The organism is Pseudomonas sp. PDM24, assembly GCF_019218905.1.
In the GTDB taxonomy this organism is placed as follows: Bacteria; Pseudomonadota; Gammaproteobacteria; order Pseudomonadales; family Pseudomonadaceae; genus Aquipseudomonas.
The window spans coordinates 461,372-519,042 of record NZ_JAHUWR010000004.1 but is presented as its reverse complement, the minus strand read 5'-3'; the positions used below and the strand labels follow the sequence as shown (position 1 = coordinate 519,042).

The 57,671-nt window shown below is 60.0% G+C and carries 47 protein-coding genes (1 of these 47 cut by a window edge); 29 read left to right on the top strand and 18 right to left on the bottom strand.

Features of this window, described 5'->3' with window-relative positions; genetic code table 11:
- The 4 genes in view from KW837_RS16825 to KW837_RS16810 are tightly spaced (at most 53 nt apart) and all read right to left on the bottom strand, a layout consistent with a single transcriptional unit that may run on beyond the window.
- Nucleotides 1-559 carry the 5' portion of a DUF4136 domain-containing protein gene (locus KW837_RS16825; protein ID WP_218397333.1) on the bottom strand. It extends 5 nt beyond the left edge of the window, so 559 of the gene's 564 nt are visible here — the first part of the coding sequence; the start codon lies at nucleotides 557-559; the stop codon falls past the left edge of the window.
- A gap of 53 nt (nucleotides 560-612) precedes the next feature.
- The gene (locus KW837_RS16820; RefSeq protein WP_218397331.1) at nucleotides 613-1,230 is read right to left on the bottom strand and encodes a DUF4136 domain-containing protein; all 618 of its coding nucleotides are present in this window, start codon (nucleotides 1,228-1,230) and stop codon (nucleotides 613-615) included.
- A gap of 12 nt (nucleotides 1,231-1,242) precedes the next feature.
- Nucleotides 1,243-1,992, bottom strand: coding sequence for a methyltransferase domain-containing protein (locus KW837_RS16815; protein WP_030128232.1), 750 nt, complete (start codon nucleotides 1,990-1,992; stop codon nucleotides 1,243-1,245).
- On the bottom strand, nucleotides 1,992-2,294 hold the full coding sequence (locus tag KW837_RS16810) for a MazG-like family protein (RefSeq protein ID WP_095634107.1): 303 nt from the start codon (nucleotides 2,292-2,294) through the stop codon (nucleotides 1,992-1,994). Before KW837_RS16810 ends, KW837_RS16815 begins: the two co-directional genes overlap by 1 nt.
- A gap of 292 nt (nucleotides 2,295-2,586) precedes the next feature.
- Here KW837_RS16810 and KW837_RS16805 point away from each other — a divergent pair, with 292 nt between their 5' ends.
- The gene (locus KW837_RS16805) at nucleotides 2,587-2,880 is read left to right on the top strand and encodes a hypothetical protein (RefSeq protein WP_063341672.1); all 294 of its coding nucleotides are present in this window, start codon (nucleotides 2,587-2,589) and stop codon (nucleotides 2,878-2,880) included.
- A 189-nt stretch (nucleotides 2,881-3,069) separates the two neighbouring features.
- Complete coding sequence (locus KW837_RS16800; RefSeq protein WP_218397328.1) at nucleotides 3,070-4,410, top strand: MATE family efflux transporter; 1,341 nt, start codon at nucleotides 3,070-3,072, stop codon at nucleotides 4,408-4,410.
- Between the two features lie 19 nt (nucleotides 4,411-4,429).
- Here KW837_RS16800 and KW837_RS16795 read toward each other — a convergent pair whose 3' ends face one another.
- The 6 genes from KW837_RS16795 to KW837_RS16770 form a co-directional block, all read right to left on the bottom strand.
- Nucleotides 4,430-5,227, bottom strand: a complete 798-nt coding sequence (locus KW837_RS16795; RefSeq protein WP_218397326.1) for a DUF4123 domain-containing protein — start codon at nucleotides 5,225-5,227, stop codon at nucleotides 4,430-4,432.
- Nucleotides 5,224-6,549 carry a type VI secretion system Vgr family protein gene (locus tag KW837_RS16790; protein WP_218397324.1) on the bottom strand — a complete coding sequence of 442 codons (1,326 nt, stop codon included), beginning with the start codon at nucleotides 6,547-6,549 and terminating at the stop codon, nucleotides 5,224-5,226. Before KW837_RS16790 ends, KW837_RS16795 begins: the two co-directional genes overlap by 4 nt.
- Nucleotides 6,550-6,782: 233 nt before the next feature.
- Nucleotides 6,783-8,696 (bottom strand): arginine decarboxylase, encoded by a 1,914-nt coding sequence (gene speA, locus KW837_RS16785; RefSeq protein WP_192345844.1) that lies wholly within the window; start codon nucleotides 8,694-8,696, stop codon nucleotides 6,783-6,785.
- Between the two features lie 223 nt (nucleotides 8,697-8,919).
- Nucleotides 8,920-9,291, bottom strand: coding sequence for a translation initiation factor Sui1 (locus KW837_RS16780; RefSeq protein ID WP_007907444.1), 372 nt, complete (start codon nucleotides 9,289-9,291; stop codon nucleotides 8,920-8,922).
- A 189-nt stretch (nucleotides 9,292-9,480) separates the two neighbouring features.
- Entirely contained in the window at nucleotides 9,481-10,050 is a 570-nt protein-coding gene (locus KW837_RS16775; protein ID WP_192345846.1) for an NUDIX hydrolase, read from the bottom strand.
- A gap of 3 nt (nucleotides 10,051-10,053) precedes the next feature.
- Nucleotides 10,054-11,121: a DUF2333 family protein gene (locus KW837_RS16770; protein WP_218397323.1), complete on the bottom strand. Its 1,068-nt coding sequence runs from the start codon at nucleotides 11,119-11,121 to the stop codon at nucleotides 10,054-10,056.
- A gap of 289 nt (nucleotides 11,122-11,410) precedes the next feature.
- Between KW837_RS16770 and gcbA the strand changes: the two genes are divergently transcribed.
- From gcbA to KW837_RS16705, 13 genes are all read left to right on the top strand, one after another.
- Entirely contained in the window at nucleotides 11,411-13,081 is a 1,671-nt protein-coding gene (gcbA, locus tag KW837_RS16765) for a diguanylate cyclase GcbA (protein ID WP_192345848.1), read from the top strand.
- Between the two features lie 48 nt (nucleotides 13,082-13,129).
- Nucleotides 13,130-15,079 (top strand): methyl-accepting chemotaxis protein, encoded by a 1,950-nt coding sequence (locus KW837_RS16760; protein WP_371317136.1) that lies wholly within the window; start codon nucleotides 13,130-13,132, stop codon nucleotides 15,077-15,079.
- Between the two features lie 181 nt (nucleotides 15,080-15,260).
- Nucleotides 15,261-17,000: a protein-disulfide reductase DsbD gene (locus tag KW837_RS16755; protein WP_218397320.1), complete on the top strand. Its 1,740-nt coding sequence runs from the start codon at nucleotides 15,261-15,263 to the stop codon at nucleotides 16,998-17,000.
- Nucleotides 17,001-17,132: 132 nt separating this feature from the next.
- Nucleotides 17,133-17,585, top strand: coding sequence for a type II 3-dehydroquinate dehydratase (aroQ, locus tag KW837_RS16750; RefSeq protein WP_123500889.1), 453 nt, complete (start codon nucleotides 17,133-17,135; stop codon nucleotides 17,583-17,585).
- A gap of 49 nt (nucleotides 17,586-17,634) precedes the next feature.
- Nucleotides 17,635-18,102, top strand: a complete 468-nt coding sequence (gene accB / locus KW837_RS16745) for an acetyl-CoA carboxylase biotin carboxyl carrier protein (protein WP_218397317.1) — start codon at nucleotides 17,635-17,637, stop codon at nucleotides 18,100-18,102.
- 17 nt (nucleotides 18,103-18,119) lie between these two features.
- Nucleotides 18,120-19,478, top strand: coding sequence for an acetyl-CoA carboxylase biotin carboxylase subunit (accC, locus tag KW837_RS16740; protein ID WP_008069032.1), 1,359 nt, complete (start codon nucleotides 18,120-18,122; stop codon nucleotides 19,476-19,478).
- Nucleotides 19,479-19,734: 256 nt separating this feature from the next.
- The gene (gene prmA, locus KW837_RS16735) at nucleotides 19,735-20,613 is read left to right on the top strand and encodes a 50S ribosomal protein L11 methyltransferase (RefSeq protein ID WP_192345855.1); all 879 of its coding nucleotides are present in this window, start codon (nucleotides 19,735-19,737) and stop codon (nucleotides 20,611-20,613) included.
- Nucleotides 20,614-20,643: 30 nt separating this feature from the next.
- Nucleotides 20,644-21,864, top strand: a complete 1,221-nt coding sequence (locus KW837_RS16730; protein WP_218397314.1) for a DUF3426 domain-containing protein — start codon at nucleotides 20,644-20,646, stop codon at nucleotides 21,862-21,864.
- A 184-nt stretch (nucleotides 21,865-22,048) separates the two neighbouring features.
- Nucleotides 22,049-23,059 (top strand): tRNA dihydrouridine synthase DusB, encoded by a 1,011-nt coding sequence (dusB, locus tag KW837_RS16725; protein ID WP_218397310.1) that lies wholly within the window; start codon nucleotides 22,049-22,051, stop codon nucleotides 23,057-23,059.
- Nucleotides 23,056-23,376 carry a DNA-binding transcriptional regulator Fis gene (gene fis / locus KW837_RS16720; RefSeq protein ID WP_030128251.1) on the top strand — a complete coding sequence of 107 codons (321 nt, stop codon included), beginning with the start codon at nucleotides 23,056-23,058 and terminating at the stop codon, nucleotides 23,374-23,376. The genes dusB and fis overlap by 4 nt, the downstream gene beginning before the upstream one ends.
- A gap of 82 nt (nucleotides 23,377-23,458) precedes the next feature.
- The gene (gene purH, locus KW837_RS16715; RefSeq protein WP_218397307.1) at nucleotides 23,459-25,066 is read left to right on the top strand and encodes a bifunctional phosphoribosylaminoimidazolecarboxamide formyltransferase/IMP cyclohydrolase; all 1,608 of its coding nucleotides are present in this window, start codon (nucleotides 23,459-23,461) and stop codon (nucleotides 25,064-25,066) included.
- A gap of 187 nt (nucleotides 25,067-25,253) precedes the next feature.
- On the top strand, nucleotides 25,254-26,549 hold the full coding sequence (gene purD, locus KW837_RS16710; protein WP_218397305.1) for a phosphoribosylamine--glycine ligase: 1,296 nt from the start codon (nucleotides 25,254-25,256) through the stop codon (nucleotides 26,547-26,549).
- A 99-nt stretch (nucleotides 26,550-26,648) separates the two neighbouring features.
- On the top strand, nucleotides 26,649-29,423 hold the full coding sequence (locus KW837_RS16705; RefSeq protein WP_218397303.1) for a hybrid sensor histidine kinase/response regulator: 2,775 nt from the start codon (nucleotides 26,649-26,651) through the stop codon (nucleotides 29,421-29,423).
- A gap of 47 nt (nucleotides 29,424-29,470) precedes the next feature.
- On the opposite strand, the gene KW837_RS16700 is transcribed toward KW837_RS16705, so the two are convergent.
- Both KW837_RS16700 and KW837_RS16695 read right to left on the bottom strand, forming a co-directional pair.
- Nucleotides 29,471-30,160, bottom strand: coding sequence for a hypothetical protein (locus KW837_RS16700; RefSeq protein WP_218397301.1), 690 nt, complete (start codon nucleotides 30,158-30,160; stop codon nucleotides 29,471-29,473).
- Nucleotides 30,161-30,218: 58 nt separating this feature from the next.
- A complete protein-coding gene (locus KW837_RS16695; protein ID WP_218397299.1) occupies nucleotides 30,219-31,004 on the bottom strand; it encodes a hypothetical protein in 786 nt (261 codons plus the stop codon).
- A 235-nt stretch (nucleotides 31,005-31,239) separates the two neighbouring features.
- Between KW837_RS16695 and KW837_RS16690 the strand changes: the two genes are divergently transcribed.
- A complete protein-coding gene (locus KW837_RS16690) occupies nucleotides 31,240-31,836 on the top strand; it encodes a MarC family protein (RefSeq protein WP_123500872.1) in 597 nt (198 codons plus the stop codon).
- 82 nt (nucleotides 31,837-31,918) lie between these two features.
- Here the strand turns inward: KW837_RS16690 and KW837_RS16685 are convergent, their stop codons facing one another.
- From KW837_RS16685 to KW837_RS16660, 6 genes are all read right to left on the bottom strand, one after another.
- A complete protein-coding gene (locus KW837_RS16685) occupies nucleotides 31,919-38,980 on the bottom strand; it encodes a TcdA/TcdB pore-forming domain-containing protein (RefSeq protein WP_218397296.1) in 7,062 nt (2,353 codons plus the stop codon).
- A gap of 589 nt (nucleotides 38,981-39,569) precedes the next feature.
- The gene (gene cobJ / locus KW837_RS16680; RefSeq protein ID WP_218397294.1) at nucleotides 39,570-41,273 is read right to left on the bottom strand and encodes a precorrin-3B C(17)-methyltransferase; all 1,704 of its coding nucleotides are present in this window, start codon (nucleotides 41,271-41,273) and stop codon (nucleotides 39,570-39,572) included.
- Nucleotides 41,273-42,004, bottom strand: a complete 732-nt coding sequence (locus tag KW837_RS16675; RefSeq protein ID WP_030128260.1) for a precorrin-2 C(20)-methyltransferase — start codon at nucleotides 42,002-42,004, stop codon at nucleotides 41,273-41,275. Before KW837_RS16675 ends, cobJ begins: the two co-directional genes overlap by 1 nt.
- Nucleotides 42,004-42,630, bottom strand: a complete 627-nt coding sequence (locus KW837_RS16670) for a precorrin-8X methylmutase (RefSeq protein ID WP_218397292.1) — start codon at nucleotides 42,628-42,630, stop codon at nucleotides 42,004-42,006. The genes KW837_RS16675 and KW837_RS16670 overlap by 1 nt, the downstream gene beginning before the upstream one ends.
- Complete coding sequence (gene cobG / locus KW837_RS16665; protein ID WP_218397290.1) at nucleotides 42,623-43,924, bottom strand: precorrin-3B synthase; 1,302 nt, start codon at nucleotides 43,922-43,924, stop codon at nucleotides 42,623-42,625. The genes KW837_RS16670 and cobG overlap by 8 nt, the downstream gene beginning before the upstream one ends.
- 142 nt (nucleotides 43,925-44,066) lie before the next feature.
- Nucleotides 44,067-44,723 carry a hypothetical protein gene (locus KW837_RS16660; RefSeq protein WP_218397288.1) on the bottom strand — a complete coding sequence of 219 codons (657 nt, stop codon included), beginning with the start codon at nucleotides 44,721-44,723 and terminating at the stop codon, nucleotides 44,067-44,069.
- A 243-nt stretch (nucleotides 44,724-44,966) separates the two neighbouring features.
- On the opposite strand from KW837_RS16660, the gene cbiE reads away from it, so the two are divergent.
- The 13 genes from cbiE to KW837_RS16595 all read left to right on the top strand — a co-directional run bounded on the left by cbiE (nucleotide 44,967) and on the right by KW837_RS16595 (nucleotide 57,587).
- The gene (gene cbiE / locus KW837_RS16655) at nucleotides 44,967-46,178 is read left to right on the top strand and encodes a precorrin-6y C5,15-methyltransferase (decarboxylating) subunit CbiE (protein ID WP_218397286.1); all 1,212 of its coding nucleotides are present in this window, start codon (nucleotides 44,967-44,969) and stop codon (nucleotides 46,176-46,178) included.
- Nucleotides 46,171-47,268, top strand: coding sequence for a cobalt-precorrin-5B (C(1))-methyltransferase (locus KW837_RS16650; protein ID WP_218397284.1), 1,098 nt, complete (start codon nucleotides 46,171-46,173; stop codon nucleotides 47,266-47,268). The genes cbiE and KW837_RS16650 overlap by 8 nt, the downstream gene beginning before the upstream one ends.
- A complete protein-coding gene (locus KW837_RS16645; RefSeq protein WP_218397282.1) occupies nucleotides 47,265-47,987 on the top strand; it encodes a cobalt-precorrin-6A reductase in 723 nt (240 codons plus the stop codon). Before KW837_RS16650 ends, KW837_RS16645 begins: the two co-directional genes overlap by 4 nt.
- A 254-nt stretch (nucleotides 47,988-48,241) precedes the next feature.
- A complete protein-coding gene (locus KW837_RS16640) occupies nucleotides 48,242-48,553 on the top strand; it encodes a hypothetical protein (RefSeq protein WP_218397280.1) in 312 nt (103 codons plus the stop codon).
- A gap of 49 nt (nucleotides 48,554-48,602) precedes the next feature.
- Nucleotides 48,603-49,001, top strand: coding sequence for a DUF2946 domain-containing protein (locus KW837_RS16635; RefSeq protein ID WP_218397278.1), 399 nt, complete (start codon nucleotides 48,603-48,605; stop codon nucleotides 48,999-49,001).
- Between the two features lie 48 nt (nucleotides 49,002-49,049).
- Nucleotides 49,050-49,529 carry a copper chaperone PCu(A)C gene (locus KW837_RS16630; protein ID WP_218397276.1) on the top strand — a complete coding sequence of 160 codons (480 nt, stop codon included), beginning with the start codon at nucleotides 49,050-49,052 and terminating at the stop codon, nucleotides 49,527-49,529.
- A gap of 21 nt (nucleotides 49,530-49,550) precedes the next feature.
- Nucleotides 49,551-49,994 (top strand): DUF2946 domain-containing protein, encoded by a 444-nt coding sequence (locus KW837_RS16625; protein ID WP_218397275.1) that lies wholly within the window; start codon nucleotides 49,551-49,553, stop codon nucleotides 49,992-49,994.
- 84 nt (nucleotides 49,995-50,078) lie between these two features.
- Nucleotides 50,079-52,196 (top strand): TonB-dependent copper receptor, encoded by a 2,118-nt coding sequence (locus KW837_RS16620; RefSeq protein ID WP_218397273.1) that lies wholly within the window; start codon nucleotides 50,079-50,081, stop codon nucleotides 52,194-52,196.
- 150 nt (nucleotides 52,197-52,346) lie between these two features.
- Nucleotides 52,347-53,726, top strand: coding sequence for a PepSY domain-containing protein (locus tag KW837_RS16615; RefSeq protein ID WP_218397271.1), 1,380 nt, complete (start codon nucleotides 52,347-52,349; stop codon nucleotides 53,724-53,726).
- 236 nt (nucleotides 53,727-53,962) lie between these two features.
- Complete coding sequence (locus tag KW837_RS16610; RefSeq protein WP_218397269.1) at nucleotides 53,963-54,751, top strand: ABC transporter ATP-binding protein; 789 nt, start codon at nucleotides 53,963-53,965, stop codon at nucleotides 54,749-54,751.
- Nucleotides 54,748-55,695, top strand: coding sequence for an ABC transporter substrate-binding protein (locus tag KW837_RS16605; protein WP_218397267.1), 948 nt, complete (start codon nucleotides 54,748-54,750; stop codon nucleotides 55,693-55,695). Before KW837_RS16610 ends, KW837_RS16605 begins: the two co-directional genes overlap by 4 nt.
- Nucleotides 55,692-56,702, top strand: coding sequence for an iron ABC transporter permease (locus KW837_RS16600; RefSeq protein WP_218397265.1), 1,011 nt, complete (start codon nucleotides 55,692-55,694; stop codon nucleotides 56,700-56,702). The genes KW837_RS16605 and KW837_RS16600 overlap by 4 nt, the downstream gene beginning before the upstream one ends.
- A 513-nt stretch (nucleotides 56,703-57,215) precedes the next feature.
- Entirely contained in the window at nucleotides 57,216-57,587 is a 372-nt protein-coding gene (locus tag KW837_RS16595) for a DUF6124 family protein (RefSeq protein ID WP_218397263.1), read from the top strand.
- Nucleotides 57,588-57,671 lie beyond the last annotated feature (84 nt).

Below are 57,671 nucleotides of genomic sequence, written 5' to 3'. Positions count from 1 at the left end.
TCAAGCGCGGTGGATAGTTAGCCAATATCCGCCCGACCGTCTCGTGGATTTTATTGCTACGATCCTGCGGGTTCGGTGTGCGACTAAGCGTCTGCTCGTCGCTGCCGCGCCACACCAGTTTGCCGTCCTTGCCATCGAGCAGGTCGATCTGAATGGTCGCCACCTTGTAGCTGATGTTGCGCGTTTCGTTGTACATCGGCCCGCCCCAGTAGCCGTACCATGGGCCACCATAACCGCCGCCATAGTTGGTAGTCACTTGTTGCTGGCGATCTTCGACGATCAGGTAGGCCTGTACCTTCAGATCCGCACTGGCGCCGGCAGCAGCCGGACGCAAGCCGCGCTGATCCAGCTGATCGGCAACGGACTGGCGGATGCGTTGTTCGGTCAGGTCACTCTTGATCCGTGGATCATCGGGACGGTATTGCACGGCGGGCTCTTTCCAGCTCCAGCTACGATAGGCGGCAAAGTCGCGGCTGGCATCGAAGTCATGATTGACCTGGTTGGCGGCGCAGGCAGTGAGCAGCGCGGCCATGGCCAGTAAAGCGAGACGGCGGAACATGATTATTCTCCGATAGAAGACATGCACCTGCGGGAGGCTTCCGGTAAAAGAAGCTAACTAGGAGGATACGCCGACATGGCCTTTTCTACAGCTTCGCGAATGGCATCGGCACGCTCGCTCTGGCTCCCCTGGCTGCTGGTTTCGGCACTGGCACTCCATACCGGCTGGCCAGTGCTCGCGTCGAACAGCTCGACACGCACCACCACGACTTGTACCTGATAAGTGCGGATGACCGGCACCGTGTTGTACATGCCGTAACCGCTGCCGTAGCGGTTATAACCGCCGCCGTAATAACCCCCGCCGTAACCATAGTCGTCCTGCACCTGACGCAAGCGGGTTTCCAGATGCAAATCAGCGCTGACCAACAGGTCCGCCGGGCGGTTGTCGTGCAGTGGGCGCAAGCCGCGTTGATCGAGGGCATTACTGACCGCTTCGGCCACCTGCGCCGAGTCGGCCCAGGCCGTGCCCGGTGGCAGGCGTCCGTTGAGCCAGGCCCAGCTGCGATAGCGGCCGTAATCGCGTGGCGGCGCCGGGTAGGCGCTGCGGTCGAAGGTGGTGGCGGCCTGAGGCGGTGCCGGTGGCAGGGGATTGGAGGTCGCGACATAAGGGTTGCTGCCCTGACAGGCTGCCAACCCGAGACAGATCACCAGTAACCCTGAACGACTTTTCATTTCGCGCTCCGCTCAGATCGGCCGACAGATCCAGTGCAGGTAGCGCCCAAGCCCGGCGAAACTTGGGTGACGGCGGTGGGCCAGTTCCATTTCCAGCAAGTCCGGAAGTTCGACGCGGGCCTGGAATTCCACTGGCATGTAGTCATAAAAAACCCGCACCCCACTCTGGGTTTCGACCTGCCACATGCTCTCAAGTTGCGCCGCCAGTTCCCGTGGATCCAGTGGCTGCTGCGGCGTCAGGCTCTGCTTTTCGCCGGCCATGTCGTTCTTGCGCATCTTGCGGAAATGCCCCTTGAGCAGGTTGCGGTAGATCAACGCATCGCGGTTGTAGAACGCCAGGGACAACCAGCCGTCCGGCTTCGTCAACTGATGCAGCACCGGCAAAATCGCATGGGGTTCAGCCAGCCATTCCAGCACGGCGTGGCACAGCACAAGGTCGTAAGGTTCAGTGAGCTGACCGAGCAGATCCTGCCACGGCGCCTGGATGAACGTCGCAGTCTGCCCGGCTTCGGCGAAGCGCTGGCGGGCGCCTTCAAGCATCGGTTCGGCGGGCTCGGCGAGGGTCACCTGATGACCTCGCTCGGCCAGCCACAACGACATGTGGCCCAAGCCGGCGCCGATGTCCAGTACACGCAACGGGCGGTCCGGCAGGGTTTCGGCCAGGTCGGCCTGCAGCACCGCGAGCCGGATCGCACCTTTGGCGCCACCGTAGATTTTTTCGGCGAAACGGGTCGCCAGTTGATCGAAATGACGGTCGCTCATCAGCTGAACCGCCGTTCGCTGTCCGCAAGCTTGCTGCGCACCACTTCATTCATGTCCAACCCCAACTCGCTGCACAGCAGCAGTAGATACAACACGATGTCGCCGACTTCCTGCCCGACATGGGCGAGCTTGTCCGCCGGCAACTGGCGTGACTGGTCTTCGGTCAGCCACTGGAAAATCTCCACCAGCTCGGACATTTCCACGCTCGCGGCCATGGCCAGGTTTTTCGGGCTGTGAAATTGCCGCCAGTCATTGCGGTCGCGAATGGCGTGCAGGCGTTCGGTCAGTTCAACAAGGTTCATCGGGCTCTCCTGGAGGCGTATAGCTTCAGGGGGATGGCGGGTGAAGGCAAGATCTATGTAGCAGCTACCGAAGGCTGCGTTCGGCTGCGCAGCAGTCGTGAATATGGCTGACGCGCTCTGCCTGACGTACCGCAATTTCCGGTTTGACGACTGCTTCGCAGCCGAACGCAGCCTTCGGCAGCTGCTACAGAGATGTTTGCGCCATACTTGGACGGTCGGGAACTCGGCAGCACGATCAATAGCCCAATGCTCGGATCCGGCAACCACGCCACCACTCCATCAGGACGTACACATGCAGGTAGAAAGCTTTTTCGAATGGCTCGGCCAGATAATCGGTTCGGCCATCCGGTTCATCATCGATGCCCTCAGTGGTCTGTTCAACCTGTTGAGCAACGCCGGCAGCAATTTTGTCGAAGGGTTGGCCCAGGCGCTGGGCATGGACACTTCGATCATCAGCATCATCACGCTGATCATCGGGCTGATGTTGCTGTGGGCAGCGATCCGCGCCTTCATGAACGCGTCGATCATCATGGGGATTATCTGGTTGCTGCTGGGATTGTGGTTGCTGAGCTGGATTGTTCATTAAGGCAACCCACCATCAATGTGGGAGCGGGCTTGCTCGCGAAAGCGGTGTGTCAGGCGACTGATAGGTTGAATGTAAGAAAGCCTTCGCGAGCAAGCCCGCTCCCACATTGGATCTGTGATGTTTTGTAGATTGCGTTCTCTTGGCTGAACATAATCTGCCCTACAATGCAGGCGCCCCCAAGGAGCCTGCATGTCCAACCTGATTGCCGACTGGCGCGACCGTCCGACCCATCGTCGAGTCTGGGCGCTCGCCGCCCCGATGATTCTCTCGAACATTTCCGTACCGCTGGTAGCGCTGGTCGACAGTACTGTCATCGGCCACCTGCCCCATGCTCATCAACTCGGCGCTGTCGCGGTGGGCGCCAGTCTGTATACCTTTCTGGCCTGGGCCATGGGCTTTCTGCGCATGGGTTCCACCGGGTTCGCCGCCCAGGCTGCCGGACGCGGAGATGGCGCAGCGTTGCGGCAGATTTTGCTCCAGGGTCTGTTGTTGGCCATGGGCCTGGCCATCGTGTTGGGTGCTGTGGGCGTGCCGTTGAGCGGGGTCGCGTTGCACTTCATGCAACCGTCGGCCGAGCTGGATCAGTTGACCCGCGAATTCTTCCACACGCGGCTGTTTGGCTTGCCGGCGGCGCTGGCCAGCTACGCGCTGGTGGGCTGGTTCCTCGGCACCCAGAACGCTCGGGCTCCGCTGGCGATTCTGCTGAGCACCAATCTGGTCAACATCGCGTTGAACCTCTGGTTTGTACTCGGCCTGGAGTGGGGTGTGGTCGGCGCGGCCCGGGCCTCGGTGATCGCCGAATGGACCGGCGCGCTGATCGGCCTGTTCATGACCCGCAAGGCTCTGCGCGCCTATCCCGGCCATATCGCCTGGGCAGCGCTGGCGTTGTGGCAGAGCTGGCGCCCATTGCTGGCGGTCAATCGCGACATCTTCATTCGCAGCCTGGCATTGCAGTCAGTGTTTTTCCTGATCACCGTGCAAGGCGCGCGGCTGGGCGATGCCACGGTCGCCGCCAACGCGTTGCTGCTCAACGGTCTGCTGCTGACCGCCCACGCGCTGGACGGTCTGGCTCATGCCGTAGAAGCCCTGTGTGGACACGCCATCGGTGCTCGCGACCGAGAAGCCCTGCGTCGGTCATTGGTGGTGGCGTGCGGTTGGTCGTTGCTGGCGAGTGTGGGGTTTGCCTTGCTGTTTCTGTTCGCCGGGCACCTGTTCATCCAGATGCAGACGGACATCCAGAGCGTGCGCGATACCGCATTCCTATACCTGCCTTACCTCGCGGTGCTGCCGCTGATTGCCGTCTGGAGCTACCTGCTCGACGGTCTGTTCATTGGCGCCACCCGCGCCCGGGAAATGCGCAACGGTATGCTGCTGACGGTGATCCTGCTGCTGCCCTTCGCCTGGGCGCTGCAAGGCTTGGGCAACCATGGACTGTGGATAACCTTCCTGTTGTTCATGTTGCTGCGCAGCCTGACCCTTGGTGCATTCGCCTGGTACTTGCGCAAGCACGATGGCTGGTTCAAAGGATAACGAGGGCCGGCCTTCACGTTCAGGGTTGATCGTTTTGCCACCGGTTGCGCAAGCTATCGAGACGCTCCTGCTGGCTGGCTCCCGACAATGGCTGCCCGGCCACTGCGTCGGGATGCTGCAAGCGCAGCCATAACCAGTCATCGAGCACCGCACGTTCGCTGAAACCCAGCGCCAGCCCTTCCTGCAAGTAAGCCCATACGCTGTTGTAACCGGTGCCGGTGGATCGGCTCCAGCGCCAGGCGTGTTGTTCCAGCAGGCAGGTTTGCAAGGTGTCTCGCTGACGCAGGCTGAGGTTTTCTTCAATGGCCAGCGGCCGGACGGCAAGCCGCGGATTGAACAACTGCTGCCAGCCCTGACAGCCTATCGCCCGGTCGGCCCAGGTGCCACCGAACCAGCGCAACTGATCGATCGGACCGAGCCAGCGACTCAACTCCTGCGCATCGCAGGCATCAAAAAAATAACTCGCCGTGTGTGGATTGTAGTAACTCAACAAGGCCCGGTGATGCAGACCCAGCGTGACCGTGAGCATGCGTCGCAAATGCTCCAGCAACTGCGATGGCGTTGCTTCACTGGCTAGCAGCAATCCGCTCCAGATGTGTGGCGCACTTTGGCATAACTCGGTCAGTGCAGGGCATTCGCGAAGGTCGACCAAGACCGGGCCGTACTCACGCAACGGGTGAAACTCAGTGCCTTCGAACAGGCGGAACCATCGGGCATGAGTAAACTGTTGCCGCAAATTCGCACCGGCCTGAGGCTCGCCCGGAATATCGAGCAACAACCATTGCGCAGTCGAGTCGGGCGCCTGAGCGGCGATCATGCCGCACCGCTCTGGCCAAACTGCGTCGCCGCCCGACAGGTGCAGAAGGACTGCATGCAATGACTGAAACTGCCGCCACCGGGCAGCAGGCACAGGAGCACCAAGGGTTCGCTGGATTGCAGCATGCCCAGCAAGCCGTCGAGCGCCAGGTTCGCATCGGTCACCAAGGAAGGTTGCAGGTCGGGTATGACGGGCTCTGCGCTCGACGCTGCGCAGGGAAGAAATCCGCTGATCAAGGGTTGATCCGGATCGCCTTCGATGAAGCTCACCAGCACCTGCGCCCCTTCGCACAACGGCAGACTGCCCGCGTCTCCCAACTCGGGAGCCAACGGCAACCAGCAGTGGCTGGGCGCTGCGCCTTCCCCCTGATAAAGCCAGTCAAACTGCACCGCTACCGGTCTGGACAGATCCGGTTGAGACTCATCGACCTCGACGACCCACGCCCGTTGCAGGCTGTGCATCCTGGGTTTCATGACCGAATGATCTGCCACGAAAGGCACTTCCTGCACAACGGCGCGCAGTTGATTGCTATAGGGAAACCCTGGCTCCTGCCCCCCTTGATGCTCGACATGGGTCAGCAGCCAGAGACGATTGCAGTCCACACACGGGTGGCCGGACAGCGGCATCAGTTGACCGCTGCGCAGCGTCGCCAGATTCGTCTGGCCTTCGGCGATCTGACCGCAGCCGTGAAGCTTGAACTGATGCACACCTGGCCGTTCGTTCTCACCCTCAAAGACGCTCTCTTCGCCACGACTGAACTGCCCCAGGCCATCACCGAAAACCAGACAGTGTCCTGCGCGTGCGCAGTGTTCGAAATGGTAATGAAGGCGTTCCTGGGCGCACAGACGCTGGAGAAACTGCAGGTCTGATTCCCGGTACTGCGTGCAGAAATCACGGGGCGGGTAATCGCCACTCAGGTCGAAGCGACGCCCCTTACCGGCAATGCCGTGCTCCTTGAGTACTTGAGCGAGAATCTCCGGCACCGAGCGCTGGCTGAAGATTCGCTGATTGAAGCGCTGGCCCAGACACGCCAACCTGGGGCCGAGACGCACACGACATAGCCCGGGCTCACCGCCATGGCCAAGCTGAACGAGGCCAAGCAGCTGCCCGTGAATACCCTGCCCCTGGGGCCCGAAGTGCAAAAAGGCCGAACGATACAGCAGGCTCGCAAGGTCCAGCGTCGGGTCATCGTTCAGCAGATCCACGTCGAACACAAAGGGTTCGCTGATGGCTTCACTACCGGTAAAGGCCAAGACCTCAAAGGGGTCGGGAAGACCCGCTATATCCAGACGAAATGACGGCTCGTTGACTGGATCGAACATCGGCGATTCTCTACAGGAGGGGCGGCCGGGGATTCTCGCTGAGAGACATGGCCGAGTAGAGTGCCGAAATACAACTTAGGAAATGACCTACGTGAAAAGAAGACCGCATCGCTTGGATAGCCCGGTCTGTGGTTCATTTCACTTGAAAAAAGAGAAGCCCCGCACCAGGTCATCTGAAATTTCCGCACTGTACGGAGAATTTTCAGACAACCCGATGAGAACGGAGCCTTACCTCAAGAAGACAGGTAAGACGAGCGGGTCAGGCCCAGACGCAAGGCGTCGAGGAACTGGGTACGCTCGGCGGCGCTGATGCGGGCACTGGCGCACTTGTCGCGGTAGTGGGTCATCAGCTCTTCCGGCGACAAGTGCACGTAACGCAGCATGTCTTCGATGGTGTCGTGGGTTTCGATACCGGCGTGGTACACGCTGCCATCGGCGTTCTGGTAGATGTTCACCGAGTCCGTGTCACCGAACAGGTTATGCATGTCGCCGAGAATTTCCTGGTAGGCACCCACCAGGAAGATCCCCAGCAGGTAGTCTTCACCGTCGTTCAGACCGTGAACCGGCAGGCTGGTCTCGATGCTCTGCTCGTCGACGTATTGCTTGATCTTGCCGTCGGAGTCGCAAGTCAGATCTTGCAGCACCGCACGGCGCAGCGGCTCTTCGTCGAGACGGTGCAACGGCAAAATCGGCAGGACCTGGCCGATGGCCCAAGTGTCCGGCAGGCTCTGGAATACCGAGAAGTTGCAGATGTACTTGTCAGCCAGCTTGTCGTTGAGTTCGTCGAGCACCTGACGGTGGGAACGCTGACGGGCCTTCAACGAGTTGTGCAGGCGGCGGCAAACGGCGAAGTAGCATTGCTCGGCCAGGGCTTTTTGCGCCAGGGTCAGCTTGCCATCGGCGTATTGAGTGGCCACGTCGCTCATGTAGTGCGTCGCGCGCCAGTACGTTTCGGTGACCATCTCGATGTCGGTCGGGCCGAGCAGATCAACCAGCCATTGCACGGTTTCCGGCAGCTCGTCCTTGTTATCGATCTTCGGCACGTCGTCATTGTGTTTCTCGACGTCGGTCACCTGAACCACCAGCATGGCGTGGTGAGCGGTCAGGGAGCGGCCGCTTTCAGAGAAAATGTTCGGGTGCGGCAGGCTCTGCGCGTCGCAGAACTCCTTGAGCATCCCGACCACGACACCGGCGTAATCGTCCATGTCGTAGTTGATCGAACTGGCGTTACGCGAGTGAGTACCGTCGTAGTCCACGCCCAAACCGCCGCCGACGTCGATGTGATCCACCGGCAGGCCAAGGTTGCGCAGCTCGCCGTAATAACGGATCGCTTCCTTGAAGCCGTGCTGGTAGTCAGCCAGGTTGGCGATCTGCGAACCCATATGGAAGTGCAGCAGGCGAATGCCCTGATCCAGGCCGGCCGCACGGAAACGCTCGACCACCGACAGCAGTTGCGCCGCCGACAGGCCGAACTTGGATTTTTCGCCACCGGTGTCTGCCCACTTGCTCGACGCCAGGGACGACAGACGCACGCGCAGGCCGACCTGCGGCTTGACCTTTAGCGCCGCTGCTTCTTCGATCACCAGACCGACTTCGGATTCTTTCTCGATCACGATGAACACGTTATGACCGAGCTTCTGGCCCATCAGCGCCAGACGGATGAACTCGCGGTCCTTGTAACCGTTGCAGACGATGGTGCCACCCTTCGGTGCCAACGCCAGAACAGCGAGTAACTCAGGCTTGGAGCCGGCTTCCAGACCGATCGATACGTCCTGGGTGGCGATGATGTTTTCGATCACCGCTTCCTGCTGGTTGACCTTGATCGGGTACAACGCCGTGTACTTGCTCTGGTATTCCAGACGCTCGATATTGGCGTCGAACGCACCGGTCAGCTGACGCACACGGTCTTGCAGGATGTCAGGGAAACGCACCAGCAACGGCAACGACAAACCACTTTTGCGCAGTTGGTCGACTTGCTCGAAGAGGTCGATAGGCGAACTGGTCGGACCGTTCGGACGAACTTCGACGCGACCGGCGTCATTGATCGCGAAATACCCGGCCCCCCAATGGCGAATCCCGTAAACACTGCGGCTGTCCGCAACTGTCCATTGGCTGCCATCGTCTTTGCGTGTGCGTCGTACGGACATCGAAGTCCCCTATAAAGAAGTCATAGAGCGTCGCCTGGGTTCAGGCCGGCGCAGTCTAAAGAATGAAAATGACGATTAGCCTGCATGCAAGGGGCATAGACCTCGCATTCAGCGCTGAGTTTAGAAACCGGTCAGAACAGGCTCTGTGAAAACCATGTAGACGACGCCAGTCCAGAATTGAATCGGGGCCGGATCAAGCCGAGGGTGGTTTTCACAGAGGCTGCTAGCCGCCGGACTTCTTCGCTTTGAAACCGTGTTTGATCAGCTCGGCCAAGAGTAGCTCGACATGATCGCCCTGGATTTCGATGATCCCGTCTTTCAACGCCCCACCGGTCCCGCAACGTTTCTTCAACGTAGTGGCCAGATCCTTGAGCGCGTCTTCGGCCAACGGCACACCGGTGATGGTGGTCACCGTCTTGCCGCCACGGCCCTTGCTTTCGCGACGCACGCGGGCAATGCCGTCGCCGGCCGGGATAACGGTTTGTTTGCAGATGCAGGCATCCACCGGTTGACTGCAATCCGGGCAATGACGACCTGCGTCGGTGGAAAATACCAGGCCACCAAGGGCGGCGAAGGATGCGGCTTTTTTGGCCACCGGCAATCCTCTTGGGAGGACAAAGACTGGTCGCGGCAACCCGGGAGGGAGCCATCGACCGCGAAGCCCCACTCAGGCAGGGGCAGCGCTACTGGACCGTTATACATCGCTGTATTACCGGTTCAGTTTGAAAAGGTCGCGCAGTGTAACGGCAAAAAGCCGACTTGCTAAGAGCCAATCGGCGCCAATTTATACCTTCTTTGCGACGTCGGTTTGCCGGGCCTTCAGATAGCGCTGTAAAGCTGCCAGAGAGTCCGGGCAATAAGGCTTCTGCGTGATTTCCAGCATGACCTGATCGATCGGGATGAAGCGCGCTTCCAGCACCTCTTCCGGCTGCAGGATCAACGGACCATCCCACACCGCCGAAAACGCCGAACACCAGAGTCGGTTGCCGGTGTCCTCGAAGAAAAAGTGATCATGGGCGGTTAGTTCCACACCGCTCACGCCCAATTCCTCTTCCAGCTCACGGGCCGCCGATTCGGCGTAAGTTTCGGTGGCCAACACCATGCCGCCGGCCGCTACGTCCCAGTAACCGGGGTAGATCGCTTTGCTCAATGTGCGCCGGTGTACGCACAACTCACCGGCGGAATTGAACAGCATGATGTAGGTGCCACGCCCGATCAGCTCGCGTTCGCGCAGCTCGGAGCGGACCAGGGCGCCGAGCAGGTTGTCCTGCTCGTCGACCCAGGCGATCTGTTCGGCATCGGAGGCCGCACGGTGCGCGGCCTCACGCATGTCATCGACGGAGCTATCGACCATGACTCAGCCCTGATTGAGCAGTTGACGCAAATCGATCACCGCGGCGTTGGCCCGGGAGATGTAATTGGCCATGACCAGCGAGTGGTTGGCCAGCACACCAAAGCCGCTGCCGTTGAGGATCATCGGGCTCCAGACCGGCTCTTGCGAAGCTTCCAGCTCACGAATGATCTGGCGCACGCTGACCGTGGCGTTCTTCTTCGCCAGCACATCGGCAAAATCGACTTCGATGGCACGCAGCAGGTGGGACAACGCCCAGGCCTGACCGCGGGCTTCGTAGAACACGTTATCGATCTGCAGCCACGGGGTCTCGACGACTTCTTCGTCAACCTGCGGCACCTGACCGAGCGCCGGGACTTCAGTCTTCAGTGCGGTGTTGAGCTTGACCCGGCCAACACTGGCCGACAGCCGTTGCGACAGCGAACCCAAACGGGTTCCCACATCACCCAGCCAGTTGTTCAGGTTGTCGGCGCGGGCATAGAACAGCGCACTTTTCTGTTCAGGCCCCGACAGACGTGCCTGATAACGGCTCAGGGAGTTGATGCCTTCCAGGTACTCCGATTCGCTGGACGGCAGCACCCAGCTCCTGTTGTCGAAGTTGAAACGCGGCTCGGCCTTGGCCAGGTCGGCGTCTTCGGCGGACTGCGACTGGGAACGGGCGAAGTCTTTACGCAGCGCACGACTCAGGTCGCGGACCTGGACCAGCACGCCATATTCCCAGCTCGGCATGTTGTCCATCCACAGGCCCGGCGGGAAACGGTCGTTGGAAATATAGCCACCCGGCTTGGTCAGCAAAGTACCGGCGACGGTCTTGAGGGTTTCCACCGTGGTGTACCCGACCACCATCTGCTTGCCTTCTTTCTCGGCCGCCACCTGGGCATTCTGCTGAACCGGGAACAGCGCCGGTTCCTGGCTCCAGTACCAGCCCAGCGCGATCGCCACCAACAGGTAAAGAACAATCAGAGTAGCCAGCGCCCGGCTGAACAACAGACCGCCAAAATAACTGCGGGTGGCCGATTTCGGTTCAGCGGCACGCTCAGGCGCGCTGCCTGTGCGGTTCTTCCAGTCCAGCATGGCGATATCCTTTCAATCACTTGAGTTCATCGGTTCGACCACAACCCTACGCCATCGTGCGTCATTTGCCGCGCATTAAATCCTGCACGTCACAGCGAGCCACACAATGACTGCAGTCGAGCTGCCACTATAAATGAAGCACAGCGCTGAGCCTATGCGACCAGTCGGTCAGAAACTGAATGAAGTCGCTTTGCAGATTATTGACCTACGACACTCATGCAATCGAAAAGAGGTGCTAGCATAGAGCCACCAGTCGATCTCAGCATGCACCCTAACTAGTAGTCAGGATATGACCGAGCCAGAAGACCCCAGCCGTGAGCGCCTCAAGCACCACTTTGCCCAGCGGGTCATTCATCAGGCACGCCAGATTCTTGAGATATGGCAACGCCTGCAGCGCAACGAATGGTCCACCACCGACTTGTCGGAGTTGAGCGAAGCCAATCTGCGCCTGCTGCGTTTTGCCGAACGTTTCGAACAACCGGAACATACCCAGCTGGCGCGCCACATCGGCCAGTCGCTGGAAGCGGTGGACGCCAACCGCGGACGCCTGAGCAGCGGACTGATCACTGACCTCAATCGCCTGATGCAGCGCCTGTCCCGCACCGGCCTGCGCCATGGCGATCAGTTCGAACACACCTTTCTGCCGCCGCTGCGCAAACCGATCTACGTGATGCTGCAGGATCACGACCGGGCCGAGCGGCTGGCCAAACAACTAGAATTCTTCGGGCTCAGCGCTCAATCCCTCGACAGTGTCGCCGCGTTCCGCTCCTCGATGGTCGAGCGGTTGCCGGCGGCGATTGTCATGGACGTCGACTTCAGCGGCGCCGGCATTGGCCTGAAACTGGCGGCCGAAGCCCAGGAAGGTCTCGATCAGCCCTTGCCGCTGTTGTTTTTCAGCTTGCACGAAACCGATACCCCGACCCGCCTCGCCGCCGTGCGTGCCGGCGGCCAGGAATTTCTCACCGGCACCCTCGAAGCCTCGAGCCTGCTGGAAAAAATCGAAGTCCTGACCTGCGTCGCCCAGTACGAACCTTATAAAGTGCTGATCATCGACGACTCCCGCGCCCAGGCCTTGCACACCGAACGCCTGCTCAATAGCGCCGGGATCGTCACACGGACCTTGATCGAACCGATCCAGGCCATGGCCGAACTGGCGGATTTCCAGCCGGACCTGATCATCCTCGACATGTACATGCCGGCCTGCACCGGTACTGAACTGGCCAAGGTGATCCGGCATAACGACCGCTATGTCAGCGTGCCGATCATTTATCTGTCAGCCGAAGACGATCTGGACAAACAGCTCGACGCCATGAGCGAGGGCGGCGACGACTTCCTGACCAAACCGATCAAGCCACGACACCTGATCACCACCGTGCGCAACCGCGCGGCGCGGGCGCGCAATCTGAAAGCGCGGATGGTGCGTGACAGCCTGACCGGTTTGTACAACCACACTCACATTCTGCAATTGCTCGAAGACTGTTCATTCCGTGCCCGCCGCGAAAGCAAGCCGCTGAGCTTTGCGATGCTCGACATCGACCACTTCAAACGGGTCAACGACAGCCACGGCCATCCCATGGGCGACCGGGTGATCAAGAGCCTGGCGCTATTCCTCAAGCAACGGTTGCGCAAGACCGACTTCATTGGCCGCTACGGTGGTGAAGAGTTCGCCATCGTCATGCCCGACACTGATATCGAATCGGCCTACAAGGTGCTCGATGAAATCCGTCAGCGCTTTGCCGAAATTCACTACCCGGCTCAGCCCCAGGACCTCTGGTGCACGTTCAGCGCCGGTGTCGTCGAATTGCGCGAAGACTCCGACAGCCTGCTGATGGCCAGCCAGGCGGACGAGGCGCTGTACCGCGCCAAGGACGCCGGTCGCAACCGCGTACAAGCCGCGCGAGAATCAAAGCAAAGTGCCACTTTTTCATCGGAATCGACTCATTCAGTCATAACTCTGTAATAGAAACGCAATAACTTCAGGTACTTACCATTCTGCCGTTGGTAGACCATGATGCGCCTGAAGCTGTTGACCAATCTCAATACCCTCCTTCTGGTCGCCGTGTGCGTGGCCCTTGGCACCACCCTCTGGTGGTCGCAAAAAGCCCTGGAACGTCCCTATCTATTGATGGAGCGTTATCTGGGGCTGTCTCAGCAGTTTCAAAATGAAGTGGTGCGCAACGTCGAGGATTACCTGGCCAGCGGCGATGCCCTGCGCCTGAGCAGCGCCAGCCAGGCCATCGACGCCTTGCAAAGGGAACTCGATGAGTTGCCACCAGCATTGGCCGACACCTTGCGTCCGAGCCTGTCGAACCTGGCTGAATTCAGCAAAACCGACCTGCTGGCCGCCGGCAAACTCGCGGGCGACCCGCAAGCGCTGCTGCTGCAAGCCGAACGCGAACTCGGCGCCAGCCTGGATCAACTCAGCCAGTACGCCAGCGGTAATGCGGCGTACTTGACGCCCTTGCTGGTCGCCTCCCAGCACGTGGGCAAACTGTCTCTGGCTCGGGATAAACTGGTCAGCAGTGGTCGCAGTGAACTGGCCGCCGATGTCGAACGAGAAGTCGCTAACATCCGCACTCAAGCCGAGCAACTGGACGCTTTACCGCTACTTGGCGTGACCGCCAGCACCGAATCGAACACCGATGATTTCGCCGCGATGATGGGGCTGGAGAACACCGAGAAAACCGTCGCCGAAGATGCCGGTGTCGGCCTCAAGCGGGAACTCAACAGCCTGCTCACCCGATACCCCTCGGAACTGGCGCGCACTCGCGAACAGATCCAGAAACGCGCCGACCTCAGCACCGCGACGCACTTGAAAATCGCCGCCGTGCAGCAGTCCATCGCCGGGCTGGAACCCGTGGTGCGCGCCCAACACGGGCAGATCCAGAGCGAAGTGCGGTTGATGCAAGGGGTGATGATCGGGCTGATCCTGCTGATCGCATTGCTCATCGATACTTTGCAGCGACGCCTGGCCCGAACCCTGACCAACCTCGCTCCGGCGCTGTCGACCTGGGCCGAAGGTGACTTCAGCCGCGACATTCAACTGGGCGCGACCAACCGCGAGCTGCATGACATTCAAGCCTCGCTCAATCGCTTGCGCGCCTATCTGGTCGACCTGGTCGGCACCATTCGCCTCAATGCCGAGCAAGTCGCCGGCAGCAGCCGAACGTTGGCCGAATTGAGCAATGACCTGCACAGTGGCGCCGAGCATCAGGCCGGCGACACCGCGTTGATCCGCGACTCTCTGGGTGAACTCGAGGCGACGATTCAACAAGTCGCCGGTGACGCCAGCCAGGCCGCCGATGCCAGCCGCCATGCCGGACTTGCGGTGGAACACGGGCAGAAAGTGATCGGCCTGAGCCTCACCGGGCTGCATGCGTTGGTGGGTGAAGTGCAAGGCAACGCGCAGATGATCGAGCATCTGGCCGAGGAGTCGGCGACCATTGGCGGTGTGCTGACGGTGATCCGCTCGATTGCCGACCAGACCAACCTGCTGGCCCTGAACGCCGCCATCGAAGCGGCCCGCGCCGGAGAAATGGGCCGAGGGTTTGCGGTGGTGGCCGAGGAAGTTCGCTCGCTGGCGCAACGCACCGCCCGGGCGACGGCCGAGATCCAGACTCTGATCGCCGGCCTGCAAACCGCCGCGCGACAATCGGTCGAAGGCATGCGCGCCCAGGTCGAACACGCCGAAGCCACGGCCAATCAGGCCCAGGCAGCCGACGGTGCGCTGGATAAAATCGTCGGGGCGATCCAGACCATTGCCGACACCGCCGTGCGCATCGCCGATGTCACTGCCCAGCAGAGCGGCGCTGTCAGCGAAATCCGCGATCACAGTGAGCGGATTCACCAATTGGGTGGGGATAATTTGCTACGCATCGGCGAGGGGCGTGAGCAAGGGGAGAATTTGTTGGTGCTGGGTGGACGGTTGCATACGGCGGTGCAGGCATTTCGGGTCTGACACACCGTCTTCGCGAGCAAGCCCGCTCCCACATTTGATCGCATTCCCCTGAGCGAACTCGGTTAAATGTGGGAGCGGGCTTGCTCGCGAAGACGTCGGAACATTCACCACAGAACTCCCCGCCCTGCACACCCCGTCCCCGTCCGCTATCATGCCCACACTTTCGATACGCGAGATTGTCATGCGCCGTTTGCTTTGCCTGCTGTTTTTAGTGCTCGCCCTGCCGGCCTCCGCCGCCGGGTTGCTGGACAGTCGGCCCAGCTCCACCCTGGGCTCGATCAACAACAGCGCCGACTTCCTGCCGGTGCGCGAAGCCTTTAAGTTGAGTTTGGTAGAAAGTACGCCGCAATCAATCAAGCTACGCTTCGTCGCCACCGAGGGTTATTACCTCTACCGCCATCGCTTCCAGTTTCGCGCCGACCCGGCCGACATTGGCCTCGGCGCGGCGCAACTGCCCAAAGGCGAACAAAAGCACGATGAGTTCTTCGGCGATGTCGAGGTTTACCACGGCATTCTCGATGTAGAACTGCCACGCACCGATTCACGCGCCTTTACCCTGGCCGTGACCTACCAGGGCTGCGCCGACAAAGGCCTGTGTTATCCGCCTGAGACAGAACGCCTGAATATTGATGGCAGCGGCGCCGCAACCACAGCCTGGAGCTGGCGCGAACTGGCGCTGTTTTTTCTTGCAGGTGTTGGCCTGACCTTCACTCCCTGCGTACTACCAATGCTGCCGATCCTCTCCGGGGTGGTCCTGCGCGGACAGGTTGGCGGGTTACGCGGCTTCAACCTGTCGCTGGCTTACGTATTGCCGATGGCCCTCTGTTTCGCCCTGCTCGGGGCCTTGATGGGAATGTTCGGCGCACAGCTCAATCTTCAGGCGCGCTTGCAGTCGGCTTGGGTGCTGGTGCCGTTCGCGATGTTTTTCGCGGTATTTGCCCTGGCCATGTTTGGCGTCTTCGAACTGAAACTCCCCCATGCCATCAGCAGCCGCCTGGACCGGATCGCCGGGCGTACCGAAGGCGGCTCATTGTGGGGCGCGGCCGTGCTGGGCGTGGTGTCGAGCCTGCTGGTTTCGCCGTGTGTATCGGCACCACTGGCCGGCGCACTGCTGTACATCAGCGCCAGCGGCGATGCTCTGGGTGGCGGATTGAAATTGTTCATGCTCGGCTTGGGCATGGGTGCGCCGCTGTTGCTGGTGGCAACCGGCGGCGCAGCCTGGCTGCCGAAAAGCGGACCTTGGCTGATCTACGTGAAAAACGCGATTGGGGTGCTACTGCTCGGGCTGGCGATTGCTTTGCTCAGCCGGGTATTGCCGGGCCAGATCACCTTGCTGTTGATCGGCTTGCTCGCCGGTGGCGTCGGGTTGTTTATGGGCGCACTGGAATTCGTCTATAAACCGCCAAGAAAACGCCTGGGGCAATTGCTCGGGATGTTCTTGCTGTTTTATGCCCTGGCCTGTTGGTACGGCGCCTTCAGTGGCCAGACCGATCCGTTCAACCCCATTGGCCAACCGCGCAATGTCGCCAGCAACGGTCAACCGCCAATCGCCGGCAACTGGCAAACCATTACCACACCAGCCGAACTGGACCGCGTCCTCGCCGAAGCCAAGTCCTCCGCTACACCGCTGCTGCTCGATTGGTACGCCGACTGGTGCATCAGTTGCAAAGTCATCGAACACGAAGTGCTCACCGATGCCAATGTCGTCGAACGCCTCAAAGGTTATCGATTGATCCGTTTCGACATCACCGCCAGCAACGCCGAACAACGCGCCCTGCTCGACCGCTACAAGCTATTCGGTCCTCCGGCGCTGATGTTTTTCGGCAAGGATGGCGTCGAACGTGTCGATGTGCGGGTGATTGGCGAGATCAGCGCGAAAAACTTCGCCGAACGTGTTGCGAAAGCAAATGACCGGATTTAATTACCCGGTCATATATTTCGCGTAAACATCGGCCATCGTGCTGGCTATTGCATAGAACTGGACAGTCACAAAGGCTTTGCGGCATAGTCGCCGGGTTCTGACAATTGCACACAGATGACAAAGGAGCAGCAGATGGCGACCTTATTGGTTTTACACGGCCCTAACCTGAACCTGCTCGGCACCCGGGAACCGGGCGTCTACGGTGCAACGACGCTGGCGCAGATCAATCAGGATCTGGAACAGCGGGCGCGCAATGCCGGCCACCATTTGCTCTATCTGCAAAGCAACGCCGAGTACGAATTGATCGATCGCATCCACGCTGCTCGCGGCGAAGGTGTGGACTTCATTCTGATCAATCCAGCAGCTTTTACGCATACAAGTGTCGCATTACGTGACGCGCTGCTGGCAGTGAGCATCCCATTCATCGAAGTGCATTTGTCTAACGTGCACAAACGCGAACCTTTCCGCCATCACTCTTACTTCTCCGACGTTGCGGAGGGAGTGATCTGCGGCCTTGGCGCCAGCGGTTATCGACTGGCCCTGGAGGCCGCCCTAGAGCAGCTTGAAAGACAGGCAACAGCTTGAACAACAAGCGTTAAACGCCCCCTGACCGACCCTTGGGAGTTGATGATTCATGGATATCCGTAAAGTTAAGAAACTGATCGAATTGCTGGAAGAGTCCGGTATCGACGAGCTCGAGATCAAGGAAGGCGAAGAGTCCGTACGCATCAGCCGTCACAGCAAGACACCGGCTCAGCAGTACTACGCTCCCGCTCCTATGCATGCTCCGGCACCGGCGCCTGCGCCTGTCGCTGCTGCTCCGGTTGCCGCCGCCGTACCTGCTGCTCCGGCCGCGCCTGCGCTGAACGGCAACGTTGCCCGCTCGCCTATGGTCGGTACTTTCTATCGCAAATCCTCGCCGTCCTCGCCGTCCTTCGTTGAAGTCGGCCAGACCGTGAAGAAAGGCGACACCCTGTGCATCGTCGAAGCCATGAAGATGATGAACCACATCGAAGCTGAAGCCAGCGGTGTGATCGAATCCATCCTCGTCGAAGACGGCCAGCCGGTTGAGTACGACCAACCGCTGTTCACCATCGTTTGAACCGCGGAGAAACTTTGATGACTGCGAAGTTGGAAAAAGTTCTGATCGCCAACCGCGGTGAGATCGCCCTGCGGATTCTGCGTGCCTGCAAAGAGATGGGCATCAAGACTGTCGCCGTTTACTCCAAGGCCGACAAAGAGCTGATGCACCTGGGCCTGGCAGACGAATCCGTCTGCATCGGCCCGGCCTCGGCCGCGCACTCTTACCTGCACATTCCGGCCATCATCGCCGCCGCTGAAGTGACTGGCGCTACCGCCATCCACCCAGGCTACGGTTTCCTTGCGGAAAACGCCGACTTTGCCGAACAGGTCGAGAACTCCGGCTTTGCGTTCATTGGCCCGAAAGCCGAAACCATTCGCCTGATGGGCGACAAGGTATCGGCCAAGCACGCCATGATCGCCGCCGGCGTGCCGACCGTTCCGGGTTCCGACGGCCCGCTGCCGGAAGACGAAGAAACCGCTCTGGGCATCGGCCGCGAAGTCGGCTATCCAGTGATCATCAAAGCCGCTGGCGGCGGCGGTGGTCGTGGTATGCGCGTGGTGCACAAAGAGGAAGACCTGATCTCCTCGGCGAAACTGACCCGCTCCGAAGCGGGCGCAGCGTTCGGCAACCCGATGGTCTACCTGGAAAAATTCCTGACCAACCCACGTCACGTGGAAGTTCAGGTACTTTCCGACGGCCAGGGCCACGCCATCCATCTGGGTGACCGCGATTGCTCGCTGCAACGTCGCCACCAGAAGGTTCTCGAAGAAGCGCCGGCACCGGGCATCGACGAGAAAGCACGCGCTGAAGTCCTCGCTCGCTGCGTCAAGGCTTGCATCGACATCGGCTACCGTGGCGCCGGCACTTTCGAGTTCCTGTACGAGAACGGCCACTTCTACTTCATCGAGATGAACACTCGTGTCCAGGTAGAGCACCCGGTATCGGAAATGGTCACCGGCATCGACATCGTCAAGGAGATGCTCAGCATCGCCGCTGGCAACAAGCTGTCGTACACCCAGGATGACGTCGTTATCCGCGGTCACGCGCTGGAATGCCGGATCAACGCCGAAGACCCGAAAACCTTCATGCCTAGCCCAGGCACGGTCAAGCATTTCCACGCGCCAGGCGGCAACGGCGTTCGCGTCGATTCGCACCTGTACAGTGGCTATGCCGTTCCGCCGAACTACGATTCGTTGATCGGCAAGCTGATCACCTACGGCGCCACCCGTGACGAAGCCATGGCGCGCATGCGCAATGCGCTGGACGAAATCGTTGTCGACGGGATCAAGACCAACATCCCGCTGCACCGCGACCTGGTCCGCGATGCTGGCTTCTGCGAAGGCGGAGTCAACATCCACTACCTGGAACACAAGCTGGCTGGCGAAAAGCATTAAGCTGTGATCCATACCAACAAAGCCGCTTTCGAGCGGCTTTGTTGTTTCTGTGCTCTTTGTAGGAGCGAGGCTTGCCCGCGAACCAGACGCCGCGGTGCTTCAGACTTACCGCGTCATCGTTCTTCGCGGGCAAGCCTCGCTCCTACGAAGAGCACGCATGTGTCGGCCTTGTCGTCTTCTGCCTCGCGCTCGCGTAAACTTGCGCGCTTCTCGCAGCCCGCTAGGCTGCAATCTATATTTTTCAAAGGTGCCCGCCATGCCTTGGCTGCAAGTCCGTCTCGCCATCAGCCCAGAACAAGCCGAAACCTACGAAGACGCTTTCCTTGAAGTGGGCGCCGTGTCGGTGACTTTCATGGACGCCGAGGATCAGCCGATTTTCGAGCCGGAACTCAACACCACCCCGCTGTGGTCGCACACTCACTTGTTGGCCTTGTTCGAAGGCGGCACCGAAGCCGCCAGCGTACTGGCCCACCTCGAGTTGCTGACCGGCAGCCCGCTGCCCGAGCATCACAGCGAAGTGATCGAAGACCAGGATTGGGAACGCAGTTGGATGGACGGTTTCCAGCCGATGCGCTTCGGTCAGCGCCTGTGGATCGTCCCGAGCTGGCACGCCGCGCCGGAGCCGGACGCAGTAAACCTGCTGCTGGACCCGGGCCTGGCGTTCGGCACCGGCACTCACCCGACCACCGCGCTGTGCCTGGAATGGCTCGACGGTCAGGACCTGAAGGGTTGCAACGTGCTCGACTTCGGTTGCGGTTCGGGGATTCTGGCGATTGCCGCCCTGTTACTGGGCGCCAAGCAAGCCGTCGGCACCGACATCGACGTGCAGGCGCTGGAAGCCTCACGCGACAACGCCGGGCGCAACAACATTGCTGACGAACTCTTCCCGCTGTATTTGCCGCAAGACCTGCCACAGGTTCAGGCCGACGTGCTGGTGGCCAACATTCTTGCCGGCCCGCTGGTTTCGCTGGCGCCGCAGCTGTCCAGCCTGGTCAAGCAGGGTGGTCGTTTGGCGCTTTCAGGCATCCTCGCCGAACAAGGTGAAGAAGTCGCCGCGGCCTACGCTCAGGACTTCGATCTGGACCCGATTGCCAATCGCGACGGCTGGGTACGCATTACTGGCCGTCGGCGCTAGAATGAGCGCCTGCATAAACCGGATTACCGCATGACCGACAGCTTCGTCACCCAGTGCCCGCATTGCCAAACCAGCTTCCGCGTCAGCCATGCTCAGTTGAGCGTGGCCCGTGGAGTGGTTCGTTGCGGCTCGTGTTTGCAGGTGTTCAACGCCGCCAAGCAGTTACTCGAGCAGCGGGCCGGCAAGGAAACGGTCAAACCGGTTGCACCGGCGCCCGTCGAACCGCCCGTGCAGCGAGCCATCAGCCAAAAGCAATGGACGGCTGCAGAAATGGATCTGGACAGCCTGGATCTGGACGAAGAGCTCGCCCGGCTTGAACAGCGGGAAATCCAGCCAACAACGGAATTCACTCGCCCCCGCGAAGACAGCCTCAGCGCTCGCCGCGATACCACCGAGCACGACCAGGAGCCCTGGTCCGACAGCCTCTTCAGTGAATCGGCCGCCGATCGTGCAAAAACCGCCGACGCGCCCACGCCAGAACCGACGATCGAGCCGAGCAAACACTCGCGCACCGAGCCTTCGCTGTCGCTGGAGCCCGCGGATCCGGACGACGAGCCCGAGATCCAACAGCTGCGCCTGCACGACCCGCTCGACGCCCCGATCCCCTTTGGCAGCCTGTCGGCGACTCCCGATGAAGTCGACGACGACCTGCCCTCGGTCGAACCCCTGCGCAAGCGACGTGAACGCAGCGAACCGGCGCTGCGCGCGGAAGTATTGGAGGATCTGACCGACGATCCGTTGCAACTGGACTGGCAAAAACGTCGCTCCCCCTGGGGCCGGCGCTTTTTCTGGCTGCTGCTGATCCTGCTCGGCGCCGCCGGCCTCGCCGGTCAATACGTCGCCTACCACTTTGACGAACTGGCACGCCAAGACCAGTACCGTCCGTGGTTCCAGCAACTGTGCCCGCAGATCGGCTGCACCGTGCCGTCCAAGGTCGACATCGCAAAAGTCAAAAGCAGCAACCTGGTGGTCCGCAGCCACCCGGACTTCAACGGCGCGCTGGTGGTCGATGCCATCATCTACAATCGTGCGCCCTTCTCTCAGCCCTTCCCGCTGCTGGAGTTGCGTTTTGCCGACCTCAACGGCCACCTGATCGCCAGCCGTCGCTTCAAGCCCGGCGAGTACCTCAACGGCGATCTCGAAGGCATGGCGGAAATGCCGCCGCAAACGCCGATCCATATCGCGCTGGACATTCTCGATCCAGGCCCCAAAGCGGTGAACTACAGCCTGAGCTTCCATTCTCCCGAGTGAAACGCTCGAGTGTTACAGGCTTGACGACGGTTTTCTGACTTTGACGTTCAAACCAAACCGCTGGCGATAACGAATTAACTGTTCAGATTTTATCCAATTCAGCCTTTATCCAGTCATCGAGAGCGGGTATCATGCCAACCCTTTTTCGAACTCTCATGATCCGGCCCCACAACAGGGAAGTCCTATGTCGGCGGTACGCATCGGTCCATATACATTGCACAACGGCTTGATTCTCGCCCCCATGGCGGGTGTCACCGATCAGCCCTTTCGTCAGCTGTGCAAGCGACTGGGCGCGGGCCTTGTAGTCTCGGAAATGGTCACCAGCGACATGAGCTTGTGGAACACCCGCAAATCGCGGATGCGCATGATCCACGAAGGCGATCCCGAGCCTCGCTCGGTACAGATCGCCGGCGGAGATGCGCAGATGCTGGCGGATGCAGCCCGGGCCAACGTCGAACTGGGCGCACAGATTGTTGATATCAACATGGGCTGTCCGGCGAAAAAGGTCTGCAACAAGGCCGCCGGTTCCGCCCTGTTGAAAGATGAAGCATTGGTGACCGAGATCCTGCAGGCCGTAGTGGCCGCGGTCGATGTGCCGGTTACCTTGAAGATCCGCACCGGCTGGGACCGGGCGAACAAGAACGGCCTGACCGTGGCGAAAATCGCCGAACAGGCAGGCATTACGGCGTTGGCGGTGCATGGCCGTACCCGAGCCGATCTGTACACCGGTGAAGCCGAGTACGACACCATTGCCGCGATCAAGCAGGCGGTGTCGATTCCGGTGTTTGCCAATGGCGATATCGATTCGCCCGAGAAGGCCCGGTACGTGCTCGACGCGACCGGTGCCGATGGCCTGTTGGTAGGTCGGGCTGCCCAGGGGCAGCCATGGATTTTTCGTGAAATCGACCATTATCTGCGTACCGGCGAAAAACTCCCGGCACCGGAACTGATCGAGGTGGAACGTATTCTGCTTGAGCATCTGGCTGCGCTGCATGCCTTCTATGGCGACGTCATGGGCGTGCGCATAGCTCGCAAGCATGTGGGCTGGTATCTCGCAACCTTGCCGGGCGCCAGGGAGTTCCGCGCCCACTTCAATCGTTTGGAAGATACGGAAGCACAATGCGCCTACGTTCGGGCCTTCTTCGCCGAACGTTACAAGAGCCTGACAGGGGACGGAGAAGGGGTGGCCGCATGACGATGATGACCGAGACTTTAGTGAGTGGAACAACACCCGTGAGCGACAACGTAAATTTGAAACAGCACCTCAATACGCCGAGCGAAGAAGGTCAGACCCTTCGCGGGAATGTCGAGAAGGCGCTGCACAATTATTTCGCCCACCTTGAGGGCGCTGCCGTCACGGATGTGTACAACCTGGTGCTCTCCGAAGTCGAGGCTCCCCTGCTCGAATGCGTGATGAACTACGTCAAGGGCAACCAGACCAAGGCCAGTGAGCTGCTCGGACTGAACCGGGGCACCCTGCGCAAGAAACTCAAGCAGTACGATTTGCTGTAAGCATTCAATCAAACCAGAAAGGCGCCCGCGTAAAACCGGTCGCCTTTTTTGCTGACTTCCCTTGCTTTTGATGGAAATTGAAATGACCGACCAGACTACCCGCCTGCCGATCCGCCGCGCCTTGATCAGCGTTTCCGACAAGACCGGGATCCTTGAATTCGCCAAGGAGCTTGAAGCCCTGGGCGTCGAGATCCTCTCCACCGGCGGAACGTTCAAGCTGCTGCGCGACAACGGTGTTGCCGCAGTGGAAGTCGCGGACTACACCGGTTTCGCAGAAATGATGGACGGCCGGGTGAAAACCCTGCACCCGAAAATCCACGGCGGGATCCTCGGTCGTCGCGGTATCGACGACGCCATCATGAATGAGCACGGCATCAAGCCGATCGATCTGGTTGCGGTCAACCTGTACCCGTTCGAAGCCACCATCAACAAGCCAGGCTGCGACCTGCCGACCGCCATCGAAAACATCGACATCGGCGGCCCGACCATGGTCCGTTCGGCAGCCAAGAACCACAAAGACGTGGCCATCGTGGTGAATGCCAGCGATTACGCCAACGTCCTGGAAAGCCTCAAGGCCGGCGGCCTGACCTACGCTCAGCGTTTCGACCTGATGCTCAAGGCCTTCGAACACACCGCCGCCTATGACGGCATGATCGCCAACTACATGGGCACCGTGAACCAGGCGGCTGAAACCCTCTCCACTGAAGGTCGCAGCGAGTTCCCGCGCACTTTCAACAGCCAGTTCATCAAGGCCCAGGAAATGCGCTACGGCGAGAACCCGCACCAGAGCGCGGCGTTCTACGTTGAAGCCAAGCCTGCGGAAGTCGGCATCGCCACCGCCACCCAGCTGCAAGGCAAAGAGCTGTCGTACAACAACGTGGCCGACACCGACGCCGCGCTGGAATGTGTGAAGAGCTTCGTCAAACCGGCCTGCGTGATCGTCAAGCATGCCAACCCGTGCGGCGTGGCCGTGAGCCCGGACGCTGAAGGCGGCATCCGTCAGGCCTACGAACTGGCCTACGCCACCGATACCGAATCGGCGTTCGGCGGCATCATCGCGTTCAACCGCGAACTGGATGCAGAAACTGCCAAAGCCATCGTCGAGCGTCAGTTCGTCGAAGTGATCATTGCCCCGTCCGTCAGTGAAGAAGCTCGCGCTATCGTGGCAGCCAAAGCCAACGTGCGCTTGCTGGCCTGCGGTGAGTGGTCGGCTGATCGCGCCGCTGCGTGGGACTACAAACGCGTCAACGGTGGTCTGCTGGTGCAGAGCCGCGACATCGGCATGATCGGTGCCGACGACTTGAAAGTCGTGACCAAGCGCGCCCCGACCGAGCAAGAGATCCACGACCTGATCTTCGCCTGGAAAGTCGCCAAGTACGTTAAATCCAACGCCATCGTCTACGCCAAGAACCGTCAGACTATTGGTGTCGGCGCCGGACAGATGAGCCGCGTGAACTCCGCGCGTATCGCCGCGATCAAGGCAGAACACGCCGGTTTGCAGGTAGCAGGCTCGGTGATGGCCTCCGACGCCTTTTTCCCGTTCCGCGATGGTCTGGACAATGCGGCCAAGGTCGGTATCACTGCGGTGATCCAGCCAGGTGGCTCGATGCGTGACAACGAAGTGATTGCTGCTGCGGATGAAGCCGGCATCGCCATGGTGTTCACCGGCATGCGCCACTTCCGCCACTGATTTTTTGCTCTTGTAGGAGCGAGGCTTGCCCGCGAAGGCCTCACCACGGTCTGGCTGATGCACCGCGGCGATCCCTTCGCGGGCAAGCCTCGCTCCTACAGGTTTGGTGCAGTGGCCGATGCCGCGTACCGTTAGCCAGGCAGCTCAGGCTGCCCCCACAGAATTAGCGTCATCCGAGGTTTTTGAAATGAATGTTTTGATCATTGGCAGCGGTGGCCGTGAACACGCCCTGGCCTGGAAAGTGGCTCAGGATCCGCGCGTGCAGAAAGTTTTCGTTGCCCCGGGCAACGCCGGCACCGCCATTGAAGCCAAGTGCGAGAACGTCGCCATCGACGTGCTGGCCCTTGAGCAGCTGGCAGACTTTGCCGAGAAGAACGTGTCCCTGACCATCGTCGGCCCGGAAGTGCCGCTGGTTGCCGGTGTTGTCGATCTGTTCCGCTCCCGTGGCCTGGATTGCTTCGGCCCGACCGCTGGCGCTGCTCAGCTGGAAGGTTCGAAAGCCTTTACCAAAGACTTCCTGGCGCGCCACAAGATCCCGACCGCCGACTACCAGAACTTCACCGAGATCGAGCCAGCCCTGGCTTACCTGCGTGAAAAAGGCGCACCAATCGTGATCAAGGCCGATGGCCTGGCCGCCGGTAAAGGCGTGATCGTGGCCATGACCCTGGGCGAAGCCGAAGACGCGGTGCGCGACATGCTCGCCGGCAACGCATTTGGCGACGCCGGTTCACGCGTGGTGATCGAAGAATTCCTGGACGGCGAAGAAGCCAGCTTCATCGTCATGGTCGACGGCAAGAACGTATTGCCGATGGCCACCAGCCAGGACCACAAACGTGTCGGCGACGGCGATACCGGCCCGAACACCGGCGGCATGGGCGCTTATTCCCCGGCCCCTGTCGTCACGACCGAAGTCCATCAGCGGGTCATGGACCTGGTGATCTGGCCGACCGTGCGGGGCATGGCCGAGGAAGGGAACGTCTACACCGGCTTCCTCTATGCCGGCCTGATGATCGACAAGGCTGGTAACCCAAAAGTCATCGAGTTCAACTGCCGTTTCGGCGATCCTGAGACCCAACCGGTGATGCTGCGTTTGCAGTCGAGCCTGGTGTTGCTGGTCGAAGCGGCCCTGGCGCAAGCGCTGGACAAGGTCGAAGCGCAATGGGATCCACGTCCGAGCGTCGGTATTGTATTGGCCGCTGGCGGGTACCCGGGTGACTACGCCAAAGGCGTTGCCATCAACGGCCTGGATGCAGCCGCGACACTGGAAGGCAAAGTCTTCCATGCCGGTACTGCGCTCAAGGACGGTCAGGTGGTGACCGCCGGTGGTCGAGTGCTGTGCGCAACAGCCATGGGCACCAGCGTCGATGCAGCCCAGCAGCAGGCTTACAAACTGGCGGCTAAAATCGACTGGGAAGGCTGCTTCTACCGTAAGGACATTGGCTACCGCGCCATTGCCCGCGAGCGTGGCGAGAATCAGGAATAAGCCATCCATCCGGCCAGGCAAGGGCTTGCGGCCCTTGCCTGACTATTCCGGCACCGCGCATAGTTATACTTTGGCATTAACCTACGAAGGGATTTCGCCGTGCGCTGGCTCAGGATTGCCATAGGCTTCGCCGTCACTCTGCTGACCTTGCTCTGCATGCTCCCGGCCCAGGCCACGCAAGGCAGTGGCTGGGCGGTATTGCTCGACGAACAGGGCGACCTGCAGCTGAGCGACATCCGCTCCAGCCGCTACACCAACCAATTCAGCCCCATTGAACTTGATCACCTCACCGCGGCCGCACCCGATGGCGCGCTATGGCTGCGTTTCAAGCTCGCACCCGGCAAGCATGAACAGTTGCTGCGAGTGTTCGCACCGGACCTGATGCACCTCAATCTGTATGTGCTCGACGGCGACCAGTTGATCGATCAATTGAATGCCGGTACCGCGCAGCTCCAGGTTAAGCCTCCCCTTCCCAGCAGCGACTTCATGTTGCCGCTGCCACAAAGTGACAAAACCCTCGACGTCTACCTGCGGCTGGTCTCCGAACACCAGTTCCGGCCTTACATCACGCTGCAATCGGCGGTCATGACCGCAGCCACTCAGTACCAGACGCTGATCTATGGCTTGCTCTTCGGCTGCCTCGGGATGCTGATCCTGCACAACCTGACCCGTTACATCTACACCCGCTCGCGCAGCAGCCTCTGGCTGGCAGCGTGCGAAGGGCTGCTGATGCTCAGCCTGGTGTTGCTGCTGAACCTGGCCCGGCCATGGTTACCGAACTGGTCCGTCGTGCAAACACCCGGTGCCTACCTCGCCTTGCTGATGACCGCGCCTTGCGGCCTGATGTTCGCCTACCGTTTCTTCGCCCCGCTCGGCCCTCACCCGTTGAACAAGCTGCTGCTGGGGAACATTCTGTTCATCATGGTGTGCGGCCTGCTGTTGCTGTTCGTCAACACACTGCCGCTGAATCTGATTACATATGGGCTGGTTGCTCTGGCCGGTCTGAGCATGTTGTTCGTCAGCGCCCATCACTGGCAAAAAGGTTATCGCCCGGCGCGTCTGTTCGTGGCGGCCATGGTGGTGTTCAACCTCGGCACATTGATTATTCTGCCGGCACTGCAGGGGCTGACCCTGGTCGCGCCACAAAGCCTGATCATTATTCTGCTGGTGTTTATCTGTATCAGTGGCCTGTTGATGAGTATTGCCTTGGGCGAGCGTCAGCGCAGCATCACCGAAGACCGTTTCAGCGTCAGTCGCGATCTGGCCGCCAGCAACGCCGAAATCAATGCCAAGGCCGAATTTCTGGCGAAGATCAGCCACGAAATCCGCACCCCGATGAATGGTGTGCTGGGCATGACCGAATTGCTGCTGGGCACACCGCTGTCGGTCAAGCAACGCGACTATGTGCAGACCATCCATAGCGCCGGCAACGAACTGCTGACACTGATCAACGAAATTCTCGACATCTCCAAACTCGAGTCCGGGCAGATCGAACTGGACGACGTGCAGTTCGACCTCAACGCCCTGATCGAAGATTGCCTGAGCATCTTCCGCGCCAAGGCTGAACAGCAGAACGTCGAGCTGATCAGCTTTATCCAGCCGCAGGTACCACGCGTCATCAGCGGAGATCCCACGCGCCTGCGCCAGACCCTGCTGAGCCTGCTGGAAAACGCCCTGAAGAAAACCGATGAAGGCGAGATCCTGATCGTCGTCGCCCTGGATGAACGCAGCGCCAAACCGCGGCTGCGCATCGCTGTGCAAGACAGCGGCCAGCCCATGGAGGCGGAAGAACGCGACGCGTTGATGCATGCCGAACTGCACAGCAAACACTTCCTCTCGGCCACCAGCCTGGGGGGCAATCTTGGACTGGTCATCGCCCGTCAGCTGATCCGTTTGATGCAAGGCGAGTTCGGCATCAAGAGCGGCGCCAACCAGGGCAGCACTTTGTGGCTGACCCTGCCGCTGGACCCGGACCGTCTCGAACATCCGACCTCGGACCTGGACGGTCCGCTGCAAGGCGCACGCGTATTGGTCGTGGACGACAACGACACTTGTCGCAAGGTGCTGGTGCAGCAGTGCAGCGCCTGGGGCCTGAATGTCAGTGCCGTGCCGTCCGGCAAGGAGGCCTTGGCGCTGCTGCGCACCAAGGCTCATCTGCGCGATTACTTCGATGTGGTTCTGCTGGACCAGAACATGCCTGGCATGACCGGCATGCAGCTCGCGGCCAAGATCAAGGAAGACCCGAGCCTGAACCATGACATTCTGCTGATCATGCTCACCGGCATCAGCAACGCCCCGAGCAAAATCATCGCGCGCAACTGCGGGATCAAGCGAATTCTCGCCAAACCGGTGGCCGGCTATACCCTCAAGACCACGCTGGCGGACGAGCTGAACCAGCGCAATAAAGGCCCCTCCGTTTCGCAGCAGCTGCCCACCGGCCCTACCCTTCCGGTCAAGGTGCCCAGCGATTTCCGCATTCTGGTGGCCGAAGACAACAGCATCTCGACCAAGGTCATACGTGGCATGCTGGGCAAACTCAACCTGCAACCGGACACCGCCAGCAATGGCGAAGAAGCCCTGGTGGCGATGAAAGCCCAGCGTTACGACCTGGTGCTGATGGACTGTGAAATGCCGATCCTCGACGGTTTCTCCGCCACTCAGCAACTGCGTGCCTGGGAAGTCGGCAACCAGCGGATTCGCACCCCCGTGGTGGCGTTGACCGCACACATCCTCGCCGAGCACAAAGAGCGCGCGCGCCAGGCGGGCATGGACGGGCACATGGCCAAACCGGTAGAGCTGTCACAACTGCGCGACCTGATCGAGCACTGGGTTGCCCAACGTGATCAGCAGAATCGTACGGCTTCGACGTTCTGACGATGCAGTCCGGCCCGAAAGTGGTTTCAACAATCGGGCAGGACGTATCACTCCCCCATATCGACCTTCTCGACCAGCAGCGCCACGTTGTCCGCCAATCGATTCCCGAGCTTGTGGGTAATCGCCTCGCGGGATAACGCGTAAAGGGTTTCGGACAGATTCGCCCGTGCGTATCGCACGCACACCTGACCTTCTACTTCATCGACCTCAAAACGCTGCGACCACGGATTCCGGGCCAACTCCTGCCGGGTCTTGAATTCGAGATAAATGCTGCTGATCGAGGTCGGGCTTTGTCCCACAATCGCCAGCAGGCGCACAACCTTGAGCGGTGAACGAGGTGCTTGCATCTCCTCCTCGCAACGCTCCTCGGGCCATATCTGGATGGCAGGGACATAACACGGCAATTGCGCCGCATACGCCAAAAACCCGCCAAGAGCATGATCTTCGCTACCGCTATTTGCCATTGCGGCCGAGGCCCATTCAAGCGCTGAAGAGGCGTTTAGCCCGTTGAGAGAAAAGTCCTGGCGAAACTTCAAGTTGCGGATCCAGAAATCATCCAGCACCGCAACATAAGCGTCATACCAGCTTTCAACTTTCATGCTTTCGATTTTTTTGTTGGCAACCAACTGCGCCAGCAGACTTGAATGCACAACATCGTCATAAGCCGCTATTTTTTCAATATCCGACAAAGCAACAACGGCGTTACCCACCGTCAACAAGCTGTATAACTGAGCCATAGCAAACCCTCGATGAAAAAGGGCGACCGAGAAGCGGCCGCCCTCTTAAAATATTCGATCAGATGTCGTAATCTTCGATCTTTGTTTGCGCATTCAAACCAAGTTTTGCACGAATCGTGTCGCGGGTTTGCTCGACGATATATGGCACTTTCCTGAAGACCGAGTCACCGCGATACAGTTTCACCTCGCGGGAGTCCCAATCCATGAACAGCACTTGCTTTGCGGTGTTCTTGCGGATGAAACGAACAGTACCCAATGCCATGGTGACTTCACCGTTGACTTCGGTGCAGGTGCCGGCCGCCATACCACCCACACCGTGCTCCAGCATGTTGCGCTCATACAGGGTCAACGCGGTTTCACGTTTTTTCAATGCGGTGATTGCATCGCCTGCCACCTTCAGCATCAGGACGGAGGCGGAGCCAGGCACGGCAAGCCCGGCAACCACACTGCCGAGGATCTCCAGCACCAATTGATCCATCCGTACGGTGTTACCGCTGATGTTCATGTCGTTGTAGTACTTACTGGTCGGCAGCCAGCCTGCATGGGTCATGACTTCCAGGAACTGGTAATACCATTCCTTACCCTGATACTCATACGGGTACTTTTTGTTTGCGACCAGACTCGCGAATAGAAAAGCGTGTTGAACATCTTCCCGATTTTGCTCACTCAGGTTGCCGGTAAAGGACAAGATGCCCTCACCCACGATGGAACCTTTGCCGGGTTCATTGACAACCGGTACCGAGAAACTGCGAGGGCGCATAACTTCAGCGCCGTCCAGCTCATAACTTTCCAAACGATGAATACATTCGGCTACAGTGCAATCTTCGACATCATGAACATTCATTACCAATTCCTTATTAATTAAAACAGGCTCCTCTTGAACCCGCAAAACAACAATAACCAAAGAAAGAAAAAACGACAAACAAGAACATGTAACTTGTTAATATCAACATTTCGTCAACTAACAAACTTCCACCTCAACAACTTACATTTACCCCCCGTTTCCTCACGCCATCCCCCCAAACATTAAAGCGACTGATAGACTCCGCTCTGTCCATCTGCCGCTACGAGCCGAAATCATGCTCCACGTGTTGTTCAGCGTTTACCTGAAGATGCTGGTGCTCTACAGCCCGTTCTTCGTGTTGTCCTGCTTCATCAGCCTGACCCGCGGTTATTCGCGCAAGGAGCAGCGTCGCCTGGCCTGGAAAGTGGCGATTGCCACTCTGGTCTCCAGCGTGTTGCTGTACCTGTTCGGACGAGTGATTTTCGATGTATTCGGGATTACGGTGGATGCGTTTCGCATCGGCGCCGGCAGTGTGTTGTTCATCTCGGCGCTGGGCATGGCCCAGGGCAAGTCGGCGGTGCAGACCGACAACGTGCAACAGGACGTGACCATCGTCCCACTGACCATCCCGCTGACGGTCGGTCCTGGCACCATCGGCGCCCTGCTGGTGATGGGCGTGAGCCAGCCGCACTGGGACGACAAGCTCACCGCCATCATGAGCATCGCTCTGGCCAGTTTCACCGTCGGCGTGGTGCTTTATCTGTCCAGTCGAATAGAACGGATTCTGGGCGATCAGGGTTTGCAGATTGTCAGCCGACTGATGGGGTTGTTCGTTTGTGCGCTGGCGGCACAGATTATTTTTACCGGAGTGAAGGGCTATCTGGTTCCCTGAACCGACAGGCAAAAAGGCAGCAGGCTGTATCAACCTGCAGCCTTTTTTCGGCCAGGACGTAATCGCAGACAACTGCCGGTGATTAAACCACCAGACTCGTTTCCAACTCAGCAATCGACACGCTCAGCAGCTCTTTGAGCGTGGCACTGTCATGCGTACCCTGCCGAGCAACCAGTCTCTGCACCAATGTTGAAACGGTATAAGGTCGATGCCCTTCGAACCCGAGCAAGACTTCGCCTCGCAAGTTGACATCCGTCGCATACACCTCACGAAAGATCACATTGTGCCCGCTGTCCGGATCAATGATCACCAAGTGTTCCTGGACGATGCTCAGCAACAACTTTTCAGGGGCATCCAGCTCCCAGATCAACTTGCCGGGAATCGGCGCCGCGCTGCCCAGCGAATGCCGGCAGTCGAGGATGACTGATTCGAGCCTCAGCCAGGCCGCCTTTGACAGTCGGTAACTCACCGCTCCTTGCCCCATGCGCAGGATCAGGGTCGTGACATCGTCCGGTATCAGCGGCAGGACATCGCCGATCTTCATCTGGCCTTCAATGACCAATACCTCAGCATCGCGCTGGACATAACTGAGTGGTCCCGCATGCCCCATGCCCGGGTAAGTCAGCAGTAATCCGTCCTTGTCTTCATGAAGCAACACGTTGGTTTGTTGTTGCGTTCCCAGCAGCTCAAAGGACTCCGGAATCGCAGCCTTTGCCACCCGAATCACACGCTCGGTCCCGGCGACGAACCACATCAGGCTACCGGGTTCCTCCACCGACAGCAGCGCAGTATGAGGCTGGCTGTCCACCAGTTGTTTGAGGCCCTCGTGCATTCGGCCATCCTGAGCAATGACCCACTCACGAGTGACACCGGTAATCCATGCCGGTTCTTGATCACGCAGCTCGACCATCACGCCGTCGAACGTTGTGCCACGCAGTCCCGCCACTTCTACCGTCAGCTCGACAAACTGCCAGGGCGCCCACTCACGCTGCGCGGCGGGTAACGCGTCCGCCAAGAGCAATCGCGCCCCCTGACCGAATGCAGGCTCCAGTTTCTGCGGATCGATAAATGCCTGACGATAGACCTCGCCGCTCGAGACATCGAACAACCAGGCCGCCTCGCTATCCGGGGTTACGCTCAGTAAGCGCACCTCCTTTCCATGTCCGAGATCAGCCAGCAGCAACCGATTACCTACGTACCAGGCGCACAAACTCGCGTCGCCACTGGAGTTGGTCAAGCCGACAAGGGCAAAACGCTCGGCTGCGTGTTGCCGGGCAAGCGGTTCCAATGCGGACCACCAATGCACACGATCCTTGAGCCACGGTTCACTCAAGCCTCCCAACTCAAGGTCTCCCTGGCCAGTCACGTTGAAGAACAGACCATCTGACGTCAGCGCCACGTACCCACCTTCAACAGCCACGACATTCTCCAGCTTCTCGGGCTGCACCCACGTGTGGGACCACTGTCCTTTGCCCCCCACCACGGTGCGCGACTTGCGGCATAGAAGCTGTTCCTGCCTGTCGTAGATGACAAATACATCGCCCTCGTCCATCGGTGTGAGCAGCGTCAGATCAGTCATGTTGCTGATTGAGTCGGCCCATCCGCGGCCATGATGAAGTCTTGAGGAGGGACGAATGATCAAGTGGTCACTGTCACGAACCCAGGCCATGTCCCGTGTGTTCGCTTCGAACTTCCAGCAAACCGAAACAAAGGGGGCCGGCTGCCAGTCGACGGTGACAAAGGTGCTTTCGCCAGTGACTGGCGTAAAGGGGTAATAGCTGCCCAGTACCTGCGACCAGTCAGTCAGTGTGTCGCTGGCACTGAAGACCGATTCCAGCGTCCGATCCATGTCGCGGGTGACCGAGCTCAGCAACAATTGCCCATCATGGATCATGTAGGCCAGTACATCGCTGGCCTGATCCTCGCGAGCGACTTCCTGTATGACGTGAATCACCCCCCGGGCATCTGCCTCGATGTGCTTGATGGTGGCTTCCGTATTTTTAAGCAGCAACCGATAACGATGAGTGAGCAGCCCGGTGACCGCCTCGACTTGCCAGACCTCGTAATTCTGCGGTTCGTAGAAATAGGCGTAGCCACCAGCCACCACTCCCAGCAGTGCTTCATCAGCGGCCGGTACCTCTTCGTTACGGATGTACAGGAAGCGCTCCTCCTTCGCGTCATACCAAGCGGTGGTATATCGGGGTTCGTCCGGCTTCTCGAAGGGAATCAGATAGTGATGAACCGGCGTATACGGCATCACCAGACGATGCTCTTGAGCCAATACTTTGAAATGCTCCTGCAGCGTCTGCCGATCCATGCCTGGTGGCACATCCTGCTCGACAAGGGTGAGGGTCTGTTTGCCGCGCTCAACCTGGAACACTTGGTTGTCCGTGATCCGGATCAGGATTTCGTGACGACCTTTTCCTGCGAATTCCACCTGAACGTCACCGATAAACAATGCCCCGAAACGCTCCAGCCGGATATCGCGCTCACTGGCCCAAGAGGCCTCCAGCACCCAACTCGATAGCTGCAGGCTCGGCGACTCGAGTGTCAGATTCGCTCCAGGATTGAGCACCAATGCACAGTGCTTGCCGGCGCCTTGAATCTGATAAGTGACTTTCCCGTGCCAGATCGGGGGAAGAACAGGCACGACCAGCGAGCGCTCGACGGCATCGAGCAGCACATTGATCACAGTTGGCCGATAGACCGGGAACAGGCGATAAAGGATGTACTCACTGGGAAATGAATAGAAGGAAAACAGAAACAGCCGCCCCCCATCCGCTTTCTTTTTCTCCAGACGCCGAGCCGTGTCGAACCCGGTGTCATGGCGCAGCGTAGCGAAAGGCAGCGCCTTGTACTCGTAGCCATAACAGGTTTGCGGTGTGCAAGGCAGCACGATGGCCTGTCCGGCGGGCGGAGTGAAGGTTATACGACCGGGCAGGCCCAGTTCTTGACGAATATCGATCGCCCGCTCGTAATCGTCATCAAAGGTCGGCACCCCGAAATGATCGCGTAACGGGTAAAGCCTGGGGCTGTCGAGCAGCAATTTGCCGGCGTTCAGATCCAGCGTCTGAACAATCAACGACGAGCGCGGTATCCACGCGGCCAAAGCGCTGTCGAATCGATAGGCTTGGCGATAAGCCTTTTCAACTTCATCGAAAAACAGCCCGACCTGTTTGGCTTCTTCGGCGATGGCGGCAAAACCCTGAGCCAGTGCCGTCAGCCCCACTGCCAACCCGGCCAGCATCACAGCGGCCCCACCCAGAAACGCCCCGGCTGTTGTGACGCCGGCGGCATAAGCGCCTGCCGACAACACCAGACTGGCCGAGTCGAAAGCCAGTTGCGTCCCAAACTGCGCCCGCTCGACATCGTTTTTCGCGGTCGTCAACTGGTAGATGTCGAACCCGACATTCGCCAGCTGCAGCAATCCTCCACTCGCTTCGCCCACACTCGGCCCCACAGCGGCTTTGACCACCGGAGCGACAGTACGGGCAATCAGTTTCTCTTCCACCAGTGCCTGTCGAACCAGGCCTACCAGACCCGCCACATCGACCACATTGCCATGCACCAACTGCGCGTAATTGACATAGGCATGCAACCGGACAGCCAGGGTCAGGGACCGATCGGGTCCTTCCTGTTCCCTCAACGCGTTCATCAGCGCTTGTATGGCGAAGCCGGCGTTCAGAGTATGGACACTACCAACGTCGGTAGGATCGACAGGATCGCCCGGAACGGATGATTGATTGGCCAAAGCTGCAAAACGTTCCGAGAGGTAATTTTTTATGCGCAAGAGTCTCGGGTCATCAGTGAAGACTCGTACCACGTGCTCAGGGTTTGCAGGGTCGACCAGGCTCATCCGGTACATCCCGTCGGGCATGATCTCCAGGGTTTCGAACAACGGTACAAGGTGGGGTGCCAGCTGATTCTGCTGCTGAAGGCGGGTCGTCACTTGCGCGATCTGTTGCCCCCACCCATGACTGTCCAGCGCCAATAGACAACTGCCCAGACGAGCGTTACTCATCAATGATTGTCCGCGGGCACTGGCCAGACGCTGCCTGACAGGGCGTTGCGACTGTCCCGCCAACGTGCCGGGTTGCAGCAGTTCCGAGACTGGAGTTGAGCCAGACAATGCCACTCTCGACACCCGAGAGCCTTCCAGTTCGATCAGATCGAAGGTCGGACGCGCCGCATCGCCATAGGCCGCGTAATGCCTGGCCATCTTCTGCCGGAGGAAGAACTGTTCCAGCGCCTGTCTGAACTGGGTCGGATGTTCAAACTCGAATACGCCAAAATTCGGATCATAGAAGTGATAAGTGCTGCGTTCACCCTCAATGGTTTTGGCCACCAGCATGGCGTGATTATCGGAGTTGAGCATCAGCGTACTGGTGGCTGTTCTGGCTTGCAGAATGTCCACAACCTGACTCAGATCCGAACGCCCCAGCACGCTGCCCACCTCGCTGATCTGCACATCCCGCAACGCCTCCAGGCTGTGCAGAAAGATCGCTGAATCACTCCCTTGCGGCTCGATAACCCCAAGGTAGAATCGCTCGCGCAGAATGTTGGCCGCGGCCTTCCCCTCCGACAAGGCTGCCGCCATCACCAGGGCCAGTGGATAACAACGCCCACCCACCCAGTCACCGGCGCCCTGAAGCAGTAAATCCTGCGGTACGAGCTTGATGGTGCCCGCTTCAAAACCGTCCAGAACAACACCGAGCCGCTCGACAATCTGGTCACGGTATTCGAGTTTCGCCACCTGCTGGATTCGGGCGACCTGCTTGCCCCACTGGCGCAGCGTCAAAGGTTGTTCAAGCGCGTTTTTCTTCAGCCCCAGGGCGGTTTCGGAAAGCGCTGGCGGATGATCGAGAGGGCTGACAAGCCCGGCCAGAAACCCGGGAGCCTGGCGTTGATACAGCGCGTGTTCGATCGTCGCGTAGCGGCCCGCCGCGCCTAGTTCGCTGAAGCTGTTGGCCAGGTTATCCAGCTGCGGACGAACCGTGTCGAAGCTGCGATTATCCAATGCCTGCGCACCGGTCAAGGCACCAAGCAGCAGACACTGCAAGGGGCTCAACTGAGCGACTTCGAGGCTACCCTTGGCGAGTCGGCTCAAGAGTTCATCGATAGGCAACTGTTGTGTCTGCGGATCGCTCAATGATGCAGGCGGCAGCGCATCGGGGCTTTGAGCGAGGATCGATTGGCGGTCATCGAAGCTCAGGGGTACAGCCTTATCGAAGGTCACCGCACCGTTATGGCTACGATTCATCGTCCGCATGAACGGCTCGCCCAGCTCATCGGCCAGATGCTGCAACACATCGGTGGACAGCACATGGCGGCCCTCGATTACCGGCCAGCCTTCCTCAAAGTCGATGGTCCGGTATTTGAGCAACTGGGCCAGATCGCCCGCGTAACGGGCTTTGAACTGTCCCTCTTGCCAGCGTTTTTTCTCGCTGTTCAGCCATTGTTCGGTGTCCTTTGCGTTCTCTTTCCAGGAATGATCGAGTTCTTCCTCGGTTGCGCGGTTGACGGTGTCGACAGAGATGGCAGCATCTGCCTGCCAGACTTCAGCTGTCCGGGGGGTGAAGTTCTCCCTTTCGTACTCCGACATGGCTGCGCGCATGGCCGCTGGCCCGGTCAGATGGATCGTCCCCTCACTCCGGGGGCGGATGCCATCGCTGTAGTAGCTGGCGGCAGCCCGAACCAGTAAAGACAGCTCTTGTGGAGCACCGAAAACTTCCGTCGCGACCTGCTGCGCAATACCGAACATGGCTTCGGCGATCAGGGCAACATTTTGCTCATCAGCCAGGCGCGTGGTGGTATCCACGATTTCATAATTGAGCCTGATACGCTCGAGCACGGCTTTGAGCATCGCTGACCCAGGGTGCGCCATCAGGAAAGCATTGCTTAAGCTACGTTCTTCGGCAACGGCTCGCAGGCCGTCCGGCTGAGCCAGACGTTCCACCGGAGGGTGAAAAACACGACCCAGCTTGGGTTGGCTGTCGGCGAAACGCCCGAGCGCCTCACGATGCTCCAGAGGGATCTGTTCGAAGTGGTTGGTGTATCGGCTGCGCAGCGCCTGGCGGCCGGGCATCCAATCCGGATTGTGGTCGAGCAACAACTGCAGTACACCCAAGCGTGCGCCAGGACTAAAGGCACCGATGTCCACCTCGCCCAGTTTTTCCAACAACGGCGGCAGGTTATCGACATCAGCGTAGCTACCGCCGTCGGCGAACAAAGCTTCAAAGCGCACAACATCGGAAGCCGCCGCAAAATTGCCACGCAGGCTGATCTCGCGCTCGTAGATATCCTGCAAATGCAGCGGTGCCTCACCGATGGCAAGATCGCGCAGTGCCAGACCTCCCTCGGTCAATGCCGAGAGACTAAGCTGGTTATCGCTCCTAAGGGCGCTCAGGCGCGCCTCATCCTGGCCATAGGCTCGAACCAGTAAGTCGACTCTGGCGTCATCGGCGCTGCCACCATTCTCCATCGCTTGCATAATGTGCGCGTACATCTGCTGCTTCAGAACAATGGCGCGTTCTTCATAGCGATCGCCCAGCTCAAACTCATCGCTACTGGTTTGCCCGCCATTGAGCATGGCATCGGCCTTGGCGGCTTCGACAATGATCCGGTTGGTTTCATAGGCCAGCAGCGCGTCGCTGTCATACCAGAGATAAAGGTGATAGCCCTCTGCAGCCATCACCCGCTTCCAAATGTTGATGTAGTCGCGCTGAATCGCCCCGACGCCCCCCCCAAGCCAGACGAAATGCAGATTCTTCGGCACTTCGGTGGCAGGTGTCTTCAGTTGCTCAAGGCTGTTGTGCAGACGCGTTTCAAACCCCTCTACTTTGTTGTAGATATCCGCCAAATCAGCAGCCCCAGCGGCATCAGAACTCATAGACGATTGCGACTCTGCCGCGCGGCGGTGCCGGCTACCGTGCTCCAATGCCCCCAACGCTTGCTTGAGCAGACCTAACGGCTCCAACAGTTGTGGAGAATCCAGCAAACCGATACAACCGAAATAATATCGGAACACCGCATCATATTGATCGGTGCCCTTGTGCGATGCTAACGCCTGTTCAAGGTCCACCACTTTTAACAAATCCACAAAATTGACGTAGCCATCCGCCAACGAGAACTTAGAGTCACTCATAAACAACACTTCCATTTATCGTATATAAAAAGCCGAGACCGACTCTAGATAATGATGATTCCACAAGGGCACTCAGGCACCCGGGCATTTAACCTGTTATAAATAAAGCGAAGAAAGCGCCGTCGCTCCAAGACGGGCATCAAGCATCAATACATTTAGAGGTATATCGCCGAAGCGTCACACAACTTCTTTAAAATCGACCAACACCAATAAAGCACACGTTAAAACTAACCCGGCACGCAATACTGCTCAACCAACAAGGAATTCAATTAATTACAAAACAAACATTACATCCAACGTTACAGACTTATGCACTTTTACTCGTTTAGTCATGACTCACAAGCCAAAATACTGGAAAGCCCTTTATAGGCCGGACCTCAGAACAAGCGCCTGAAATAATGATTCGTCACACCCTGAAAAATCCGGGAATCAAAGTAGAACGTCCTACAAAGCAGAATAAAAATTCTTCGTGGCAGGTAACAAAATCCCACTCAAACAACCGAACAGGCTTACACGCACAAATGCCGAAACAATCGAGAGAAGTAACCGGACTGAGGTGATGAAGGCGGCCCGGGCGGGCCGCCAGATTTCAGCAGAGGGGTTTGTTGCCATACCAGCGCGGCGTGTACACCCAGTCACCGCCTTCGGCGCGGGGGAACACGCAAGTGGTGGACGAGCCGATCAGCACCATGGTGCGCATGTCCACTTGCTCCGGCGTGAGCGCGCCGAGTGTAGTGGTCCGCAGCGTCTGGCCGGGGCGACCGATATCACGTCCCAGCACCACTGGCGTTTCAGGGGTACGGTGCTGCGCGACGATCTCCAGCGCACGGCCCAGCTGCCATGGCCGCGAGCGGGAGATCGGATTGTAGAAGGCCAGCGCCAGATCGGCTTCGGCGGCCAGGTCCAGACGCTTTTCGATGATCGACCACGGCTTGAGGTTGTCCGACAGGGACATCACGCAGAAGTCATGCCCCAACGGCGCACCGGCCTGAGCGGCCGTCGCCAGCGAAGCGGAAACCCCCGGCAGGATCTCCAGATCGACGCTGTGCCAGGCCGGGTCAGTCGACTCGTGCAAGGCTTCCAGCACGGCGGCGGCCATGGCGAACACGCCGGGATCACCGGATGAGACCACGATCACCGACCGCCCCTGGGCCGCCAGTTCGAAGGCGTGACGGGCACGCTGCATCTCTTCGCGGTTGTCGGTGCAGTGCAGCACTTGATCCGGGCGAAACGGCCCGGCCATGCGCACATAGGTTTCGTAGCCGAGCACGTCAGTGGCCCTGGCCAGTTCGGCCTTCACCGCAGGCACCATCAGTTCGGCAGCGCCCGGGCCGAGGCCGATCACCGCCAGTCGACCGCGTGGCTGGCCGACCTGCGCAACGTTCAGCGGCTGTTCGGCGATTGCCAGCGCCAGGTTCGCGTCGATCGGGATAATCGTCGCGCCGGGAATAGCCTCGCGAGCCAACTCGCTGGCATCGCTGGCAGCCGACGCAAAACGCAGCGGCACACCCAACTCAAGCGCCGCTTCGCGCAACGTCGGGCTGGCCATTTCCGTGGCTGGCGCCAACAAGCACGCCAGCGATTGCCCGGCGACTTGCGTCTGACGCAGCGCCGCGCGAATCGCCTGGGGCAAGTCCGCCACGCTGGCGCTGACCGCCAACAACACACTGCGCGGGTAAATCAACAGTTCAGTGGCTACCGGCGTTCGTTCCGCGCTGCCGACATGGATCGACAAATGAGCCTCGGGATCCTGCGGTAACTGTGCTTGCGCCAACCAGGGCGCAGCGCCTTCGATGCGCACGTGTTCGCCAGCCAGCAAGTCCGAGACGAAGCGCTTGCCCAACTCCAGATCGCCCAAGGCATAGCCGGCGGGTGGATTGAGCAGGCAGGTGCCAAAACGCAACTCTCCGCTGGTGGTGATCGCGGCAGCGACGTCGAGGCCAGCGGCAATCTCGCGCGCCATGACATTCACCCCACCGAGGCCGCCGAGCAGCGGCACCACGGCGCTGCCGTCTTCGGCCACGGCCAGCACCGGTGGCTCAGCACCTTTTTCCAGCAGCAACGGCGCCAGGGTGCGGATCACAATCCCGGCGGCGCACAGCGCGATGATCGGCGTGTCCTGTTGATAAAGCTCGCGCAGGGTCGCGCCGAACTCGTGATAAACATGGTCCGCGCCATCGACCCGTTCGGCCAATCCATGGATCAATGCGCCCGGATACACCTGCTGAATTTTGCGTGCGGTGGCGAGGCTACCATTGCCGAGAACGACAATCGCCGGAGCGGAATGAGTCATCAGCCTTGCCACCTTTCACCGGGAACGATGATCAGCGAGAAATACGGCGAGGACATCGGCTCGACCTGATCCAGCGGCACGATCTTCTGATTGGCCATGGTCGCGCGCTCGACGTACAGCGCACGCTCTGCCAGACCGAGTTCTTCCAAGACCTGACGGACCTTGGGAAAGTTGCGCCCCAGTTTCATGATCACTGCGGCATCGGCATCGGCCAGTCGCCGCTTGAGGTCTTCGTGGGGCAACACCCCCGACAATACCGACAGGCTCTGATTGCGATACACCAGCGGCGCACCAAGTACCGACGCACCGCCGAGCATCGAGCAGACCCCCGGCACGACTTCGGCTTCATAACGTTCGGCCAGACGATCGTGCAGGTACATGTAGGAGCCGTAGAAGAACGGATCGCCTTCGCAGATCACCGCCACGTCACGGCCAGCGTCCAGGTGCGCAGCGAGTTGTTCGCCAGCCGCATCGTAGAAATCGCTGATCACTTGTTCGTACGACAACGGCGCCGGCAGCGCTTCGGTGGTCACCGGATAAACCAGCGGCAGCAGGGTTTGCGCGTCCTGCAGGTGCGCTTCGATGATGCCGAAGGCGTTGCCCTTTTTGCCCTTGGCGACGAAGTACGCCACCACCGGCGATTCGCGCAGCAGGCGCAAGGCTTTGACGGTAATCAGTTCCGGATCACCGGGGCCGACGCCCAGGCCAATCAAACGTCCAGGTTGCTGCATCATTCGATCTCCGTGGCGAGGGCGTTGACGGCGGCGGCGGCCATGGCACTACCGCCCAGCCGGCCTTGCATGATGACGAAAGGCACGCCACGGCTGTCCGCCGCGAGCATCGCCTTGGATTCGGCGGCGCCGACGAAACCCACCGGGAAGCCGAGGATCAGCGCCGGTTTCGGCGCGCCGGCGTCGAGCATTTCCAACAGATAAAACAGCGCGGTCGGCGCATTGCCGATCACCACCACGCTGCCTTCCAGGTGCGGGCGCCACAGTTCCAGCGCGGCGGCGGAACGGGTGTTGCCCAACTCACGGGCAAGCTCCGGAACGCTGTCGTCGCGCAGGGTGCAGATCACTTGGTTATTGGCAGGCAAACGCGCGCGGGTCACGCCTTCGCTGACCATCCGCGCGTCGCACAGAATCGGCGCGCCGGCCGCCAGCGCATCACGCCCGGCCTTACCCGCACCTTCGGAAAATTGCAGACCGTCAATGGCCTCGACCATGCCGCAGGCGTGGATCACCCGCACCGCGAGTTTCTCCAGATCGGCCGGGATGCGCTCGAGGTTGGCCTCGGCGCGAATGATCGCGAAGGAGTTGCGATAGATCTCCTGACCGTCGCGGATGTAATCAAGCATCAAGGGAACTCCGTGGGTGGGCGTCGAGCAAGGCGCCGACCGCTTCAATAGTAAGATTGCGTGCATGCAGGGCGCCGAAACCCGACTGCCCCGCATCGCGAAAATAGAGGTCGTAGCGACCGGGTGCGACGGCCAGTAACGTGACCGGCACCCCATGGGCGGCGGCGCAGGAACGCTGGCAGCCAGACAGATGCACCGTTTGATCGTGGCGTTGCAACAGCGCAGCCAATTGCAAGGCGTCGCTCTTGGTATCGGCCAGGCCTTTGCCGCAGCCAGCGGAGCCGGTGCAGGCGATCAACCGTGACAAGGGCTGATCGGGTTCACACAGCAGGCCCAGTTGCTCCAGGCGCCGAATGACTTCGGGCGCCCGTTCTTTTCCAACAGTGGGTAGCAACAGACTTTGCCATGGGGTGAAACGCAGGCTCCCGTCACCGAACTCGTGCGCCAGTTGCGCCGCGCCTCTGAGCATGACGGGATCGAGCCGCCCCAAAGGAGGTACGGCACCGATATAGACATATTCGGTTCCAGCCTGCGGATGAACGCCGATGTGCAGAGCATCCGGGCTCGATGTACGCCGCCAATCGGTGATCGGGTTCAAAGGCACACGCTCGGCCAGGCGAGCGAGAAAATCCGCGGCCGGGATTTTGGCCAGCACATGACGCATCCGTGTTTGATCGGGCCGCGCTAGGTCGAGAAATAACTCCAGCACCGCAACGACCAACCCGTGTCCTTGCTCAAGTGACACTGAACCTGCGGGCGTGTCCGTGGGGCAACCCGCCAGACCGAATGCCAGCAACCGTTCGCCGTCTCGCTCAGCAGCAGACAACCACAGATCATGGGGGTGTTCGAGCATCGCCAACGCCTCGCCGCCGTCGAGTTGCACGGCAAACTTGGCGCTGAGCTCATGGAAACGTTCGTGGCTTTGCAAGGTGTCGAGAATCTGTTCAGCCAGCGGGCGCGTGTCGAACAGCCTATGCCGATCAATCCCGGCGGCCGGGCTGAGCATCAGGTTGCGCACATCGTCGCCAGCGGCGGTTCGCGGGCCCAATCCGGCGGCGAGCAGGCTGTCGATCAGTGCCGTCTGCTCGCTGCCGATCCCGCGAATCTGCAGATTGGCGCGGTTGGTCGCCTCGATCACGCCCCCGGCAAACCGTTCGGCCGCACGGGCCACCGCTTCAGCCTGGGCAGTGCTGATCGAGCCGCCGTTCAATTTGATCCGACAGATGCCGCCATCCAGTGCCTGGACGATACGCAGCAACCCCGGGCAGGCCGAGGGGCGTAAAGCGGTGGACATCGGGCGTTCGTTCAAAGGAGGTGACCGGCTGGCAGTGCTGTGGTGGGCGAAAGGTCGCCATTATGCCTGCTTTGCCCGAGCGCATGAAAATGCCTGCCGGTCGGAATCCGCCATGGCTACACATTAAGCAGCCTGGCGCTGTTCAGAGTTCGTATTCTTCAAGCTTGAAAGGGATCTCGCGAAGGGCCTGCTCAACGCTCGCTCGATGGGCATCCATCGCCCGGCGCTTGATCACCAGTTTTCTGGCGCGAATATCCAGTTGCGACATCGGCTGATGGATCTGCCAAAACAGATAGGTGGTATTGAGGACCATCTTGATAAACCGGATGTGACTGAGCACCACGACCAACTCGCCGCTGGCGTTATAACTGATCGGCAAAATATGCGAGCTGAACGTCTTGCCACTCAGGGCGGTAAACTTTTCCAGGATCGCCGCATCGTTTTCCAGCGCTGCAAGTCCTGCTTCAACTTGTGCCAGTTGGGAACGCGCGAGCAACGGCGCCGCCAACTTTCGCCATGCCTCCTGCACGCTACCGGAAAATTCGCGCTGGACCAGAACCACGGGCTGTTCCTCAAGGCTCCAGCCAAATGACCAGAGAATGCCGGCAAAGTGATTGAACCACTCACCTGGCTGGGTACTGCTGTTGTAAAGTTTGTCCGCCTTGATCTGCGCGAGTAGAACGCAATTCTTTACAAAATGGTTGTCGGCTGCAGTCTGGCCCCCGATGCCTGTGAACAACATATTATTCACGGCGATTGCATTACTGCGGATGTTATCTGTGTTTGAATTGATATCCATATCTCTTCCTGCCAACTTGGCAATCATTAAAAAATAAAATGCTTCGTCGTTAAATCAGAACTTTCATTAAGCCCGACTTAAGCTGACCCCAAACTAGCAAAAACACGCATTAAGCAAACCGCTTTTGCACAACATTAAGTTTCCGCTATCGGTTAAACATTCTCCGACAACCGACCCGCGTCAGATACCGGCAGCCGCGTTATCATGCCGCCCTTGAAGATCAACCCTGGATTAAGGAACGGCATGACACCCTGGCTAACGGTTGTGGGAATCGGTGAAGACGGCTTCAAGGGCCTGGGCAAGAACGCCCGGCGCGCCCTGATGGCCGCCTCGCGGATCATCGGCGGCCAGCGCCAACTGGACTTGCTGCCGGTGTGCATTCGCGGCGAACGCCAGTTGTGGCCCAGTCCGTTTACCCTTGAGCCGTTACTGGCGCTGCGTGGCGAGCCGGTTTGTGTACTGGCCAGCGGCGACCCGATGTTCTTTGGCGTCGGCGCCAGCCTGGCGCGGCACCTGCCCGGCGCGGAAATGCTGATCCTGCCCGCTCCGTCTTCCGTGTCACTGGCGGCCGCTCGCCTGGGCTGGCCGTTGCAGGATGTGGTGACACTGTCGGTGGTCGCGCGCCCCGTCGCCGCACTCAACGCCCATGTGTCCAGTGGTGTGCGCTTGCTGGTGTTGAGCAACGACGGTCAGACTCCGGCGGCCATCGCGGCATTGCTGCGCGAGCGCGGTTTCGGGCCGAGTCGCCTCACTGTGCTGGAACATCTGGGCGGCGATGCCGAACGACGCATCGAGGGCGTCGCCAACGACTGGAACGACCCGCTGATTGCCGATCTGAACCTGATCGCCATCGAATGCATCGCCGAACCGAACACGCCACGCCTGTCCCGACTCGCCGGGTTGCCAGACTCTGCCTTCAAGCATGACGGCCAACTGACCAAACGCGATGTGCGCGCCATTACCCTCGCGCGCCTGGCCCCGGTTCCCGGCGAACTGCTGTGGGACGTCGGCGCTGGCAGCGGTTCGATCGGCATCGAATGGATGCGCGCTCATCCGAGTTGCCGGGCACTGGCCATCGAAGCGGATGAGGGACGACAGTTGTTGATCGAACACAACCGCGATGCCTTGGGCGTCCCCGGCCTGCATTTGATTCGCGGCAGCGCGCCCCAAGCCCTGGATGGGCTGGAACGCCCGGACGCCATTTTCATCGGTGGCGGCGTCACCCGCGAAGGCGTGCTCGATACTTGCTGGGCGCAACTCAAACCCGGCGGTCGACTGGTGGCCAACGCCGTCACCCTGCAAAGCGAAGTGACCCTGATGGCCTGGCGCGAACGGCATGGCGGTGAACTGACCCGCATTCATGTCGCTCAGGCGCAACCGTTGGGTGAGTTCGACACCTGGCGTCAGGCGCTACCGATTACCTTGCTAGACGTGACGAAACCCCTTGATGCGTGACGAAACCGCCGAACAACCCGCCCCGCTGCGCAGCGGCCTGACCACCGGCAGCTGCGCCACCGCCACCAGCCTCGCGGCGGCACGCCTGCTGCTCAGTGGCGTGGAAGCGGACGCCGTCGAGATCATTCTGCCCAAAGGCAAACGGGTGCAAATGCGCCTGGAATTCTGTCGGTTGATGAACGACGGCGCCGAAGCCGGAACGATCAAGGACGCCGGTGACGACCCGGACGTGACCCACGGCGCCCTGCTCTTTTCCCAGGTGCGCCTGCACAGTGAGCCGGGCATTCGCTTCAGCGCCGGTCGTGGGGTGGGCACCGTCACACGGCCCGGGCTGGTGCTGAACGTCGGCGAACCGGCGATCAACCCGGTGCCGCGCAAGATGATCAGTGAGCACCTGACGCAGCTGGCCGAAGAACTGGATTATCAGGGCGGCTTCGAGGTTACGGTGAACGTCGAGGACGGCGAAGCCCTGGCACTGAAAACCATGAACCCGCGACTGGGAATTCTCGGCGGCCTGTCGATCCTCGGCACCAGCGGCATCGTCCGGCCATTCTCCTGCGCGGCCTACATCGCCTCTATCCACCAAGGCATCGACGTCGCCAAAACCAACGGTTTCCTGCATATCGCCGCGTGCACCGGCAACGCCAGCGAAGACACCATGCGCCGGGTCTACGACTTGCCGGAAATCGCCCTGATCGAAATGGGTGACTTCGTTGGCGCGGTGCTCAAGCACTTGCGCAAAGTGCCTGTGGATAAACTCAGCCTGTGCGGCGGGTTCGGCAAGATCAGCAAACTGGCGGCCGGGCACATGGATTTGCACAGTCGGCATTCCAGCATCGACCTGCCGCAACTGGCCGAATGGGCAGCAGCGGTCGGCGCCGATGAGACGTTGCAACAGGCGATTCGCCAAGCCAATACCAGTCAGCAGGCGTTGGCCATGGCCAGCGCTGCCGGGATCGCGCTCGGCGACGCGGTGTGCCAGCACGCGTTGGACTTTGCCCGCAGCGTGGTGCCGGCGCAGGTTCAGGTCGAAGTATTCGCCATCGATCGCCAGGGCGGGATTGTCGGCCATGCAGGAGTTTTTCAATGAAGCGCGTGTTGTTGCTCGGCGGCGTCACGGAGGCCATGACCATCGCCCGGACGCTGGGCCCGGAACACATCTATAGCCTGGCCGGTGTCGGTCGCGTGCCGACGGATCTGAACTGCCAGATTCGGGTTGGCGGCTATGGCGGCGCTGAAGGTCTGGCGCAGTTCATTCGCGATGAAGGCATCGACCTGCTGCTGGATGCGACCCATCCCTACGCAGCGCAAATCAGCCAGAACGCCGCGACCGCCGCGCAATTGAGCGGCATTGCGTGCTGGGCTTTGCGGCGTCCGGCCTGGCAACCACAAGCCGGAGATGACTGGCGCGAAGTCAGCGACTGGGCCGAACTGATCGAAGCACTGAAACCCTTCCGCCGACCGCTGTTTACCCTTGGTCGCGAGCCATTGCAGCACCTACACGAAATCCCGCCGGAGCAATTCTGGACGTTGCGTGCGTTGGACGCTTATCCCGGGAATGAGCGCTGCGAGGTGATTGGCGCGCGTGGGCCGTTTCTGATCGAGGATGAACGCGAGCTGTTCGAGCGTCGGCAGATCGACGTGCTGATCAGCAAGAACAGCGGCAGCACCGCCACCGAGCCGAAGCTGGAAGTGGCGCGGGAACGTGGAGTGCCGGTGCTGGTGTTGAAGCGACCGGTGTTGCCGGGGGTTGAGCGGGAGTTTTGGGCGGTGGATGAGGTATTAGCGGCCCTTGCACAAAACCTGTAGCAGCTGGCGAAGCCTGCGTTCGGCTGCGCAGCAGTCGTAAAATCAAACACCACGGTCCGTCAGGTTGATCGTGGCGCATGGGATCACGACTGCTACGCAGCCGAACGCAGCCTTCGGCAGCTGCTACAGAAAATGTGCAACACCCTACATATCCATCGGACGTAACGCACAACATCATCCAAATCGGCTGACTTGTGGGCTCACAACCCAACTCCTATATTTCGGGTACCACTTAACGTAGCGGGGAATGCCGAATGCCCGAAAAATTCACTCGTTTCGATATCACCGAGTTTATCCAGACGCCTATCGATATGTGGCACTACATCAAGGCTTGCGAAGAGGAAGACCCAGGCGATGGGAGCCTCAATCGTGTGGCGTTCAGAGATGTCAAACACACAATCCGGGCAAGGATTCAAAGCAACGCTCAATTCGCTCAGGCATTAAGAATCGAAGTCGCTACACTCTTTCAAAACGGCGAGTCTGAGCTCGCACGTCGGCTGCTCGACATGCTGACTGAAGCACTGCGACACCACACCGCACGCGGTCTTTTTACTTATCGCCCCTGATCAGGCTAAATAGCCGCGCCTGATCGCCCACTCAACCGGATCTGCCCTCATGTCCCGACAACGGCTCGCATTTGCCTGGATCGCCTGCTTTGCAGTGCTGTTCAACATGCTCGCCATGCCGATGTCTGGAGCGATGGCGCAGACGGCGAAATCGCCGGCCGAACAGTTGCTGTGGGGCAGTTTCTGCTCTTCCAACGGCACTAAACTGGTAGCGATTTCCCTGGGCGATATCGAGCAGAAAGCTCCGCAGGGCGACGATCATTCCAACATGCAGCATTGCTGGTGCTGTTCGGGCTCTGCACCATTGGTGGCATTGCCGGGGCATGCTCCGCAGTTGTATTACGCGCGTTTCGAGGCCAATCGAAGCCTGCCTCCTGCCACGCTCGACACCCTTACACCGCGCCAGCAATGGCCGAGTCTCAACCCCCGTGCGTCCCCTCTGGTGTGATTCCTTCTCGCAATTGACCTGCGTTTTGAATCGTTCTGGAGAACTGCCATGTTGAACAAACTCATCGTTCTGGCTGTATTGCTGTTGCCTGCCTGTTTTGCCAATGCTCACGAATACAAGGCTGGCGAGCTTGAGATCGCCCATCCATGGTCGCAAGAGTTGCCGCCCAACGCGCCCACCGTCGCGGCGTATTTCGTGATTCACAACAACGGCAAAACGGCTGACCGACTGCTGAGCGTCAACTCGCCGATCGCAGGCGTTGCCGAGTTGCACGAGCACGTGATGCAAAACGACCTGATGAAAATGCAGCAAGTGCCAAGCGTCGAAATTCCGGCTGGCGGCGAAGTCACCTTCGCACCGATGGCCTATCACGTAATGCTGCTGGAGCTGAAAGACCGCAGCCTGTTGAGCGACGGCAAGCGCTTCGCGCTGACGATGCACTTCGAAAAATCCGGCGATGTGACGGTCGAGGTTGCGGTGCAGAAAAAGGCGCCTGACGGCATGCAAGAGCATATGCACGCTCAGTAATCGCCCACGTTGAAAACGCCCATGCGCCCGCTTGGCATCCGGTCATCCGTGCACAGCCGTCAGCCAATGAGCTTGACGCGCGGCAGCTGGATCAGCCTGTTCGCCATGCTGATGATCTTTATCGGCCCGCTGATTTCTCAGTCGATGCCGATGGATCAACGCGCCTCAATGTCCATGAGCATGAGCATGTCGATGGACATGCCCATGGACATGTCGGCCATGGAACATGGCGCGCAACCCGCCGCCGAGCACTGCCCACCCAAAGCCGACCATCACGCACTCTGGGAAAAATGCGGCTATTGCAGCCTGCTGTTCAATTGCCCGGCGCTCACTGGCGGTCAGGCCTTCATTGCATTCGACACGCCCAAAGCCACCACCTTCACCACCCCCTCCACCCGCCTGGGCCACGCCCGGGAAACCTTCTTCCCCGGCGCCCGCACCCGCGCACCGCCCATCGTCGCGTAAACACTCACTTCCAATTTCACACGGTTTAGAAGACAGCCGCAGGCTGCCGGCCGTGTCGTTTACGACTGTTCGATGGAAATTGTCATGTCCAGGTTTTCTGCTGACACACGTTTGGGCGCTGCCCAGGCTTCTTTTGCCCTGAACGAATCTCGCGTTCGCTTCAGGCACGCCACCGCCATTCTTTGCGGCTTGCTGCTGACACCGATGGTGCTGGCCGATGAACATACCGGCCACACCGAAGAACTGAGCCCGACGGTGATCACCGCCATTGCGCCGAGTTCGCCACTGACCATCGTCACCAGCCCCAAGGACCCGCGCCAACCGGTGCCGGCCAGCGACGGTGGCGATTATCTGAAAACCATCCCCGGCTTCGCGCTGGTACGCAACGGCGGCACCAACGGCGATCCGGTGCTGCGCGGCATGTTCGGCTCGCGACTGAATATCCTCACCAACGGCAGCATGATGCTCGGCGCCTGCCCCGGCCGCATGGATGCGCCAACCTCATACATCTCGCCGGAAACCTACGACAAACTCACCGTCATCAAAGGCCCGCAAACCGTGCTCTGGGGCCCCGGCGCATCCGCCGGCACTGTCCTGTTCGACCGTGAGCCGGAAAGCTTCGGCGAACTCGGCACCCGAGTGAACGCCAGCGTGCTGGCCGGTTCCAACGGCCGCTTCGACAAAGTGGTGGACGCCGCTGCCGGCGGGCCGTTGGGTTACGTGCGCGTGATCGGCAACACCGCGCATTCCGACGACTACAAGGACGGCAACAATGACACCGTGCCCTCGCGCTATGACAAGTGGAACGGCGACGTCGCTGTCGGCTGGACCCCGAGCGCCGACACGCTGCTGGAACTGACCGCCGGCAAGGGCGATGGCGAAGCCCGTTACGCCGGGCGCGGCATGGACGGTTCGCAGTTCTTGCGCGAAAGCCTGGGCCTGCGCTTCGAGCAGTCAAACATCGGTGAGGTATTGGATAAGGTCGAGGCGCAGGTCTACTACAACTACGCCGACCACGTGATGGACAACTACACCCTGCGCACGCCGTCCGGCACCGGGATGATGGCCGGCCCCATGGCCTCCAACGTCGACCGTCGAACCCTCGGCGCGCGGATCAAAGCCACCTGGCGCTGGGCCGATGTGCAACTGATCAGTGGCCTGGACGCGCAGACCAACGAACACCGCCAACGCAGCGCAATGGGCGTCGACGCCTACAAGGATGTGCCGCGCAACAAGGACGCCGACTTCCACAACTACGGTGTGTTCAGCGAACTGACCTGGTACGCCGCCGACCGTGATCGGTTGATCACCGGGGCACGACTGGATCGCGCGTCGGCCAAGGATTACCGGCAAACCATCGGCTCCGGGATGATGGCCCGGCCGAACCCGACGGCCGACGACACCCGCGCCGATACACTGCCGAGCGGTTTCGTCCGTTACGAGCATGACTTGGCCGACAGCCCGACCACGCTGTACGCGGGCCTCGGTCACGCCCAGCGTTTCCCGGATTACTGGGAACTGTTTTCACCCAAGTCCGGCCCCGCCGGTTCGGTGAATGCGTTCGACTCGATCAAACCAGAGAAAACCACCCAGCTCGACTTCGGCCTGCAATACAAGACCGAAGACCTCGAAGCCTGGGCCTCGGGTTACGTCGGACAGGTGCGTGACTACATCCTGTTCAACTACACGCCGGGGATGATGGGCATGACCTCGCAAGCCGAGAACATCGACGCGCGAATCATGGGCGGCGAACTCGGCGCGGCCTACAAGCTGACGGCCAACTGGAAAGCCGACGCGACCCTGGCCTACGCCTGGGGCAAGAACAGCAGCGACGGCAGCGCCCTGCCGCAGATGCCACCGCTGGATGCCCGTTTCGGCCTGACCTACAGCGAAGACAACTGGAGCGCCGGCGCCTTGTGGCGCGTGGTGGCGGCGCAGAACCGCATCGACCGGAACAAGGGCAACGTGGTTGGCAAAGACTTCGACACGAGCTCCGGGTTCGGTGTGTTCTCGCTCAACGGCGCGTACCGGATCAACAAGAACTGGAAGGTCAGCAGCGGCGTCGACAATGTGTTCGGCAAGGCTTACGCCGAACACTTGAACCTGGCGGGCAACGCCGGTTTCGGCTTCCCGGCCAATGATCCGCAAGCCATCAACGAACCGGGGCGCACGCTCTGGACCAAGGTTGATATGAGCTTTTAAGAGCTTCGCGGGCAAGCCTCGCTCCTACAGGTTTTGTGTCGTATGTGGTTATTGCGAACAACCTGAACCTGTAGGAGCGAGGCTTGCCCGCGAACGACTGCGCAGCAGTCACCAAACAACAAAAGATCCAAGCCTGGCGGAGCACTCTAAATGAAACAGCCCAAACCGAATTTCTACAACCTGGCCTGGCGCTGGCATTTCTATGCCGGCCTGTTCGTCGCGCCATTCATGGTGATGCTGGCCCTGACCGGCATCATCTACCTGTTCAAACCGCAACTCGATCCGTTGATGTACGGCAGCCTGCTGAACGTCCCTGCGGCTCATCACACAGTCGCCGCAGACGACCTGCTCAAACGGGTGAAAGAGGCGTATCCACGGGGCCAGATCAAACAGTACCTGCCGCCGGTCAACGCCGAACGCAGTGCGCAATTTGTGGTGATCAATGAAGGTCATGAACTGAACGTGTTCATCGATCCATACCACGGCGACATCCTTGGCGAGCAAGACGCGAAGAAGAATCTGCAAGCGATTGCGCGCTTGATTCACGGCGAATTGATGATCGGCACCGTTGGTGATCGGCTGGTAGAACTGGCCGCCGGTTGGGGTGTGGTGCTGGTGGTCTCCGGGGTATTTTTATGGTGGCCGCGCGGCCAGTCCGCCGGGATTCTCTGGCCTCGCTTGAACAGTCGCGGCCGAGTGCTTTGGCGCGACCTGCACGCGGTGACCGGGTTCTGGGGCGCATCATTGTTGCTGGTGATGCTGCTTAGCGGCATGACCTGGACCGGGTTCTGGGGCAAGCAATACGCCGACCTCTGGAACCGCTTCCCGGTAGCCATGTGGAATGAGGTGCCCAAATCCGACGTCGAGGCCCGCAGCCTCAACAGCGCCACGCGCCAGACCGTGCCGTGGGCCATGGAAAACACGCCGATGCCGATGTCCGGCGACCACGCTGAACACATGGCTCACACCGGCACGCAAGCCGGCCCGGCAGCGCCGACCATCAGCCTGCAAGACGTGCAAAACATCGCCGTGCAACGCAAGGTCGAGCCCGGCTACAGCGTCACCTTCCCCACTACAGCCACCGGCGTGTTCACCATCGCCTTGTTCGCCGACGACCCGCGCAACGATGCCACCCTGCATGTCGACCAGTACACCGGCGACGTCCTCGCCGACGTGCGCTGGAAGCATTACAGCAACGTCGCCCGGGCCACGGAAGTCGGCGTGATGCTGCACGAAGGCAAGATGTTCGGCCCGCTCAATCAGATCATCGTGCTGCTGATCTGCCTGATGATTTTGCTCAGCACCGTCAGCGGTGTGGTGATCTGGTGGAAACGCCGGCCACAGGGCAAGTTCGGTGTACCGCCGTTGCGTCACGACCTGCCGAAATGGAAAACCGCGATGGTCATCATGTTCGGGTTGGCGGTGATGTTTCCGTTGGTGGGGGCTTCGCTGATTGTGGTGTGGGTGTTGGATCGTGTGCTGCTGTCGCGTTTGAGCCGGCAAACTGAATCCACTTCAGCTTCATCATGAAGCAGGCGAGATGCGCGTTTTAGAAGGATCTATAGACTTCTGGCGCTTATCTCTGAAGCATAGGGCCTCTTCGCGGGCAAGCCTCGCTCCTACAGGTTTTGTGCCGATCACAAATATTGCGTACGACACACAAGGTTTATGTCGATCACAACTATTGCGTACGACACAAACCCTGTAGGAGCGAGGCTTGCCCGCGAAAGCGTCATGAGCCACACCCAAACTCCCAAGAGAACTGCATGACCTCGCTGAACCTCACGAACCTCGCCTGGACACCCCTGGGCCACGGCCACTGCCATCACCAGTTCCAGCTGCGTGACGCATCGTTGCACGTGGCTGCTGGCGAGTTCGTCGGGTTGATCGGCCCCAACGGCAGCGGCAAGACCAGCCTGTTGCGATGCGCTTATCGCTTCAGCAAACCGGAAAGCGGTGAGGTAAAACTCGACCATCACAACGTCTGGAAGCAATCCTCACGTTGGTGCGCACAACGCATCGCCGTGGTCTTGCAGGAGTTCCCCGACGCCTTCGGCCTGACCGTGGATGAAGTGGTCGCCATGGGCCGCACGCCGCACAAAGGCCTGTTTGATGGCGATACACTCGAGGATCGAAACTTCGCCAGCCAGGCCCTGGAATCGGTCGGCCTCAAGGGCTTCGAAGACCACGCCTTCGCCCCCCTGTCCGGCGGTGAAAAGCAGCGCGTGATCCTCGCCCGCGCCCTGGCCCAGCAGCCGCAATTGCTGATCCTCGACGAGCCGACCAATCACCTCGACCCGCGCTATCAGCTGGAGCTGTTGCAACTGGTCAAGCGTCTGCAGATCGGCACGCTGGCGAGCATCCATGACCTCAATCTGGCGGCAGCTTTTTGCGACCGGCTGTACGTGATCAATCACGGGCGCATCGTCGCCAGCGGTCCACCCAAAGAAGTCCTGACCGCCCAACTTTTGCACAACGTGTTCGGCGTCGACGCCCTGATCGACGACCATCCCTTGCACGGCTACCCACGAATCACCTGGATAACCCAACCATGACTTTGCGTTCCCTGCTGTGTCTCACTCTGTTGCTGGGCAGTGCCCAAGCCTTCGCCGAGGCCACGAAATACCCGCTGACCGTCCAGAGCTGCAACCGCGAAGTGACGTTCAAGCAAGCGCCGAAACACGCGGTCAGCCATGACATCAACATGACCCAGATGATGCTCGCCCTCGGCCTCAAACCGCAGATGGCCGGCTACAGCGGCGTGACCGGCTGGAAGTCGGTGACACCCCAGATGCAGACCATCCTTGATGGCTTGCCGGAACTGGCGGCCAAGTACCCGTCGGTGGAAACCCTGCTCAATGCCAACGTCGATTTCTTCTTCGCCGGTTGGGATTACGGCATGCGCGTGGGCGGTGATCTCACGCCGCAAACCCTGCAACCGCTGGGCATCAACGTCTACGAACTTACCGAGTCCTGCGCCTTCGTCATGAAGCGCCCACCGGCCAGCCTGGAAGACACCTACAACGACCTGCGCAACCTCGGAAAAATCTTCGACGTGCAGGATCGCGCCAATACCGTGATTGCCCAGATGCAGGCGCAAGTCGCCGACATCCGCAAGGATCTGCCGACCGACAAGCCTCGGGTATTTCTGTACGACAGCGGTGAAGACCGGGCCATGACGTCCGGGCGACTCGGCATGCCTCAGGCGCTGATCGATGCAGCGGGCGGGCGCAACATTCTCGACGACGTCGAGGCGAGCTGGACCCGTGTCAATTGGGAGAACGTGGTCGAGCGCAATCCGCAGGTGATCGTGATCGTCGATTACGGCGAAGTTACCGCGGAGCAGAAGGAGCAATTCCTGCTGAACAACAAAGCCCTGCAATCGGTGGACGCGATCAAGAATCAGCGCTTCATCGTCATTCCTTACGTACAGGCCACGCCGGGGATCGATAACGTACTGGCGGTCGAAACCCTGGCCAAGGGTTTCCACGGCGAATGATCGATCGTCGCTATGCCCTGTTGCTGACCGTCCTCGGCGCGCTGTTGCTGGTGTCGTGCGTGGTGTCGCTGGGCGCAGGCCCGGCGCGGGTGCCGGTGGACGTGGTGTGGCGAATATTGCTGCACAAGATTTTTGGTTTCGGTGTTCCGGACTGGACGGCCGGGCAGGAACACATCGTCTGGCTGATCCGCGTGCCGCGCATGTTGCTCGGTGCGCTGGTGGGCGCCGGCCTGGCGTTGATCGGTGCGGTGCTGCAAGCGGTGACGCGCAATCCTCTGGCGGACCCGCACCTGCTCGGGGTGACGTCCGGTGCGACCCTCGGTGCGGTGATTGTGGTGCTGCATATCGGTGAAATCGTCGGGCTGCTGACCTTGCCGATTGCGGCGTTTATCGGCGCGTTGTTGAGCATGTTGATCGTGCTGATGATTGCCAACCGTCATGGGCGGCTGGACAGTGATCGACTGTTGCTGTGCGGCGTGGCGGTGTCGTTCGTGATGATGGCGATTGCCAATTTGCTGTTGTTTCTGGGCGACCATCGCGCCAGTTCGGCGGTGATGTTCTGGATGCTCGGCGGCCTCGGGCTGGCGCGTTGGGAATTGCTTGCGGTGCCGGCGGCGAGTGTGTTGCTTGGGTTGGTGTTGTTGCTGGGGATGGCCCGGCCGTTGAATGCGTTGATGGCGGGTGAGCAGACTGCTGTGACTCTCGGTTTGAATGCTCGCACGGTGCGGTTGCGGGTGTTTTTGATTGCGTCGTTGATGACTGGGGTGTTGGTGTCGATCAGTGGGTCTATCGGGTTTGTAGGGCTGATGGTGCCGCACATTGCCCGGCGACTGGTCGGGGCGGAACACCGGCGACTGCTGCCCGTGTGCGTCCTGTTGGGCAGTCTGTTCCTCGTCTGGGTCGATGTCGCCGCCCGCACCCTGATCGCCCCGGAAGACCTGCCCATCGGCGTCGCCACCGCAGCCATCGGCGGGTTGTTCTTCATCGGCCTGATGCGCCGCCGCTGATCCCTTCTCTACCAGATGCACACAGCCCCCCTGTAGGAGCTGCCGAGTGAAACGAGGCTGCGATCTTTTGACTTTGATTTTTTAAGATCAAAAGATCGCAGCCTCGTTTCACTCGACAGCTCCTACAGTCATCAGTGTCAGACGGAACTCGGTGTCAGACGTGGGATTGGGGGCTGAATGCTGTTTTTGAATGTTTAACGGATGTGTCAAAACACGGAAGTTTCCCACGGGTTTTTCAGGTTGTTCGTCGGACGCGGGCCCTCTAGTCTTGGGCTGTCGCTGAACACTCAGCGATCGGGTGTGAGAACCCGGTAGCCCTGTTAATCCAACATCAGTACCACCATAATTGCCGCCAGCTTATCCGCTGTCTGCAATGCTCTATGGCGGCTGTGTGCGGGCGGACTTCGGTCCGGCCGGGTTTGGGTGGTGACCGGTTTCTCACTCCGCACATAGCTGCCACCCCTTCGTCGCGTGAGAAACGACAAAGGATGGCTCATTAAGAGACAACACCCGATGAGCAAGAAGATAGTTCCCGATCCACCCATCGATATCACCACTCCCGAAGCCGAAAAATCGCGCGACGACGACCTCCTCAAAGACCGCGAAGCCATAAAACGCGCCCTCGACTACTACCTCGATCCCCCGGCGCAATACACCGAAAAACCCCGTCGCCCCAGCACCCTGTTCCTGGTTGCCCCGGATGCCGGCACCGAAAGCCTGCTGGCCCACGCCTGTGAATCGTTGGCCTCGGCAAGTGTCCTGGCCAGCGATTTCGCCAACAATCTGATCGGCCCGCAGCGCCATACGGCGATGGCAATTCAGCAGGTCATCATGCTGGCGGAGCTGGCGGTGAACCGGGCGCTGGATAGCGTCGACCCGGCGTAGTCCCTGTGGGAGCAGGCTTGCTCGCGAAGACGGCAGTACATCCAACATCACTGTGACTGACACACCGCCATCGCGAGCAGGCTC

Coding starts and splice junctions, on each gene's coding strand:
- KW837_RS16790 (WP_218397324.1), bottom strand. CDS start 6,549: ATGTTCGATCCAGTCAACGAGCCGTCATTTCGTCTGGATATAGCGGGT.
- KW837_RS16800 (WP_218397328.1), top strand. CDS start 3,070: ATGTCCAACCTGATTGCCGACTGGCGCGACCGTCCGACCCATCGTCGA.
- KW837_RS16610 (WP_218397269.1), top strand. CDS start 53,963: ATGACCTCGCTGAACCTCACGAACCTCGCCTGGACACCCCTGGGCCAC.
- aroQ (WP_123500889.1), top strand. CDS start 17,133: ATGGCGACCTTATTGGTTTTACACGGCCCTAACCTGAACCTGCTCGGC.
- KW837_RS16700 (WP_218397301.1), bottom strand. CDS start 30,160: ATGGCTCAGTTATACAGCTTGTTGACGGTGGGTAACGCCGTTGTTGCT.
- KW837_RS16755 (WP_218397320.1), top strand. CDS start 15,261: ATGCGCCGTTTGCTTTGCCTGCTGTTTTTAGTGCTCGCCCTGCCGGCC.
- KW837_RS16625 (WP_218397275.1), top strand. CDS start 49,551: ATGCGCCCGCTTGGCATCCGGTCATCCGTGCACAGCCGTCAGCCAATG.
- KW837_RS16810 (WP_095634107.1), bottom strand. CDS start 2,294: ATGAACCTTGTTGAACTGACCGAACGCCTGCACGCCATTCGCGACCGC.
- KW837_RS16615 (WP_218397271.1), top strand. CDS start 52,347: ATGAAACAGCCCAAACCGAATTTCTACAACCTGGCCTGGCGCTGGCAT.
- KW837_RS16600 (WP_218397265.1), top strand. CDS start 55,692: ATGATCGATCGTCGCTATGCCCTGTTGCTGACCGTCCTCGGCGCGCTG.
- KW837_RS16695 (WP_218397299.1), bottom strand. CDS start 31,004: ATGAATGTTCATGATGTCGAAGATTGCACTGTAGCCGAATGTATTCAT.
- cobG (WP_218397290.1), bottom strand. CDS start 43,924: ATGTCCACCGCTTTACGCCCCTCGGCCTGCCCGGGGTTGCTGCGTATC.
- KW837_RS16820 (WP_218397331.1), bottom strand. CDS start 1,230: ATGAAAAGTCGTTCAGGGTTACTGGTGATCTGTCTCGGGTTGGCAGCC.
- KW837_RS16690 (WP_123500872.1), top strand. CDS start 31,240: ATGCTCCACGTGTTGTTCAGCGTTTACCTGAAGATGCTGGTGCTCTAC.
- KW837_RS16640 (WP_218397280.1), top strand. CDS start 48,242: ATGCCCGAAAAATTCACTCGTTTCGATATCACCGAGTTTATCCAGACG.
- cbiE (WP_218397286.1), top strand. CDS start 44,967: ATGACACCCTGGCTAACGGTTGTGGGAATCGGTGAAGACGGCTTCAAG.
- accB (WP_218397317.1), top strand. CDS start 17,635: ATGGATATCCGTAAAGTTAAGAAACTGATCGAATTGCTGGAAGAGTCC.
- KW837_RS16685 (WP_218397296.1), bottom strand. CDS start 38,980: ATGAGTGACTCTAAGTTCTCGTTGGCGGATGGCTACGTCAATTTTGTG.
- KW837_RS16645 (WP_218397282.1), top strand. CDS start 47,265: ATGAAGCGCGTGTTGTTGCTCGGCGGCGTCACGGAGGCCATGACCATC.
- KW837_RS16760 (WP_371317136.1), top strand. CDS start 13,130: ATGATGCGCCTGAAGCTGTTGACCAATCTCAATACCCTCCTTCTGGTC.
- KW837_RS16650 (WP_218397284.1), top strand. CDS start 46,171: ATGCGTGACGAAACCGCCGAACAACCCGCCCCGCTGCGCAGCGGCCTG.
- KW837_RS16595 (WP_218397263.1), top strand. CDS start 57,216: ATGAGCAAGAAGATAGTTCCCGATCCACCCATCGATATCACCACTCCC.
- KW837_RS16775 (WP_192345846.1), bottom strand. CDS start 10,050: ATGGTCGATAGCTCCGTCGATGACATGCGTGAGGCCGCGCACCGTGCG.
- KW837_RS16675 (WP_030128260.1), bottom strand. CDS start 42,004: ATGCAGCAACCTGGACGTTTGATTGGCCTGGGCGTCGGCCCCGGTGAT.
- KW837_RS16660 (WP_218397288.1), bottom strand. CDS start 44,723: ATGGATATCAATTCAAACACAGATAACATCCGCAGTAATGCAATCGCC.
- KW837_RS16730 (WP_218397314.1), top strand. CDS start 20,644: ATGACCGACAGCTTCGTCACCCAGTGCCCGCATTGCCAAACCAGCTTC.
- KW837_RS16605 (WP_218397267.1), top strand. CDS start 54,748: ATGACTTTGCGTTCCCTGCTGTGTCTCACTCTGTTGCTGGGCAGTGCC.
- dusB (WP_218397310.1), top strand. CDS start 22,049: ATGTCGGCGGTACGCATCGGTCCATATACATTGCACAACGGCTTGATT.
- KW837_RS16770 (WP_218397323.1), bottom strand. CDS start 11,121: ATGCTGGACTGGAAGAACCGCACAGGCAGCGCGCCTGAGCGTGCCGCT.
- accC (WP_008069032.1), top strand. CDS start 18,120: ATGACTGCGAAGTTGGAAAAAGTTCTGATCGCCAACCGCGGTGAGATC.
- KW837_RS16620 (WP_218397273.1), top strand. CDS start 50,079: ATGTCCAGGTTTTCTGCTGACACACGTTTGGGCGCTGCCCAGGCTTCT.
- KW837_RS16670 (WP_218397292.1), bottom strand. CDS start 42,630: ATGCTTGATTACATCCGCGACGGTCAGGAGATCTATCGCAACTCCTTC.
- gcbA (WP_192345848.1), top strand. CDS start 11,411: ATGACCGAGCCAGAAGACCCCAGCCGTGAGCGCCTCAAGCACCACTTT.
- KW837_RS16630 (WP_218397276.1), top strand. CDS start 49,050: ATGTTGAACAAACTCATCGTTCTGGCTGTATTGCTGTTGCCTGCCTGT.
- speA (WP_192345844.1), bottom strand. CDS start 8,696: ATGTCCGTACGACGCACACGCAAAGACGATGGCAGCCAATGGACAGTT.
- KW837_RS16805 (WP_063341672.1), top strand. CDS start 2,587: ATGCAGGTAGAAAGCTTTTTCGAATGGCTCGGCCAGATAATCGGTTCG.
- purD (WP_218397305.1), top strand. CDS start 25,254: ATGAATGTTTTGATCATTGGCAGCGGTGGCCGTGAACACGCCCTGGCC.
- KW837_RS16635 (WP_218397278.1), top strand. CDS start 48,603: ATGTCCCGACAACGGCTCGCATTTGCCTGGATCGCCTGCTTTGCAGTG.
- KW837_RS16795 (WP_218397326.1), bottom strand. CDS start 5,227: ATGATCGCCGCTCAGGCGCCCGACTCGACTGCGCAATGGTTGTTGCTC.
- fis (WP_030128251.1), top strand. CDS start 23,056: ATGACGATGATGACCGAGACTTTAGTGAGTGGAACAACACCCGTGAGC.
- purH (WP_218397307.1), top strand. CDS start 23,459: ATGACCGACCAGACTACCCGCCTGCCGATCCGCCGCGCCTTGATCAGC.
- prmA (WP_192345855.1), top strand. CDS start 19,735: ATGCCTTGGCTGCAAGTCCGTCTCGCCATCAGCCCAGAACAAGCCGAA.
- KW837_RS16815 (WP_030128232.1), bottom strand. CDS start 1,992: ATGAGCGACCGTCATTTCGATCAACTGGCGACCCGTTTCGCCGAAAAA.
- cobJ (WP_218397294.1), bottom strand. CDS start 41,273: ATGACTCATTCCGCTCCGGCGATTGTCGTTCTCGGCAATGGTAGCCTC.